The 51022-nt window shown below is 33.5% G+C and carries 43 protein-coding genes, 1 tRNA gene, 1 riboswitch and 1 other annotated feature; of the genes, 31 read left to right on the top strand and 13 right to left on the bottom strand.

The window, feature by feature from the left end; genetic code table 11:
• Positions 1 to 168: 168 nt before the first annotated feature.
• The 7 genes from ACLTBU_RS15870 to dnaA form a co-directional block, all read right to left on the bottom strand.
• Positions 169 to 261: transfer RNA gene (locus tag ACLTBU_RS15870), tRNA-Ser, on the bottom strand.
• A 531-nt stretch (positions 262 to 792) separates the two neighbouring features.
• A complete protein-coding gene (gyrA, locus tag ACLTBU_RS15865) occupies positions 793 to 3300 on the bottom strand; it encodes a DNA gyrase subunit A (protein ID WP_412219891.1) in 2508 nt (835 codons plus the stop codon).
• Positions 3301 to 3322: 22 nt separating this feature from the next.
• The gene (gene gyrB / locus ACLTBU_RS15860; RefSeq protein WP_412219889.1) at positions 3323 to 5227 is read right to left on the bottom strand and encodes a DNA topoisomerase (ATP-hydrolyzing) subunit B; all 1905 of its coding nucleotides are present in this window, start codon (positions 5225 to 5227) and stop codon (positions 3323 to 3325) included.
• An 87-nt stretch (positions 5228 to 5314) separates the two neighbouring features.
• Entirely contained in the window at positions 5315 to 6385 is a 1071-nt protein-coding gene (recF, locus tag ACLTBU_RS15855) for a DNA replication/repair protein RecF (protein WP_412183403.1), read from the bottom strand.
• 29 nt (positions 6386 to 6414) lie between these two features.
• Positions 6415 to 6621, bottom strand: coding sequence for a S4 domain-containing protein YaaA (gene yaaA, locus ACLTBU_RS15850; RefSeq protein WP_249333376.1), 207 nt, complete (start codon positions 6619 to 6621; stop codon positions 6415 to 6417).
• A 96-nt stretch (positions 6622 to 6717) separates the two neighbouring features.
• Positions 6718 to 7824 (bottom strand): DNA polymerase III subunit beta, encoded by a 1107-nt coding sequence (gene dnaN / locus ACLTBU_RS15845; protein WP_412219888.1) that lies wholly within the window; start codon positions 7822 to 7824, stop codon positions 6718 to 6720.
• Positions 7825 to 8071: 247 nt separating this feature from the next.
• Positions 8072 to 9418, bottom strand: coding sequence for a chromosomal replication initiator protein DnaA (gene dnaA, locus ACLTBU_RS15840; protein ID WP_412219886.1), 1347 nt, complete (start codon positions 9416 to 9418; stop codon positions 8072 to 8074).
• Between the two features lie 589 nt (positions 9419 to 10007).
• Here dnaA and rpmH point away from each other — a divergent pair.
• From rpmH to noc, 9 genes are all read left to right on the top strand, one after another.
• Entirely contained in the window at positions 10008 to 10142 is a 135-nt protein-coding gene (gene rpmH, locus ACLTBU_RS15835) for a 50S ribosomal protein L34 (RefSeq protein ID WP_053982802.1), read from the top strand.
• Between the two features lie 57 nt (positions 10143 to 10199).
• The gene (gene rnpA, locus ACLTBU_RS15830) at positions 10200 to 10547 is read left to right on the top strand and encodes a ribonuclease P protein component (protein ID WP_249333379.1); all 348 of its coding nucleotides are present in this window, start codon (positions 10200 to 10202) and stop codon (positions 10545 to 10547) included.
• A gap of 186 nt (positions 10548 to 10733) precedes the next feature.
• Positions 10734 to 10982 carry a membrane protein insertion efficiency factor YidD gene (yidD, locus tag ACLTBU_RS15825; RefSeq protein WP_334299088.1) on the top strand — a complete coding sequence of 83 codons (249 nt, stop codon included), beginning with the start codon at positions 10734 to 10736 and terminating at the stop codon, positions 10980 to 10982.
• Positions 10983 to 11009: 27 nt separating this feature from the next.
• A complete protein-coding gene (locus tag ACLTBU_RS15820) occupies positions 11010 to 12179 on the top strand; it encodes a YidC/Oxa1 family membrane protein insertase (RefSeq protein WP_249333380.1) in 1170 nt (389 codons plus the stop codon).
• Positions 12180 to 12199: 20 nt separating this feature from the next.
• A complete protein-coding gene (gene jag, locus ACLTBU_RS15815) occupies positions 12200 to 12964 on the top strand; it encodes an RNA-binding cell elongation regulator Jag/EloR (RefSeq protein WP_412183401.1) in 765 nt (254 codons plus the stop codon).
• 105 nt (positions 12965 to 13069) lie between these two features.
• Positions 13070 to 14452, top strand: coding sequence for a tRNA uridine-5-carboxymethylaminomethyl(34) synthesis GTPase MnmE (gene mnmE, locus ACLTBU_RS15810; RefSeq protein ID WP_320650911.1), 1383 nt, complete (start codon positions 13070 to 13072; stop codon positions 14450 to 14452).
• Positions 14453 to 14573: 121 nt separating this feature from the next.
• Positions 14574 to 16457, top strand: coding sequence for a tRNA uridine-5-carboxymethylaminomethyl(34) synthesis enzyme MnmG (gene mnmG / locus ACLTBU_RS15805; RefSeq protein ID WP_320650910.1), 1884 nt, complete (start codon positions 14574 to 14576; stop codon positions 16455 to 16457).
• Between the two features lie 17 nt (positions 16458 to 16474).
• Entirely contained in the window at positions 16475 to 17197 is a 723-nt protein-coding gene (gene rsmG / locus ACLTBU_RS15800; protein WP_249333384.1) for a 16S rRNA (guanine(527)-N(7))-methyltransferase RsmG, read from the top strand.
• A 50-nt stretch (positions 17198 to 17247) separates the two neighbouring features.
• Positions 17248 to 18255: a nucleoid occlusion protein gene (noc, locus tag ACLTBU_RS15795; RefSeq protein WP_412219882.1), complete on the top strand. Its 1008-nt coding sequence runs from the start codon at positions 17248 to 17250 to the stop codon at positions 18253 to 18255.
• A 347-nt stretch (positions 18256 to 18602) separates the two neighbouring features.
• Here noc and ACLTBU_RS15790 read toward each other — a convergent pair whose 3' ends face one another.
• Positions 18603 to 18779 (bottom strand): hypothetical protein, encoded by a 177-nt coding sequence (locus ACLTBU_RS15790; protein ID WP_320650909.1) that lies wholly within the window; start codon positions 18777 to 18779, stop codon positions 18603 to 18605.
• Between the two features lie 174 nt (positions 18780 to 18953).
• Between ACLTBU_RS15790 and argS the strand changes: the two genes are divergently transcribed.
• Both argS and ACLTBU_RS15780 read left to right on the top strand, forming a co-directional pair.
• Positions 18954 to 20663 (top strand): arginine--tRNA ligase, encoded by a 1710-nt coding sequence (gene argS, locus ACLTBU_RS15785; protein WP_337529193.1) that lies wholly within the window; start codon positions 18954 to 18956, stop codon positions 20661 to 20663.
• Positions 20664 to 20973: 310 nt separating this feature from the next.
• Complete coding sequence (locus ACLTBU_RS15780; RefSeq protein ID WP_412219879.1) at positions 20974 to 21870, top strand: diacylglycerol/lipid kinase family protein; 897 nt, start codon at positions 20974 to 20976, stop codon at positions 21868 to 21870.
• A gap of 49 nt (positions 21871 to 21919) precedes the next feature.
• On the opposite strand, the gene ACLTBU_RS15775 is transcribed toward ACLTBU_RS15780, so the two are convergent.
• Together ACLTBU_RS15775 and ACLTBU_RS15770 are read right to left on the bottom strand one after the other, a co-directional pair.
• Positions 21920 to 23527 (bottom strand): hypothetical protein, encoded by a 1608-nt coding sequence (locus tag ACLTBU_RS15775; RefSeq protein ID WP_320650906.1) that lies wholly within the window; start codon positions 23525 to 23527, stop codon positions 21920 to 21922.
• A gap of 11 nt (positions 23528 to 23538) precedes the next feature.
• The gene (locus ACLTBU_RS15770) at positions 23539 to 24039 is read right to left on the bottom strand and encodes a hypothetical protein (protein ID WP_320650905.1); all 501 of its coding nucleotides are present in this window, start codon (positions 24037 to 24039) and stop codon (positions 23539 to 23541) included.
• Positions 24040 to 24236: 197 nt separating this feature from the next.
• Between ACLTBU_RS15770 and ACLTBU_RS15765 the strand changes: the two genes are divergently transcribed.
• The 4 genes from ACLTBU_RS15765 to ACLTBU_RS15750 all read left to right on the top strand — a co-directional run bounded on the left by ACLTBU_RS15765 (position 24237) and on the right by ACLTBU_RS15750 (position 27265).
• The gene (locus ACLTBU_RS15765) at positions 24237 to 25007 is read left to right on the top strand and encodes a ParA family protein (RefSeq protein WP_249333391.1); all 771 of its coding nucleotides are present in this window, start codon (positions 24237 to 24239) and stop codon (positions 25005 to 25007) included.
• Positions 25004 to 25894 (top strand): ParB/RepB/Spo0J family partition protein, encoded by an 891-nt coding sequence (locus ACLTBU_RS15760; protein ID WP_412219876.1) that lies wholly within the window; start codon positions 25004 to 25006, stop codon positions 25892 to 25894. Before ACLTBU_RS15765 ends, ACLTBU_RS15760 begins: the two co-directional genes overlap by 4 nt.
• 27 nt (positions 25895 to 25921) lie before the next feature.
• On the top strand, positions 25922 to 26431 hold the full coding sequence (locus tag ACLTBU_RS15755) for a DUF4446 family protein (RefSeq protein ID WP_320650903.1): 510 nt from the start codon (positions 25922 to 25924) through the stop codon (positions 26429 to 26431).
• Between the two features lie 543 nt (positions 26432 to 26974).
• Positions 26975 to 27265, top strand: coding sequence for a YkuS family protein (locus ACLTBU_RS15750; protein WP_320650902.1), 291 nt, complete (start codon positions 26975 to 26977; stop codon positions 27263 to 27265).
• A 22-nt stretch (positions 27266 to 27287) separates the two neighbouring features.
• On the opposite strand, the gene thiT is transcribed toward ACLTBU_RS15750, so the two are convergent.
• A complete protein-coding gene (thiT, locus tag ACLTBU_RS15745; RefSeq protein WP_412219874.1) occupies positions 27288 to 27956 on the bottom strand; it encodes an energy-coupled thiamine transporter ThiT in 669 nt (222 codons plus the stop codon).
• A gap of 84 nt (positions 27957 to 28040) precedes the next feature.
• Positions 28041 to 28142, bottom strand: a riboswitch (TPP riboswitch).
• A gap of 179 nt (positions 28143 to 28321) precedes the next feature.
• Here thiT and ACLTBU_RS15740 point away from each other — a divergent pair.
• From ACLTBU_RS15740 to ACLTBU_RS15710, 7 genes are all read left to right on the top strand, one after another.
• Positions 28322 to 30127 (top strand): polysaccharide deacetylase family protein, encoded by a 1806-nt coding sequence (locus ACLTBU_RS15740; protein ID WP_412219873.1) that lies wholly within the window; start codon positions 28322 to 28324, stop codon positions 30125 to 30127.
• A gap of 366 nt (positions 30128 to 30493) precedes the next feature.
• The gene (locus ACLTBU_RS15735) at positions 30494 to 32206 is read left to right on the top strand and encodes a proline--tRNA ligase (protein ID WP_249333397.1); all 1713 of its coding nucleotides are present in this window, start codon (positions 30494 to 30496) and stop codon (positions 32204 to 32206) included.
• A 121-nt stretch (positions 32207 to 32327) separates the two neighbouring features.
• Positions 32328 to 33863, top strand: coding sequence for a cardiolipin synthase (cls, locus tag ACLTBU_RS15730; RefSeq protein ID WP_320650898.1), 1536 nt, complete (start codon positions 32328 to 32330; stop codon positions 33861 to 33863).
• Between the two features lie 341 nt (positions 33864 to 34204).
• Positions 34205 to 35011: a sugar-phosphatase gene (gene yidA, locus ACLTBU_RS15725; protein WP_412219872.1), complete on the top strand. Its 807-nt coding sequence runs from the start codon at positions 34205 to 34207 to the stop codon at positions 35009 to 35011.
• A 99-nt stretch (positions 35012 to 35110) separates the two neighbouring features.
• Positions 35111 to 35755 (top strand): hypothetical protein, encoded by a 645-nt coding sequence (locus tag ACLTBU_RS15720; protein WP_249333400.1) that lies wholly within the window; start codon positions 35111 to 35113, stop codon positions 35753 to 35755.
• 339 nt (positions 35756 to 36094) lie between these two features.
• Positions 36095 to 37444: an ABC transporter substrate-binding protein gene (locus ACLTBU_RS15715; protein WP_412219871.1), complete on the top strand. Its 1350-nt coding sequence runs from the start codon at positions 36095 to 36097 to the stop codon at positions 37442 to 37444.
• Between the two features lie 202 nt (positions 37445 to 37646).
• Complete coding sequence (locus tag ACLTBU_RS15710) at positions 37647 to 38477, top strand: hypothetical protein (RefSeq protein ID WP_249333402.1); 831 nt, start codon at positions 37647 to 37649, stop codon at positions 38475 to 38477.
• A gap of 27 nt (positions 38478 to 38504) precedes the next feature.
• On the opposite strand, the gene ACLTBU_RS15705 is transcribed toward ACLTBU_RS15710, so the two are convergent.
• Positions 38505 to 39491, bottom strand: coding sequence for an acyltransferase family protein (locus ACLTBU_RS15705; RefSeq protein ID WP_412183389.1), 987 nt, complete (start codon positions 39489 to 39491; stop codon positions 38505 to 38507).
• The gene (locus ACLTBU_RS15700) at positions 39488 to 40117 is read right to left on the bottom strand and encodes an SGNH/GDSL hydrolase family protein (protein WP_249333404.1); all 630 of its coding nucleotides are present in this window, start codon (positions 40115 to 40117) and stop codon (positions 39488 to 39490) included. The genes ACLTBU_RS15705 and ACLTBU_RS15700 overlap by 4 nt, the downstream gene beginning before the upstream one ends.
• Positions 40118 to 40209: 92 nt before the next feature.
• Positions 40210 to 40437: a binding site (T-box leader), on the top strand.
• Positions 40438 to 40509: 72 nt separating this feature from the next.
• Here ACLTBU_RS15700 and gltX point away from each other — a divergent pair.
• The 9 genes from gltX (at position 40510) to ACLTBU_RS15655 (ending at position 50797) form a co-directional block, all read left to right on the top strand.
• The gene (gene gltX, locus ACLTBU_RS15695; protein ID WP_337529163.1) at positions 40510 to 42171 is read left to right on the top strand and encodes a glutamate--tRNA ligase; all 1662 of its coding nucleotides are present in this window, start codon (positions 40510 to 40512) and stop codon (positions 42169 to 42171) included.
• Between the two features lie 632 nt (positions 42172 to 42803).
• Positions 42804 to 44705 carry an endonuclease MutS2 gene (locus tag ACLTBU_RS15690; RefSeq protein ID WP_412219869.1) on the top strand — a complete coding sequence of 634 codons (1902 nt, stop codon included), beginning with the start codon at positions 42804 to 42806 and terminating at the stop codon, positions 44703 to 44705.
• 30 nt (positions 44706 to 44735) lie between these two features.
• A complete protein-coding gene (locus ACLTBU_RS15685; protein WP_412219868.1) occupies positions 44736 to 45176 on the top strand; it encodes a DUF523 domain-containing protein in 441 nt (146 codons plus the stop codon).
• A 63-nt stretch (positions 45177 to 45239) separates the two neighbouring features.
• The gene (locus ACLTBU_RS15680; RefSeq protein WP_412219867.1) at positions 45240 to 46772 is read left to right on the top strand and encodes a catalase; all 1533 of its coding nucleotides are present in this window, start codon (positions 45240 to 45242) and stop codon (positions 46770 to 46772) included.
• A gap of 180 nt (positions 46773 to 46952) precedes the next feature.
• Positions 46953 to 47432 (top strand): Cys-tRNA(Pro) deacylase, encoded by a 480-nt coding sequence (gene ybaK, locus ACLTBU_RS15675; RefSeq protein ID WP_249333408.1) that lies wholly within the window; start codon positions 46953 to 46955, stop codon positions 47430 to 47432.
• A 398-nt stretch (positions 47433 to 47830) separates the two neighbouring features.
• A complete protein-coding gene (locus ACLTBU_RS15670) occupies positions 47831 to 48205 on the top strand; it encodes a GntR family transcriptional regulator (protein WP_320650887.1) in 375 nt (124 codons plus the stop codon).
• Positions 48206 to 48207: 2 nt separating this feature from the next.
• Complete coding sequence (locus ACLTBU_RS15665) at positions 48208 to 49068, top strand: ABC transporter ATP-binding protein (protein ID WP_412219864.1); 861 nt, start codon at positions 48208 to 48210, stop codon at positions 49066 to 49068.
• Positions 49065 to 49721 carry an ABC-2 transporter permease gene (locus tag ACLTBU_RS15660; RefSeq protein WP_412219861.1) on the top strand — a complete coding sequence of 219 codons (657 nt, stop codon included), beginning with the start codon at positions 49065 to 49067 and terminating at the stop codon, positions 49719 to 49721. Before ACLTBU_RS15665 ends, ACLTBU_RS15660 begins: the two co-directional genes overlap by 4 nt.
• Positions 49722 to 49825: 104 nt before the next feature.
• Positions 49826 to 50797 carry a nucleoid-associated protein gene (locus ACLTBU_RS15655; RefSeq protein WP_412219859.1) on the top strand — a complete coding sequence of 324 codons (972 nt, stop codon included), beginning with the start codon at positions 49826 to 49828 and terminating at the stop codon, positions 50795 to 50797.
• Positions 50798 to 51022 lie beyond the last annotated feature (225 nt).

Genomic DNA, 51022 nt, shown 5'->3' with positions numbered 1-51022 from the left:
CACTTCATGTGACTTTATGAATCGACTGGTTTAATGGTTACTATTTTATTTTCAATGTTCAATCTGTTTGTGTTTGTTTCTTAAGCACAAGAGATATTCTATCATATCGCTTTACTTATGTCAATAACTTTTTTCATTTTTTAGCTTGTCCATTTTAAAGATTTAAAATGGCGGAGAAGGAGGGATTCGAACCCTCGCGCCGGTTAACCCGACCTATACCCTTAGCAGGGGCACCTCTTCGGCCAACTTGAGTACTTCTCCGAATTATAAAAAAGTTATTTGTTTACCGTTTTTCGCTTGCGTTCCCTAACGGCAAGATTTATATTATCAATAAATGTGCTATATGTCAACCCTTTTATTTATATTTCTTTGTTATTATCTTTTCTTTTTATGCTAATCCCTTATAAATACTAGGTTTTATCTCATTTTTATCTATCAAGAAATTATGTCTTTTAGCTTTCTATCCCTAGCTCATAGCTGAGTTTTATCTTTTTTATCTTACCTATATACTCCTCATTATATACGCCATATCCTATTTTCTTCTTAATTAAAGATAAAAAAGAGGTAGTACCTGGAAGATAGGTACTACCCCTTTTGTAGTTGAAATATTAGTTCATAGATAAAAGCTTGAAAATATCTACCCGTATTTACCCCCATAAGATGTTGTTATTTGCACTTATTTATATAGATTTAAAATTCTACATGGGTTAATAGAGTATTTCTACTGAGAAAATGTAATATTTTCTATATCATCATATCATCTATTCCTTGTATTTACAATATATTAAATACTTATTCTTCTATTTGTACTGCTACTTCTTCAGTATCTTCTTCAACTGCTCCATCTTTAACTTTTGCAAGACATACAACTTGTACACCTTCATCTAAGTTAATAAGTTTAACCCCTTGTGTATTTCTTCCTACAGAAGAAATTTGAGCAACATTAATACGGATAATAACCCCCTGTGAGTTAATGAGTAATAATTCCTCATCTTCATGCACTGAGGTAATCCCTACAACATTTCCTGTTTTTTCAGTAATCTTATAGACTTTTATACCTTTACCACCACGTTTTTGAGCTCTAAACTCTTCAACAGGCGTACGTTTACCAAGTCCATTTTCAGATGCTACTAAAATTTGTTCACCTTCTTTTGGTACAGTTGCACCAATAACAACATCACCCTCAGATAAGTTAATGGCTCTAACACCACGTGCAGTTCTACCCATAGGTCTTACATCTGTACCATCAAACATAATACCTTTACCAAATTTAGTACATACTAAAATTGAGTCCTCTGGAGTTGTTTCATATACGCCTATTAATTCATCATCTTCTGCTAATGTAAGCGCAATGATACCACCTTTTCTAATGTTCTTGAAGGCTTCTAAATCTGTTTTCTTAATCTGACCATTTTTAGTTACCATGGTTAAGAAGACATTCTCTGTTTGATCTTGTACTGGGAATACAGCACTAATTTTCTCATCTTTATCAAGTTGAAGAAGGTTGATAATTGCCATACCTCTTGCAGTACGTCCTGCTTCTGGTATTCTATAAGCTTTGATTTTATAAGCTTTACCTTTATTAGTAAAGAACATAATTTCACTTAAGTTACTTGTTACAAAGAGTTGGTCAATAAAGTCTGCATCAATTGTATTAACACCTACAATACCTCTACCACCTCTATTTTGCTGTTTGTAAGTATCTAATGGAATACGTTTGATATATCCTAAATGAGTCATAGTTACAATAACCTGTTCTTCATCAATGAGGTCCTCAATATCAAAGTCATCATCTGCACTTACTATTTCTGTTCTTCTAGCATCCGCATATTTATCACGAATTTCAATGATTTCTGCTCGGATTACTTCATATAATTTATATTCATTCTCAAGAATACCTCTAAAGTATGCAATCTTCTCTAAAAGCTCTGCATATTCTTGCTCAAGTTTTTCTCTTTCAAGCCCTGTTAAAGCACGAAGACGCATATCCACGATAGCTTGAGCCTGAATTTCTGTAAGGTCAATTGCCTCCATTAAACGCTCTTTAGCTTCTTGGACAGTTTTAGACTCCCTAATTAAACGTGTGATAAGATCAATCTTATCTAACGCTTTTCTAAGTCCTTCTACAATATGCGCTCTTGCTTCTGCTTTATTTAAGTCATACTGAGTACGTCTAGTTACAACATCTTTTTGATGCTTTAAGTACTCTTCTAACATCTCTTTTAAGTTAAGTACTTTTGGCTTGTCATTTACAAGCGCAAGCATATTCATGCTGAATGTATCTTGTAATTGAGTATATTTATACAGCTGATTTAAGATAACGTTTGGATTAACATCTCTTCTAAGCTCAATAACAATACTCATACCATCTCTATCTGATTCATCACGTAAGTCTGTAATCCCATCAACTTTTTTGATTTTTACAAGCTCTGCAATTTTCTCAATAAGCTTAGACTTATTAACCATATATGGAATCTCTGTAACTACAATACGAGATTTTCCACCTTGCATCTCTTCAATCTCCGCAGTTGCTTTAACTTTAACCTTACCTTTACCTGTACGGTAAGCTTGATCAATACCATAACGTCCTTGAATTGTAGCACCTGTTGGGAAGTCTGGTCCTTTAATGATTTCCATTAACTCGTCAAGCTCTGTCTCACGTAATTCTTGCTCTTCATTATGACCCATGTAGTTATCAATCATCTTAATAACGCCATCAACAACTTCACCTAAGTTATGAGGTGGGATGTTTGTTGCCATACCTACAGCAATACCTGATGATCCATTTACAAGTAAGTTAGGAAAACGTGCAGGAAGTACAACTGGCTCTTTTAAGGACTCATCAAAGTTAGGTCTGAAATCAACCGTTTCCTTCTCGATATCTGCAAGCATAGACATCGAAATCTTGCTCATTCTGGCTTCCGTGTAACGCATGGCCGCAGCACTGTCACCATCAATGTTACCAAAATTACCATGTCCATCTACAAGTGGGTAGCGAATTGAGAAGTCTTGTGCCATTCTAACCATGGCATCATAAATTGAGGAGTCACCATGAGGGTGATATTTACCCATGGTATCCCCAACGATACGTGCTGACTTTCTGTATTGTTTATCTGGTCCTAAATTCAGTTCATCCATCGCATAAAGAATTCTTCTGTGAACTGGTTTTAATCCATCTCTAACATCTGGTAGGGCACGAGATACAATAACGCTCATGGCGTAATCAATATAGCACTTTTTCATCTCGTCCTGAATATCAACAGAGATGATTTTATCAAAATTGTTATCTAAGTTATCCATCTTTCTCCTCCTCTACCCTTTTCTATATATCTAAATTAGTAACTTTAGTTGCATACTCATGAATGAATTCACGTCTTGGTTCAACTTTATCACCCATTAATGCTGTAAAGATTTGATCGGCTGCTGCTGCATCTTCAATATCTACACGTACTAAAGTTCTAGTCTCTGGGTCCATTGTTGTTTCCCATAACTGATCAGGATTCATTTCCCCAAGACCTTTATAACGTTGCATTCTTGAAATACCTGTTCTACCTATTTCTTCTAAAATTTTCTCTAACTCTCTATCATCGTAGGCATAATGTTTCTTTTTATTTTTCTCTACTAAATAGAGTGGTGGTTGCGCAATATATACAAAGCCATTTTCAATAAGCGGTCTATAATATCTATAGAAGAATGTTAGAAGTAGCGTACGAATATGAGCCCCATCAACATCGGCATCAGTCATAATAATGATTTTATGATAACGTAACTTGTTAACATCAAAGTCTTCACTAATACCTGCACCAAATGCAGTAATCATATTACGAATTTCATCACTTTCAAGCATTCTATCAATTCTAGCTTTTTCTACATTAAGAATTTTACCTCTAAGTGGAAGGATAGCCTGTGTCTGGCGTGATCTTGCACTCTTAGCAGAACCCCCCGCAGAATCCCCTTCGACTAAGTAGATTTCACATCTACTTGCATCTTTTTCAGAGCAGTCTGCTAGTTTACCTGGAAGTGCTGTACTTTCAAGTACACTCTTTCTTCGTGTAAGTTCTCTAGCTTTTCTAGCTGCATCACGTGCTCTAGCAGCCATAGTTGCTTTTTGAATAATCATTTTAGCTACATTTGGATTTTGCTCTAAGAAGTAAGTCAGTTGTTCACCAAATATGCTTTCTACAGCTCCACGTGCTTCACTATTTCCAAGTTTCGTTTTAGTCTGGCCTTCGAATTGTGGCTCTCCAATTTTAACACTAATAATAGCAGTAAGACCTTCTCTTATATCTTCACCACTTAAATTATTATCTGCCTGTTTAAGAAGCCCCATTTTTCTACCATAGTCATTTAAAGTCTTGGTAATAGCTGCTCTAAATCCTGATAAATGTGTACCACCTTCAGTTGTATTAATGTTATTTACAAAGCTAAATACATTCTCTACATAACTATCATTATGCTGGAATGACACTTCTACATTAATACCATCTTTCTCACCTTCCCCATAGAAGACTTCTTCATAGATAGGTGTTTTATGTTTATTCAGATGACTAACAAACTCTTTAATACCACCTTCGTAGTGGAATACCTTATGATGTTTTTCATCTTCTCTTAAATCTATTAATTCAATACGTAATCCTTTTGTTAAAAAGGCTGTTTCCTGTAATCTTTGTTTGAGTATATTAAAGTCATATACAGTTGTCTCAAAAATTTCTGCATCAGGCTTAAAGTGTACAAATGTACCTGTCTTGTCTGTATCTCCAACTATAGTTAAAGGACTTACGACATGTCCACGTTCAAATTTTTCTTCATGAATTTTGCCTTCTGTGTGTACTTTTACTACAAGCCATTCAGATAATGCATTAACTACTGAAGCACCTACGCCATGTAAACCTCCGGAAACTTTATAGCCTCCTCCACCAAACTTTCCTCCTGCATGAAGTATAGTAAATACAACCTCAACTGCTGGAATTCCTTTTTGAGCATGTATGCCGACAGGAATACCACGTCCATTATCTAGAACAGAAATTGAGTTATCTGGATGAATAGAAACGACAATCGTATCACATGCACCAGCTAATGCTTCGTCAACGGCATTATCTACTATTTCATAAACTAGGTGGTGAAGACCTTTTGAGGAAGTACTACCAATATACATACCTGGTCTTTTTCGTACTGCCTGCAGCCCCTCTAATATTTGTATTTGATTTTCATTATACGTTGCTGCCATAATAAGATCTCACTCCTTTAAATTTTCGAATATGCATAATAAACCAACTTTCATTATACCTCAAACAGTTGTCAAAGGCAAACCTTGTCAATATATGTTACCTTTTACCACATTATATAGTTTACCAACTTTTTGACTATTCCATACACTTTGTTCTACTCCTGTACAGGTAATTAAGGTCTGAATATTTTCTGTATAAGAAAATAGATATTTTTGTCTGCTATCATCTAGCTCAGAAAGAACATCATCAAGTAACAATATAGGCGCTTCCCCTAAATTTTCCTGCATAAGACGAAGCTCGGCAAGCTTCATAGAAAGTACAACTGTACGTTGTTGTCCTTGAGATCCATATACTTTAACATCCATACCATTAATCAAAAACTTTAAGTCATCTCTATGTGGTCCAACTGAACTACTTTGAGTCATAATATCCTTTTGTCTATATCTTGCTACTTTTTCTTCTATATTTGTTTCAAGCACATTAGGTTCATAAACAACTTCAAGGTCCTCTTTACCACCTGATATATTTGCATGTATCTTTTTTGCTACTTCATTAATTTCTTGAATGAACTCACTTCTTCTTTGAATAACTTCTTTTGCGTATTCTACATATTGCATATCCCAAATATCTAGCATATCTGGATTAGGATTTTGCTGATACTGCTTCAAGGCGTTGTTTCTTTGCTTTAAGACTTTATAATATTGCTTTAAAGCATAGTAATAAAGCTTATTAAATTGACATAATTCAATGTCAATAAATCTTCTACGTTCTTTAGGGCTCTTTTTTATAAGTTGGAGGTCTTCAGGAGAAAACATAACTACCGTCAAGGTCCCAAAAAGCTCACCTAGCTTGGCTACTGGTAATTTATTAATAGCTACAGCCTTACCTTTTTGAGTAATATGAAAGTCAATCTTATCGTTAAACGTACGTTTTTGTACATCAAGTGTAATATGAGCTGCCTCTTCATTCCATTTAATTACTTCTTTTTCTTGAGAAGTACGATGTGACCTTGCTGTTGCACATAAGTAGATTGCTTCTAGTACATTAGTTTTTCCTTGTGCATTATCCCCTTTAAAAATATTAATCCCTTTATCAAGTTGAATATTAACTTCACCATAATTCCTAAAATTGTTTAAAGCGAGTTCCTGAATATACATGAGGTTCTCCTTTATAAAAAAATCTATCTCTAAATGATTTGATAATTTTGTCCATCGAATTCTACTTCATCACCAGGACGTATTTTTTTACCTCTTTGTGTGCAGATTTCGCCATTTACAAGTACAAGTCCTTGTGCAATAAGCATTTTTGCCTCGCCACCGCTGTCTACCATATCTGCAAACTTCATAAGTTGATCTAGTTTAATAAATTCTGTTGTAATTTTAATTTGTTTCACGAGTACTTCTCCTTTTATTTTAAAAATAATTTTATTATAGCAATAAATCGCTCTTGCTTCTACTTGAAACAAAGAGCGATATTTTCTATGTCTTATCTACGCATTTAACCTAATTGGTAAAATAAGATATTTATAATGATCACCCTCTATTGGATGAATAATACAAGGTGTAAGTGAAGAAATAAAAGTAATACTTACTTCATCATCATCGATAGATTTTAATGCTTCAATGAGATATTTTGGATTAAATGCAATACTTAAATTATTTCCTTCAAGTTCGATTGCAACTTCTTCAAGCGCAGTACCAAGCTCTGCTCTTGATGTAATGATCATATTATCTCCGTCTATTTCAATTTTTATTGGATTTTTCTTCCCTTCACGAGAAATTAAAGCAGCACGTTCGATACTCATAAGGAATTCTTTGCGATCTACTTTAATCTTTGTTTCATAGTCTGATGAAAATACTTGTTCATATTTTAAGAATTCACCTTCAAGTAGATTAGAAACAACTTTACTTTCACCTAAATCAAATAAAATGTGTTTATCTTCAAAATAAATACTCATTTCATCTGCTTCATCAGTAGAAAGAATCTTGCTAATTTCATTGAGTGTGCGCCCAGGAACGACAACTTCTCTTTCTCCATTCTCATTTGAGAGGGTAGTTTTTCTATATGAAATACGGTATCCATCTACAGTAACCATGTTAAAACTGCCATCTTTAATTTGAAGCATTTCACCAGTAAGGATAGGCCTGGATTCTTCTTGAGCAACAGAGAAGATTGTTTGTCTAATCATATCTTTAAAAGCTACTTGAGAAATTGTATATTTATTCATTAACTCAACTTGAGGAAGATCTGGGAATTGATCTCCTAGTTGACCTGCAATTGAAAACTTAGATTTTTCACAAGTGATATTAGTCATATGATTAGCACCAGTTGAAATTTCAACAGTTTCATTAGGCATTTTTCTGATAATTTCAGAGAAGATTTTTGCTTCAAGAGCAATAGCTCCTTCTTCTAAAACTTCTGCTTCAATTGTACTTTCAATACCAAGTTCTAAGTTATACCCAACTAAAGTAACTTCTCCATTATAAGCTTTTAATAAGATACATTCGAGAATTGGCATTGTTGTTTTAGTTGAACATGCTTTAAGTACAGTGTTAATGCTGTTTAAGAGTACGTCTTGCTTACAGCGAATATTCATTGTGGATAATCTCCCTTCGAAAATCTTTTATAATAATTAAAGTAATTTAGCAATGATAGTAATAGGACCTGTGGATAATGTGTATAACTGCCAAAAACCTATATATTGTTGATAAAATCCCTTGTATATAGGCCTGTGGATTAGTATAGTGGATTAAAGTAAGTTATCAACAGTATCAACACTCAAAAAAAAATAAAAGAACTATCCACAAACTATCCATATGGTAGTCACATGGAGATGTGAATAATTATTTCCCTGTAATCTTGTTCTCGAGCTCCGTAATAATCTGTGAGAGCTCCATATCTTTAGTAAGGTCTTTAGAAATCTTCTCAAAGCCATGAATAATCGTGGTATGATCACGTCCACCAAACTTCTCACCAATCTTTGGTAGAGAAAGATCTGTTAGTTTACGGCATAAATACATGGCAATTTGTCTTGGATAGGCAATGTTACGTGTACGCTTAGCTGATTTAAGCTCATCTACCTTGAGGTGGAAGTAATCTGCCACAATTTCCTGTATATAGTCAGCTGTAATAACCTTAGGCTTGTCCTTAGAAATCAGGTCTTTAAGTGCTTCATTTGCAAGCTCTACTGTAATAGGCCTATTGGCTAAGGAAGAAAAGGCTAATATACGGTTAAGGGCCCCCTCCAGCTCACGGATATTGGATACAACTGTCTTAGCTATAAATAGAAGAACATCTTCTGGGACAGATAAGCTTTCAAGTTCAGCTTTCTTCCTTAAGATAGCAATACGTGTTTCAAGATCTGGACTCTGAATATCTGCAATAAGCCCCCATTCAAAACGTGAACGTAGTCTGTCTTCTAATGTTTCTATCTCTTTAGGTGGACGATCGCTAGAGATAATAATTTGCTTATTAGCTTCGTGAAGTGTGTTGAAAGTATGGAAGAACTCCTCTTGAGTACGTTCCTTGCCTGCAATAAATTGGATATCATCTATAAGTAAAACATCTATATTTCTATATTTATTTCTAAAAGCTTCGTTTTTATCATCACGAATTGAGTTAATGAGCTCATTCGTAAACTTCTCTGAAGAAGCATAAAGTACCTTAGCACTTGGGTTTTGCTCTAAAATGTAATGAGCAATAGAATGCATAAGGTGAGTTTTTCCAAGGCCTACGCCTCCATATAAAAATAGGGGATTGTATGCTCTAGCAGGGGCTTCCGCAACAGCAAGTGCAGCAGCATGTGCCATACGGTTGCTATTACCTACGACGAAAGAATTAAATACATATCTAGGGTTAAGATTGCTTCTTATATTTAAAGGATCTTCGATAGCAGCTTCTTTCTTTGCAGAAGGTTGTTTAGGGGCATATTTTCCGTCTTCAGACACGACAACAAAGTCAAGGATATACTCCTTATTAAGAACCTGAAGGACACTATTCTTAATAAGTTCAAGATACCTAGTGCTGAGAATTTCTTTATTAAAGTCATTTTTTACGCCAATCACCATGGTATTATCAAAGATATCTATAAGCTTGGTCTCCTTAAACCATGTGTTAAAGCTGACAGATGAAGTTTCAGGTTCGATAATACTTAGGATGGCGTTCCATTGGGCATCATAATGGTGCGTCATTTAAAACTCCTCCTACAAATACACAATTTATACACAAGTTATTTTAGTATTGTCAACATGTGAGTAATCTAATCAATTCTTATAAACAATATGGGATTAATTTAAGTAACTCTAGAAATAAAATGATAGAAACATAGTCATCTAAAGATGTTATCCACATAAAAATAAGTATAAATTTGTTAAAAAACAAAGAAAAAATAAGAAAAATATGAGTTATACACAGAATTATCAACAGAATGTGTATAACTTTAATCTTTCAACAACTTATACACAACTAAAATAATAATATCAAAATAGCTGTTGAAAAGCAACAGATTTAAAAAAATATCCACAGGCCAGTGTATAAAATTTCGGTGGATATTTTGGTGAAGAAGTGACAAAAAAGTACAAAACATGACTTAAAAATTACCATTAATAGAGGGTTGACGAGATTTTATAAATCTTCTATACTATGAATAGTGCTTATTTGTTTATTTAACTCTATATAGAGTTGTGTGTGCGAATTTTTATTTTATATTTATATTTTTAGTGCTTAAAAAAATTGTGCATATTATGTGGCTACTTTATTAATATAAGGAGGTGCGACATAATGAAAATGACATACCAACCAAAAAAACGTCAAAGAAGTAAAGAACACGGTTTCCGTAAAAGAATGAGAACTAAAAACGGTAGAGCGGTAATTGCTAGAAGAAGAGCAAAAGGTAGAAAAAAATTAACAGCATAAAACAAGGCCGCCTCGGTGGCCTTGTTTTGCCTTATAAGGAAATTAGGAGTATCGCGGATGAAATATACAGTATCTCTTAAGAAAACACCTGAGTTTAGAAATGTTTATAGAAGAGGAAAGTCTGTTGCTAATAGATTTCTTGTTCTATATAAATATAAGAATGGTAAAGATATTAATAGGTTAGGTATATCAGTAAGTAAAAAAGTAGGAAATAGCGTAGTAAGAAGTAGAGTTACAAGACTCATTCGTGAGAGCTACAGATTAAAAGAAGAATTCATTGATCAGCCAGGCTGGGATTTCGTTATTATTGCGAGAAGCAATGCAAATAACGCTACTTATAATGATATTACTGATTCACTAGAACAATTACTCAAACAACAAAAAATTTTTAACAAAAATTCATAAATGTCCTATCTTAATATGTTAATATACTATTGAGTTATATGACATAGATGAGTGAAGTATAGAAATACATGTTTGATACTTTCCTATTAGAATAACTACCAGCTAAATATACATTTCTATGGCTGAGGTGTATATTTTTATATAAAAAACTAAGGGTATAAGGGTAGTTGAGGAGTTTTTAGAGGTATGAAAATGAAAAACATATTAAGAGATAGTGCACTAGGTACTATTAGGGTTTATCAGAAGTATATTTCACCATTATTCGGGGCTAAGTGTAGGTTCATACCAACTTGTTCAGCTTATACTTATGAGGCAATAAGTGTACACGGGTTTTTTAAGGGTACATTTCTTGGTATAAAAAGGATATTAAAGTGTAATCCTTTTCATAAACCGATGTATGACCCTGTACCACCTAAACGAAAGAAATGTCAATAAGTCAATAAAATACTTAGGAGGAATCCAATGGGAATTATAAACAGCTTTTTTGGTATGATCCTCAATTTAATCTTTGAGGGGATTGCGCTTCTTACACCTGTAGGGACATTAGGTCTTACGATTATTGTATTTACAGTGGTAACAAGGCTTTTACTTACTCCATTGCAGATTAAACAAATGCGAACTACTCGCGCAATGAGTAAGATTCAACCAGAACTTACAAGAATTCAGAAAAAATATGCTAATAAAAAAGACCAACAGTCTCAAATGGCATATAGTCAAGAGTTACAGGCAATTTATAAGAAGTATAAAATTAGTCCATTTGCAGGATGTTTGCCACTTCTTATTCAATTACCACTTATCTATGCACTTTACAATGTACTTAGACAACCAAGTAGATATATCTCAAAACTTAGTGAGATGTACACACAGTTAGCAGATGTTTTAGCGCAAAATGTAGCTAATGTAGATACAGTTATTAATGAAGTAGTAAACAAAGTTCCACTTAGCTCAACAGCTATGTATGAACTTCAAAAATTAGGAGATACAGCAACTCTTGCAGATAAGCTTTCTCACTTTACAACTGACCAGTGGAATGCGATGCGAGAACTTATTTCTCCACAAGTATATGATTTACTTTCTAACTTACTTGAAGCAAAACATGGGTTTGAATATTTTATTGTTAACTTAGTAGATTCACCATCTCAACTTGTAGCAAACGGTCAATACCTTGCCCTTTTAATCCCAATTGCAGCTGGTGCATCAACATTTATTTTCAGTAAAATCACAATGGCAGCAAGTAAACCAGCTACACCAGCAAATGGTGAAGCAAACCCTGCAGATAGCATGATGAAAGTTATGAACATTATGATGCCAATCATGATGGGATGGTTCTCATATACTGTACCAAATGGTTTAGCTTTATACTGGATTTCTGGTAATATCATCATGATGGTTCAACAAATTTGGGTTAACAAAATTGTTGATAAACAACAAGCTGTTTTAGAAGAGCAGCTTAGAAAAGACCGTGAAGCAGCACTTGCTGCTCAAGGTGTTAAGAAGAAAAAGAAGAAGAAAAAACCAAAACCAGAAGTAGCAACAGGTGAAGTAGAGCAAAAAGCTATTGACGAAAAGCCTAAGAAACCTAAAAAAACAGCGAGCGAAGATGAGACAACAAACAGCACGAAAGAGGATTAATAAATCTGGGGGTAGATAATATGAAGAGTGTAGAAAAGACTGGCAAGACCGTTGATAATGCTATAACAGATGCACTTATTGAACTGGGAGCAACTACAGATGAAGTAGAGATTCAAGTTTTAGAGAGAGGCTCTAAAGGCTTTTTAGGACTTGGTGCTAAAGATGCCCGTGTAAGAGTAAGCCTTAAAGAACTACCAGAAGCCCAAGATATATCACAATCTGCTGACACAGAAGCTATTGAAGAAATCATTCCTGAGGATAAAGAAGAAATAAAAGTAGTAGTAAATGAGAATAAGCATAAAGGTGCTAGTATAGAAGAAGCAACTGAAAATGCTAAAGTATTCTTAAACTCTGTACTTACTGAAATGGGACTTGATGCAACTTTAGAAACTAACGTTGTTGATGATAGAGTTTATATTGAGATTTCAGGTGAAAAGATGGGTATGGTTATTGGTAAAAGAGGCGATACTTTAGATGCTCTCCAATACTTAACTAATATCGTTGTGAATAAAGGTCATCATGATTATGTGAAAATCATGTTAGACACAGAGAACTATCGTAGCAGAAGAGAAGATACACTGAGAAAGGTAGCTTATAAATTTGCTAAGAAAGCAGTTCAAACAAAGAGACCTGTTATCCTTGAACCTATGAATCCATATGACAGAAGAATTGTCCATTCTGCATTACAAGATAGTAGGACAGTAAAAACACATAGTGAGGGTAAAGAACCATTCAGACGAGTTGTTATTACACCACTTTCTTCAAATAAAACTTATAATAAATAATCACATAGACGGCAGAGCACTCTTAAAAAGAAGGCTCTGTCGCTTGTTTATGTAGAGAATTTAGAGTATATTAATTTTTAGAGTCAAACTGAAAGGAGCTTTTTTATGATTTACAATGATACAATAGCAGCAATTTCTACAGCACCTGGAGTAGGTGGCATTGGTATTATCCGTGTAAGTGGATTAGATGCTGTGGAGATAGTTGATAAAGTATTTAAAGCTGCAAGTAAAAAGACACTCAAAGAGGCACCAAGTCATACGATTCATTATGGCCATATCTTAAACAAGGATGGAAGGGTCATTGATGAAGTACTTGTGATGCTAATGAAAGCTCCAAAAACTTTTACAAGAGAAGATGTTGTAGAAATTAACTGCCATGGCGGTCCTGTACCTCTTGAAGCAGTTTTAATGGAAGTTATACGTAATGGAGCAAGACTTGCAGACAGTGGCGAGTTTACAAAGAGAGCCTTCTTAAATGGGCGTATTGACCTTGCTCAAGTTGAAGCAATTATGGATATTATTGAAGCTAAGACTGAAGTATCTTTATCTCAAGCTGTAAATCAGCTTGAAGGTAAACTCTCAAAACAAATTAAAGAATATCAAGATATGCTTATTCAAATAATCGCCAGAATAGAGGTTTCTATTGATTATCCAGAATATGATGAAGATGAGCCATTAGCAGAGGACTTTAAGGATGATATTAGGGCACTTAATGATAAACTTAAACAGCTTCTTGCTACAGCAGATACAGGGAAGATGATTCGTGAAGGAGTTAAGACCGCTATTGTAGGACAACCTAATGTAGGTAAATCCTCACTACTTAATGCCTTATTAGAAGAGAATAAGGCTATTGTAACAGATATCCCTGGTACAACGCGTGATATTGTAGAGGCTTATCTTAATATTGAAGGGATGCCATTCTTATTATTAGATACAGCAGGTATCCGTGAAACAGAAGATATAGTGGAGAAAATCGGTGTAGAAAGATCTAAAGAGTCTATCACGCAGGCTGATGTAGTCCTAATGCTTATTGATAGCTCAAGAGAGCTAGACCAAGAGGAAATTGCTCTTATGAATGAACTTAAAGGTAGACAAGTTATCTTTGTTCTAAATAAGACAGACCTTACCCCTGTTATTACCCAGGAAATACTTAAAGCTTATACAGGTGACCAGCCAATCGTAAGCATTTCTGCAATGAAGCAAGATGGTTTAAATGAGCTTCGTCAGGCTATGAAGAACTTTATCGTTAATAAAGGTATAAGTATTGGACAAGAGGCAACAATCTCTAATCAGAGACAGAAACAAAGCCTTGTAAAAGCCATTGAGAGCTTAGATAAAGTAGGTGATACCATTGATATGGGTATGCCAGAAGATTGTATTGCAATTGATTTACATGATGCTTATGGGCACTTAGGTAACATTGTAGGTGAAGCACTTAAAGATGAGATTATTAATGAGCTCTTTACAAGATTCTGCCTAGGTAAATAATAGGATATAAATTAGGAAAGATGTGTTATAACACTTTTTATTTAAAAAGGTGTATAATAGGATTTGTTTTTCAAATAGAAATTAAAAATTAATTTTATAGATAGAGATCAAGGAGGTTCACATGACTTATATTGCAGAATCAATCGATATAGCTGTAATTGGTGGTGGACACGCTGGATGTGAAGCTGCACTTGCAGCAGCACGCATGGGTAAAAAAACAATCATGTTTACCATGAGTTTAGATAGTATAGGCATGATGCCTTGTAACCCAAACGTAGGGGGAACATCTAAGGGGCATTTAGTTAGAGAGATTGACGCACTTGGTGGAGAGATGGGCAAAAACATCGATAAAACTTTTATTCAATCTCGTATGCTTAATACTGCTAAAGGACCAGCTGTACACTCATTACGCGCACAAGCTGATAAAAAAAGATACACAGATGAAATGAAAAAGGTGTTAGAAAATACACCAAACCTTATGATTAAACAACAAGAGATTGTAGAAATCTTAGTTGAAGAGGGTAAAGTAGTTGGTGTTGTGACTAATAAAGGGGCACAATATACATGTAAAGCCATTGTGCTTGCAAGTGGTACCTACTTAAAATCACGTTGTTTAACAGGAGAGTGTATTGAATACACGGGCCCTAATGGGCTTAAGTCTTCTTCAGACCTTAGCGAAAACCTTAAGGCATTAGGCATTGAGCTTAGAAGATTTAAAACAGGTACACCTGCACGTGTTGATGCACGTACAGTAGACTTCAGTAAAATGGAGCCACAATATGGAGATGAACATATCGTACCATTCTCTTTCGAAAATAAAGAGGCAGATATAAAACGTGACCAATATCCATGTTATTTAACTTATACAAATGAACGTACACACCAAATTATTCGTGACAACTTACATCGCTCACCAATGTATTCAGGTGTTATTGAGGGTACAGGCCCTCGTTATTGCCCATCTATCGAAGATAAGGTAGTAAGATTTGCAGATAAGGACCGCCATCAAGTATTCCTTGAACCAGAAGGTGAAGATACAACAGAAATGTATGTACAAGGTATGAGTTCTTCTCTTCCAGAAGAAGTACAGCTTGAGATGCTTCGTTCTATTGCTGGTCTTGAAAATGTAGAGGTAATGCGTACAGGGTATGCTATTGAGTATGATTGCCTTAACCCACTTGAACTTAAACATTCACTTGAATTTAAACACATTGAAGGTTTCTTCAGCGGTGGTCAGATGAATGGTAGTTCAGGATATGAAGAAGCAGCTTGCCAAGGGTTAATTGCAGGTATTAATGCAGCACTTAAAGTAGATGGCAGAGAGCCACTTATTATTGATAGATCAGAAGCTTATATTGGTGTTCTTATTGATGACCTTGTAACAAAAGGTACAAGAGAACCTTACCGTATGCTAACATCAAGAGCTGAGTATAGACTTCTTTTAAGACAAGATAATGCAGATCTTCGTCTTACTGAAAAAGGACATGAAGTTGGCCTTATTTCAGATGAACGCTACAATCGTTTCTTAGAAAAGAGAAAAGCGATTGATACAGAACTTGAAAGACTTAAAAATACTTACGTAGGAACAAGTCAAAAAGTACAAGAAATCATCGCTGCTAAAGAAAGTACACCACTTCGTTCAGGTATTGCACTTTGTGAGCTTCTTAAACGTCCAGAATTAAGTTATGAGGACTTTAAAGAAGTAGATGATACAAGACCAGAACTTCCAGAAGAAGTTATCGAACAGGTTATGATTGAGCTTAAATATGAAGGTTACATTTCAAGACAGCTGAAACAAGTCGAACAGTTTAAAAAACTTGAGAAAAAACGTATCCCAGATGATATTAACTATGATGATGTTTATAGCTTAAGACTTGAAGCTAAACAAAAACTTGAAGCAGTACGTCCTGTATCTATTGGTCAAGCATCTCGTATTTCAGGAGTATCACCAGCAGATATTTCAGTACTTTTAGTGTATTTAGAACAAAGAAGAAATAGAAATTAATACCGAAGAGGTTACGTATGGATATTAAACAACAATTAATTGAAGGTGCTAAAGTTTTAAATGTAGAGTTGACAGATAAACAAGCTGACCAGCTCATGCGCTATAAAGAGCTCCTCGTTGAGTGGAATGAGAAAATGAACCTAACAGCTATTACAGAAGATATGGAGGTTATTACAAAACACTTCCTTGACTGTCTTACTGTACAAAGCAGCATTGACCTTGCACAAGTAAAAAGCTTAGTAGATGTAGGAACAGGCGCAGGCTTCCCTGGGCTTGTACTTAAGATTGCATTCCCAAATGTACACATTACACTTATTGATTCTCTCAATAAACGCCTTAAGTTCTTACAACATGTTATTGATGAATTAGGGCTTACTGGTATTGAATGTGTACATGGTAGGGCCGAAGACTTAGGCAAAAATAAAGCCTATCGTGAACAATTTGAAGTATGTGCATCACGTGCTGTAGCTAATTTAGCAGTACTTAGTGAGTATACACTTCCATTTGTAAAAAAGGGCGGCTATCTTATTGCCTTAAAAGGTCAAAAGCTTGATGAAGAGCTTGCAGAAGGAGAAAAAGCTATTACGATTTTAGGGGGTACAATTGATAAACTAGTAGATGTAGTTGTACCTTATACAGATTTAAATCATCGTATTGCTAAAATCAAAAAAGTGAAAGAAACACCTAAAAAATATCCTAGAAAAGCTGGAGAACCAACAAAAGCACCACTTGGTAAATAAGTATTAGGTAGAGCAGTTAAAATATAAAGATAAAAGAGGCGTATTTGAGAATGAATTTATTTTCAGATACGCCTCTTTTTGCTTTGAGGAAGATTGAAAATACGAGGTGTATAGGTAATTTACTCAGGGAGAAAGCCTATGATAAGCAACATAGGCTTGAAAAATTCCTCACGGATAATGTAGTTTTTGGTAAAATAATGTGCTATACTATTATGTACGATTGTATAATGATTAGTTCAAGAGGGGAGTATTACCAGATGCAAAAAGAGTTAACCATACAATACATAGCCGTAGATCGTGTAAGACCCAATCCATATCAACCAAGAAAAGTTTTTACACAATCAGCATTAGAGGAACTTGCTCATTCTATTGCAGAACACGGTTTAATGCAACCTATTACAGTACGTATTATAGGTAACTCCTATGAGCTTATAGCAGGAGAGAGAAGATTGAAGGCATCAAAGTTAGCAGGGCTTACTGAAATCCCAGCTGTAATTGTAGAAGTAACAAATAAAAATAGTGCTGTACTCGCGCTTATTGAAAATCTTCAAAGAGAGAATCTTAATTTCTTGGAAGAGAGCGAAGCTTTTCAAACAATTATGCAAGACTATGGCTATACACAGCAAGAGCTTGCTAAAACATTAGGGAAGAATCAATCTACCATTGCCAATAAACTAAGAATCCTTAAACTTTCACCAGCTATTAAGAAAAAACTAGTTGAGTACAATTTAACAGAACGTCATGCGAGAGCACTTTTAAAGCTACCTACAGAAGAGCTTCAAATGGAAGTCCTTGAAAAGGTAGGAAAACAAGAACTTAACGTTAAAAAAACAGAACAGCTTATTGAACAAGTTCTCGTTAATTTGACACAGGAAAAAGTAGAAGAAAAGAAAAATAATCAAAAGTTTAGAGCATTTGTCCGTGATATTAGACTCTTTACAAATACAATTACTCAAGCAGTCGATATGATTCAGCAATCAGGAATCGATGCTAAATATACTATGAAACAAGAGGATGATGGATACGAAATCCGTATTAAAATTCCTATGAATAAATAAAAAGAAAAAAAGATAGTATGCCTATACACATACTATCTTTTTTTCCTTTTATGTTTTATCTTGATAATGATAGAATGGATGAAATAAATAAAAACTGCGAGGCATATAGCATAAAACATTAAATCAAACAACAAAGGAAATGGTCCTAATAAGACTTCTCGATTAACCATGTAAATTCCCCCTTACAATGATAGTTATAATATAATGAAAATTAATGAAGGTGGCAATAGATAATAGGTAAGCTGTCACTTCTAAACTGCCAACCGTCATATTTTATTGTTAAAAGAGCAAACAAAGGTCAATTAGGCAAAATTTCGCAAAAAAATCTCCCCCTTCGGGGGAGTACACTACATATCATCTACATCAATTTCTTCGCCATAACGTGGTGTATTAATAGCGGCATAGCCATCATGTTTATCTTTTGTTTCAATAAAAGTACCATCTGGTATAGGTTTGGTACTTTGCAGAATAGGAATATGAGTGATGGGTTCCGCACTACTTTTAGATTTTTTAGTTTTAGGCATAGTAAAACTCCTTTCAAATTAAAAAAGAAATTAATGTTATTATATGTGATGAAAAAGTTTAAATACGCCTTAACTTGTGAATGCTTTAAGAGACCTTGCTATCTAATGTATAATTATGTACAATAGAGTGTATTGAGATGAGGTTGAAATAAAGAAAATAAAAGGAGAATGGATATGAGCGATTTTAAATTAGAAATAGCTAAGCTATTAAGTGGCCAAATCACTTGTTTAACACAAGATGACATATACAGCATGTTAGAAGTTCCTGCAAATACAGATATGGGAGATTATGCATTCCCATGTTTCAAACTTGCTAAAGAGCTTAGAAAAGCACCTCCTATGATTGCAAAAGACATTGTAGATGCTATCGGTGAAGTAAGTTTCTTATCAAAAGTTGAAAATGTAAATGCCTATATTAACTTCTTCGTAGATAAAACAATGCTTGTTAAAAGCGTACTTGATAATGTACTTACAGCTAAAGAAAACTATGGTTTAGCACAAGCACATGATAAAGGAAATGTAGTTATCGACTACTCTTCACCAAACATCGCGAAGCCTTTCCACGTAGGTCACCTTCGCTCTACAGTAATCGGACACAGTTTATACCGCATTTTTGAAGCATTAGGCTATAACTGTGTAGGTGTAAACCACTTAGGAGACTGGGGAACTCAATTTGGTAAATTAATCGTAGCTTACAAAAACTACTCAAGCAAAGAAGAAGTAGAAGAAAAAGGAATTTCAGAACTTCTTAGAATCTACGTATTATTCCATGATGAAGCAGAGAAAAATCCAGAGCTTGAACAAGAAGCTCGTGATTACTTCACAAGAATGGAACAAGGAGATGAAGAATCTCTTGCACTTTGGAGCTGGTTCAAAGAAATTAGCTTAAAAGAGTTTGAAAGAGTATATGAAATGCTTGGTGTAACTTTCGATAGTTACAATGGAGAAGCATTCTATAATGATAAAATGGCTGCTATCATCGAAGAATTAGAAGCAAAAGGCCTTATTGAAGTAAGTGAAGGTGCTAAATTAGTACGTTTAGATGAAGAAAATATGGCACCATGCCTTATTACTAAAAAAGATGGTAGCTCCCTTTACGCAACACGTGATATTACAGCAGCTGAATACCGTAAGAAAACTTATGATTTCAAAAAATGTATCTACGTTACAGCACTTCAACAAAATCTTCACTTTGCTCAATGGTTCAAAGTTATTGATAAAATGGGTTATGACTGGGCAAAAGACCTTGTACACGTACCATTTGGTATGGTAAGTATGGAATCAGGTTCCCTTTCAACACGTAAAGGTAACGTATTATTCCTTGAAGACATCCTTAAAGAAGCAGTAAACAAAACAAGACAAGTTATTGAAGAGAAAAATCCAGATCTTCCAAACAAAGAAGAAGTTGCAATGCAAGTAGGTATCGGAGCAGTTATCTTCGATGATATGTATAACAATATCATTAAAGATATCCAGTTCTCATGGGAACGTGTATTAAACTTCGATGGAGAAACAGGTCCATACGTTCAATATACACATGCTAGAGCATGTAGCGTTCTTAGAAAAGCTAATGTAGAAGTAAACCATAGTTTCTCAGATATTGATTACACTGTATTAACAGATGATGCATCAGTTAACGTTATTAAAGAGCTTGCAGATTTCAACTCAGTCATTGAAGAAGCAGCAAATAAATATGAGCCATCTTATATCGCAAGATATGCAGTAGATTTAGCCCAAGCGTTTAATAAATTCTACCATGATAATGCAATCTTAGTAGAAGATGAAAAGGTAAAAGAAGCAAGACTTGCTATTGTATTAAGTGTTAAATACGTATTAAGTAATGCATTATATTTACTAGGTATTAAATCACCAGAACAGATGTAAAATAAAAATAAGAAAAGGATTAATAGGGAACAAGTTTTTCTATTAATCCTTTTTCTATGCGATTAAAAATGTGGATAATATTAAAGAACTTCATATTGTGGATAAAAATATAAAATATAATAATATAAGTTATACACAGATGAAAAATAAAGAAAAAAATCGAAGTTATCAACAAAGCTGTGGATAAACTAGAAGTAGATCAAATACTTATAAATAAAGGTTTACATAGCACGTTATAATAGAATTATCCACAAGTAAAAGGATAAAAAATTTATATAAATAAGTAAGAGATTAAAGAAAGGGTAGAAAAATGGAAAAAGCTATTTTATTATATAATCCTAAAGCGGGAAATAGACAAGTTAATAGTCAAATAGATTATATAGCCGAACGAATGCAAAAAATGGGGTATGAATTAAGATTATTTAGAAGTCCTGCTAAAGGGAGTATTATAGAGTATATAAAAAATTATATTTCAGAGAGTAATACAGACTTGATTTTAATTTCTGGTGGAGATGGTACATTAAATGAATGTATTAATGGCTTAGCACAAAAACAGCTAAATATTCCTATAGCTATTTTACCACTAGGAACAGCTAATGATTTTGCTTATAGTGCTCATATTCCAAATGATGTTGCAGGAGCCCTAGACTTAATTGAAAATGGCGAATTACGATATGTGGATATAGGTAAAGTGAATGAACTTTATTTTGTAAATGTATGCAACATGGGATTATTTAGTGGGATTTCACACATTGTGGATTTAGAACTCAAAAAGAAATTTGGTAAATTAGCTTATTATGTAAAAGGAATAGAAGAACTTCAAAATTACCAAGCTATGCAGTTAAAAGTAAAGATTCATGATAAAATCATAGAAAATGAATATGTGCTTGTCCTTATATTTAATGGGCAAGCAGCAGGTGGTTTTACAAGACTTGCAAAAGAAGCTAATATTGAAGATGGTGTATTTGATTTCATAGGGATTAAGAAAGTTGAAATGCATGAAATTCCTATGTTGTTTTTAAAAATTTTACAAGGGGAACATCTCAATGATCCTAATATTGATTACTTTATTAGTGATGAGCTTTATATTGAATGTAAAAATGAAGATAAACAATTTATTACAGATATAGATGGAGAGGAAGGACCTGATTTTCCACTTCATATAAAAGTTAAGAAAAACCTAATACGCATTTACTTGCCTAAATAAAAAAAGAGGTGATAGATTGAATATTGTCTATCACCTCTTTTAATGCGTATTATTCAACAGGATAGATATTGAGTGTATTATCGATATAAAACATACCTTCTAAAAGTTTATTGTTATGAGTTTGTTGGACACAAAAGATAACTTTATTCTCAGAAGCATTAACAAGTGTAACTTCACCTTGTATAGGAATATACTTAATAAATTGGTCATGGTCCAAACTATAGACACATAATAGGTTTTGATTTGAAATTTTTTGTGTAAAAATAATATAATTTGTCGAAAGAAAGAGAGAATCGGCAATAGCGCCTGTAGCTATTACTTTAGGGGAGTGATAATAATCACTAACTAAATACAGAGAATTATTTTGACCATGTTCAGTAATATAGGCAAATTTTGTGTTTTCAGGGCATATAGAAAGTGATTTTGGAGAGATATTTTCATTTTTGGTAATATAGCGATGTTTATTAGGTACATTTTGATTAATTAAAAGCAGAGAATAGCTATTATGATTTGTTTCATCTAAGACTAATATATAAGGATACTTAAGTACAAAAAACTTGGTATCTGCAGAGTTAACGGTATGAAGCATTACCTTTTCATCTTTTTGATAATCATAAAGGTAGAGCCCGTAGTAGAGGTCGTTAATATCTCTTTCAATAGTAAAGTTAAGTGTGCTTGCTTGATAGTTAGAAGTATGAGCACTATTAAAATGTTGAAACTGTTTTACTGGCGTAAGTTGAGATAAAATGAGCTGTTCTGTAAGCATACGTTGCAAGAATGGTGAAATTTCGATAATATCATGATTCGTCAGCCTAGCATAGTGAAAATCAGAAGAAAAAGTAAGCCTACATCCTAACGTTGTTTCAAAAAATAGATAGGCAGGAATATTAAAGTTCTCAGCTGAGATATTAAGGTCTTCTAATGGGGTGCTCCAAATGACATTACGCCATAGGCTTGAAAGTAAAGATTTATTTGTAAGGTTAATTGGTGTATTTTGTGAGGTATTAAGACTTAAGATAGAAGGGTGTCTAGAGTAAAGCGTATCAATATAAGCAATAATTTTATCATTATAATAGGTAAAATAATTATTTTCTAAATAGATGTTAGCATGGTCCCGCTCATAAATGCTAATATATAAATTTTTACTATGGCCAGAAGAATTATAAAGTTTAAGTAAATAGCCCATATCATTAGGAATAATCTTATGGGACCAATTAGATTCTGGAGTACTGGCTTGAAGAAGACCTGTTAATGCATTGATTTCATCTTCATCGCCAATAGAAAAGAGAAATTTGGTATCAGAAGTATATTGGCTATAGACTTCTATCTTTTGAATATTATGAGTAGAGGTACGTAAATAAGCTGATTGTACAGGGGCTACTAAACTATCATAGCTAATAAAAGAGATTAATAAAATAAATATACCAGTTCCTATCATTTTTAACTTAAAGGATCGATTTTTATTATCAAATAGAGAGTAGAGATACATAATAATAGCTCCTATAGGCACAGGAAAACCGAAAAAAGTAGAGTGTATGCTGCTACAAAATAAATAAATAGTACATTTAATAAAAAATAGAGATTCTCGTTCTTTAGATTTACTTGAAGTATAGACTAACAGATAAATAATAAGGGCAATAACTAATAATGATTTCATTTTTTATCTCCCTAAATACCAATATTAATAAAAAAAATTTGATGCTTAATATAATAAAACTTAGGAAATGGAAAAATACTATAAGGTACAATTAAATAAGCATGAAAAACATGATCCTTATTAGCGAGATGGCTAATAGGGTATTTTGATTTTATGTTAAAAGTATGCATATTTTTAGTTGATGATCCCTCTAAAAGAGCATATTTTATTTTATGTGGAGGAAGCAGTTCATCTAAAATATAATGTGTATCTTTACCCGTAGCATTGTTAGAAAAATAAAGCCAGTTATTGGAGTCATCATCTTCGTAAATAAGGACATAATAATTTTTCAATTTTTTATTAGGAGAAATTGTAATAGTAGCTGTTTCAGGAAAGTTTTCATCTTGAGTAATATTAATATCAAGTTCTCCAATATCAGAGGTATAGATATGATAATTCATAAAAAGAATGAGATAAAGTATAGTAAGAATAACGATAAAATTTGCGATAAAAGTAAATCTGTTTTTGGGCATATAAACTCCTATAATTTCTTGGAAATTAGGATGTTTCACGTGAAACATATTAATTTCTATAAATAGACTTGTTTTATTATATTAAAACTATGGAGGAATTTATGATTAAACCATATTAATAATGTAACAACTAAATAATTTATGATATACTTATTATAAATTATGCCATATAAATAAAGAAAAAGAGGTACATCTATATGAGTAAGATAATTGCAGTAGTTAATCAAAAGGGAGGCGTAGGTAAAACTACGACAGTTATTAATCTAGCAGCAGCCTTAGCAGAGAAAAAGAAAAAGGTTTTAGTAGTAGATATAGATCCTCAGGGGAATACAACAAGTGGTTGTGGGCTTGTAAAAAATCGTATACCCAATACAATTTATAATGTATTTACTGAGGATATTAATATTCAAGAAGTTATTTTTGAGTCACCTAATGAAAAGATAAAAGTTATTCCATCAAATATGAATTTAGCGGGAACTGAGATAGAAATTGTAGATAAAGAAGAAAGAGAATTTATTCTAAAGAAAGCATTAAATCAAGTAGATGCTGAATTTGACTACATATTTATTGATTGCCCACCAGCAGTAAACATTTTGACTATTAATGCCTTAACGGCAGCACATACTGTACTTATTCCAATGCAATGTGAGTACTATGCACTAGAGGGATTATCACAACTTATGCAAACTATTAAATTAGTGAAAGAATCGACTAATAGAGCACTTGCTTTAGAAGGAATTGTATTTACTATGTTTGATACACGTACAAATTTATCCGCACAAGTAGTTAATGAAGTTAATCAACATTTTTCTAAGTTTGTATATAACACAAAGATTAATAGAAGTGTCAGATTAAGTGAGGCACCAAGCTATGGCATGTCTTGCATTAGTTATGATCCAAAGTCAAAGGGATCTGAGCAGTATCGTGAATTAGCAAAAGAGTTCTTAGGAAGGAATAAGAAGAAATGAGACAAAAAGGCTTAGGAAAAGGCTTAAATGCACTTTTATCAGAGGAAGCAGTTATAAATCAACAAAATGAAGGCATCAGATTTGTTGATATTAATGAAATAGAACCTAACTATGATCAGCCAAGAAAAAAGTTTGATCAAGAAGAGTTAAATGAATTAATGCTTTCTATTCAAGAACATGGCATTTTACAACCTCTTATTGTTAGGGAGAAAGGAAATAAATTCGAAATTGTTGCAGGGGAGAGACGTTATAGAGCAGCACGTTTAGCAAAGGTAAGAGAAATACCTATCCTTGTAAAAGATTTTGATGATAAACAGGTATTAGAAGTAGCACTTATAGAGAATATCCAACGTTCCGATTTAAACAGCATGGAATTAGCGTGTGCATATAGTTTATTAATGGAGAGGTTTGACTATACTCAAGAAGAGGTAGCAACTCGTGTAGGAAAGAGTAGATCAGAAGTTACTAATATTATGCGTTTATTAAAGCTTACACCAGATCTTCAGCAAAAATTAAGAGATGAAGAGTTAAGTTATGGACAAGCTAGAGCATTATTATCCATTAAAGATATTCAATTACAAAAAGAAGCAGCAGAGTATATCATTGCACATGAATTGACTGTAAGAGAAACAGAAAAATATGTTCAAAGTGTAATTGCAAAAGCTGAAAAAAGTGAAGAGCAAGCGGCTAAAGAAGCACGTAAAAGAATGCAAGCAGTATTAGAAGAGGCTCTTGGCAATCAAGTCTTCATAAAAGAAGTACAAGAAGGGTTGCAAAAGTCTTTAGGAACTAAAGTTTCTATTACACAAGGTAAGCGTAAAGGGAAAATAGAAATAGAATTTTACAGCAATGATGAATTAGAAAGAATTATTAGCAAGATAAAATAGAAAAGTTTTAAGGGAGAATGCTTTTAAATGGAATCAGTGGTAGAACTATTAAACCCATATATGATTTATATTGTGCTTGGATTAGCAGTATTTTGCTTAATTTTATTAATTATATTACTCATGAGTTTATCAAGATTAAAAAAAATACAGAAGAAGTATCAAGCCTTTATGATAAAAGAAGACGTAGATTTAGAAGATTTATTAATTCATTATGCTAAAAAAGTAAATAGTGTTAAAGAAAAACAAGATGAGATAAAAGAAAAAATAGATACACTTAGTAATGAAATGAAGTATTGCACACAAAAAGTTGGTGTTGTAAGATATAATGCTATTGAAAAAGTAGGTGCAGATTTATCTTTTGCAATTGCTATGTTAGATGCAGAAGATAATGGTATAGTATTAAATGGGATTTATAGTAGAGATGGATCCTATGTTTACTCAAAACCTGTACAGAATGGACAATCTACATATCAATTATCAGATGAAGAGAAAGAAGCTATTCGATTAGCTAAAGAAAATAATAAAGCAATCGCTTAAATAAAAATAAAAACCCAACCTAAATACAGCTCCCCCTTTAAATAGCTGCATTTAGGTTGGGTTTTCTTTGTGTGGTAGAAGTATAAAACTTATCATTAGGCATTTAGTCTAGTAGATAAAAGTCTTAACCTGAGGTATGCAGTTGCTTTCTATAAGAGAAGTTATCATCTGCTTGATGAAAGGGATGTCATCACATTTATCATAAGCCAGATATAAGTTCAATTAGAGAAAAGAACGTTATACTTTGGGTATTAACATTAACCACTTAGCATAAGCTTTATAAAGTTTTAGAGAAAATCTAATAAATATCTACCACATTTATTTATTAGATTTGAGAAAAGTAAAGAATAGTGGAAAGGGGGAACCAGTAAGCTTTACTTTTCATTCGTAGAATGTAAAAAGCCCTAGGATTCCTTTCACGTTCTACATATACTATATAGTCCTATGTATAGAAAATTCTTCAGCTTTTTTGAAACTTTTTTTGTATTAAGCAAGATGAAATGACGCATAATACTAGAAAAACTTTGAAAGAGGAAAGCAAGCATGATTGTATCTATAGAAAAGAGTCTATATTATGTAAGACAATACCTAGAAAATACGGGTAAATATGAGATTTATGATAAAGGCAATTATACAGGTCCTATACATGCCTATATTTATGAAGAAGATGAGTCAATAAGTGAGTTTGATGCAATGCAAAATAATTTAATTAATTTAGCACAACAGAAACATGTAGATATTAGACATGGTGTATTGATGATTAATGCTAAAAATAAAACGCCCAAAGAGATTGATTTAATACTCTCTGAGCGCTTGTATAGAAATATCTACTAATGTTTCACGTGAAACATAAAAGTTAATTTGCAAATGTAATTTTTAAATATTTATAAATTGGTGTTCTAAGAATAATAATGCCAATAATTAGGGTTATAACAAATTCTACAGATAGGAACCCTGCATTATATATTGCTGAGTAGATCCAAGGGTTCATACCTTCTGGTGCATATTCGCCAAAGAAAATCGCACCTGATAGAAGATGCATACAGAAGCGCCCAAGAATGGCGATTAGGATGCCGAGGCTAAAGCGGAGTTCTAGAGATTTAATAGCCTTAGGAAGAATACCAGCAAAGCCTAGCCAAGCAAATGCAAGAGGGTAATCAAGTAAGATAGAAATCCAGTTTGCAGCATAAGCACCTTGGAAAAATTGTAGGAAACCATATGCAAGACCAGCAATGATACCAGCTGTAGGACCACATACAAATGCAAACAAGATAACAGGTAACATGCTTACTAGAGTTATAGAACCGCCTTGGGGCATTTCAAAAAGCTTAATGTAAGATAGGATAAAGGATAAAGCAACACACATACCACCAAAAGCTAAAGTTTTAGAAGTGAGTTTTGGGGTAGTGGCTTTTACCTTTTGAGATTTGATGATTACAGCAGTAATGAGTAGGATAACAAATATGCCTAAACTTACCCAAACCATCATAGGTGTTTCAGATAGACTTGCTAAAAATTCATTCATTCTTTTTCTCCTCCTTTTTTTATAAATATACTTAATCGAGGAGAATACATAAAAAAAGACACAATAAATGTGCCTAGGTATTCTTAGATCCTGTACACACTTCCCTGCAGCGGCATTATCCGTACACAGGTCATAAGGGTCTGCAAAATGCACTCTCAGCCTAAAAAAGCTCCCCTAGCATATTTATAAATATTAGTTTAGTTTATAAAAATATATATAAGAACAATTATATAATATTATATTTTTTTTGATAAGTCAATGTACATATAGTTCAACTTGCAATTTACATATAATAACAAGTAAAATATTTAGACTTATTAGCGATATATGGTACAATAAAAGAAATAAAATATGAAGGAGATACAATGAAAAAAACAAGAAAAAGATATAGTATACTGTTGATTATACTGATAGCCATCGGTATGACAGTATTCTTTATGATATTTCAAGGTAGAAAAAATACACCTATTGTAGATGTTTATTTAGATAATAGCAATCAACAACACATTGTAACATACGGTGTCAATGCAGCATACATAGATGGAAATAATGAAAAGTGGAAAATAGCAACAGCGACAATAGATGAAAGCGACGATTTAAATCTAGAAGGCATACAACTTATGTATACTGTTTCTGATACATTAGAACAGGACTTAGAAGAAATATCTAAGAAGTATGCAGGAAAAAAAGTATGGATTAATATTGGTTTAAATGAAGATATGAGCGTAGGAGAGCTAAGAAAATTTCATGAAAGAATAGAGTCGCTCATTGAAGAGTATGAAAATATTTATAGTGTTTATGATTTAGATATAGCACTTAAGCTCTATAAGACGCATGGATTCAAGTGGATAAGTCATAAGGTAGAGAGTAATGAAGATATAGAAGCGATTTATAATTTGCCTGAAGAATTGAAAGAACAAGTTAAAGTACTTATTAATGACTATATCTTAGAAAATAATAAGTTATCGCTTTCCGAGCAATTAGATGCCATATCTAGATTGTACTATAGTATTCCTATGAATATAGGGCAAGTAAAATTAATTTTTAATCAAGGGGACTTGAATAAGGCACATTATAAAATTATAGATCTGTATAATGAAATTGTTAGTGAGAATTGGATAAGTACTCATAAGATTGAAGAGGATACTACGCCATATATTAAGCTTGAGGAGGGAATTAATGTAGGAAATCCAGGTGAATTTTTAGTTTCATATTATGAAGGTATTGAGTTTGTAGAGTATAAATTTAATGACCAATCCGTGCAAAAAAGCTATAGATTTCCATTTAAGTTAAAAGAAGAAGTATATGATGGGAAAAATGGTATTAATAAAATAAAGATTATTGTTAAATTAAAAGGACAAGAAGTTCCCCATGTACAGGAGTATTATTTAGACTTTAAGGATATGACTAAAGTAGGTGAAAGAAGTGAAAGATTAACACCGGATTATCCTGTTGCTATGCAAATGACTTATGAAAAGCCATATATTCCAGTACTTATGTATCATGAATTTAAAGATGTTGTAGGCGAAAGTGATAGTGAACAGAGTATTTCTGTAAGTACGAAATTGTTCGAAGAACATATTAAGACTTTATTAGATAATGGTTATACACCTATACATTTTAAGAATCTAGAGGACTACTTTGAGCAAAAGGGTGGATTGCCTGAGAAACCTATTATACTCACTACAGATGATGGGTATTTAAGTAATTATACCATAGCGTATCCTATTTTAGAGAAGTATAATGCACCAGCTACTTATTTTATTACATCTGCTTATGTAGGAATAGATACGACTATGCCTCACTTTACTTGGGAACAGGCAAAGGAGATGGAAGAAAGCGGGCTTGTTGATATACAAAGCCATACCCATGGTCATGCTTTATTAGATGAATTAAGCGAAAATGAAGTGCGCTATCAGGTGAGCATGTCTTTTGCTAGGATAGAAGAAGAATTAGGGAAACGAGATGTTAAAGTACTTGCTTATCCGCAATTCCAACATAACAAAAAGACAGTTAAATGGGTAGAAGAAGTTGGGATTAATCTTCAAGTTACAAATTTAGCTAAAATAAGGGGAGTAACGAAGCCGCTTAATGTGAAACGTATACATGTTGCGAATACAACTTCTCCAGAGCAGCTACTTGAAATGATTCAGAAATTAACCATGAAATAAGAGGAATTAAAAACAATCCTTGCAATTTTTCCTAACTATCATTACAATATATGATTAGAACACACTAATTTTATAAGATAAAGCGATGATGAGAAATCAATTAATTTATTTCTTTGACAGAAAGAGAGTTCATCGGCTGAGAGACTCTTAAAGAACGGATTAGTTGTCCTAGCTCTGAGCATTACGTGATGAAGCGTAACGGGTACTCCCGATATAGAGTATGAAAGTGATTACTTAAATGCTTTGGCATTTTAGATAATAACAAGGGTGGTACCACCGAATGTGAATTTGGTCCCTATGCAGTAAATGCATAGGGACTTTTTGATTTTAAAAATAAAATTTTGAGTATAGAAAGGAAAGTGTATTATGTTACTTAGCAAATTATTAGGTGAACGTATTAAAGAAAAACCAGGCGATGCTACAAGTATCAGCCACATTTACTTATTAAGAGGAGGCTACATTAGACAAGTATCTAATGGTATTTACTCACTTTTAATGCCAGCAAAACGTATTGCTACAAAAATTGAAGACATTATCCGCGAGGAAATGGATGCTATTGATGGACAAGAAGTTATGTTCCCAGTTGTACTTCCAGCTGACCTTTGGCAAGAATCTGGCCGTTTTGAAAGTGTAGGAAGTGAATTGGTGCGTTTCAAAGATCGTGCAGGTAAAGATATGTTACTTGGTATGACACATGAGGAAGCAGCTGTTCACTTAGCTCGTACAGAAGCACGTTCATATGCTCAATATCCATTTATGATTTACCAAATCCAAACTAAATTTAGAGATGAGCCAAGAGCACGTGGTGGTCTTATTCGTGTTCGTGAATTTACAATGAAAGATGCTTACTCCTTCCATACTTCACAAGAAGATTTAGAGCAATATTACGATAGATGCTTACAAGCATACCACAATGTATTTAGAAAAGCTGGTGTGCCAGAAGTAGTGTGTGTTAAATCAGATACAGGTATGATGGGTGGTAAAGTAGCTCACGAATTCATGCTTCTTACAGATATTGGTGAAGATACAATCATTATTTGTGACTCTTGTGATTATCAATCAAACATGGAAGTTGCAACTTCTAAACTTGATAAGTATGAAATTGCAGAAGAAGAAATTAAGGAAAATCATACACCAGAAATCAAAGACATCGATTCTTTAGCAAAATTCTTTGATGTACCAGCTCATAGATTATTAAAAGCTGCTGTATTTGAAGTAGAAGGTAGAAAAGAACCTCTTATTGTATTCATCAGAGGCGATCTTCAAGTAAATGAATCAAAACTTAGCAAAATTGTTCAAGCAAATGTTACACCATTTACAAATTACGAAGACTCTAATTTATGCTTTGGTTTCATGGGACCTGTTGGCCTTGAAGCTGGTGATGCGCAAATCGTATTTGATAGCTCATTAGAAGGTGAGACAAATCTTATTTGTGGTGCTAATAAAGTGGATTATCATTTATCAGGTGTAAGCGTACCAAGAGATCTTAAAGTAGAAGCATTCCATGATGTAGCAGAGGTTAATGAAGGTCATACTTGTCCATGCTGTGATGGAAAACTTCAATTCAAACGTGGTGTTGAGGTAGGTAACATCTTCCAACTTGGTACAAAATATACAGAAAGTATGAACATGACATACACAGATAAAGATGGTAAAGCAAAAACGCCTATTATGGGATGTTATGGAATCGGCGTAGGTCGTCTTCTTGCTTGTATCATTGAATCACACCATGATGAATATGGTCCAATCTGGCCAATCTCAGTTGCACCATGGCAAGTACACATTTGTGTATTAGGTAGCAAAAAGGTAGATATGAATGCAGTAGGATCAGATATTTACAACCGTTTAAATAACAAATGGGAAGTTATTATGGATGACCGTAATATGGGACCAGGAGCTAAATTTGCAGATGCTGACCTTTTAGGTATTCCAGTACGTATTGTTGTAGGTGAAAGAAACCTTGAAAATGGTCAAGTAGAGCTTATGACTCGTGATAAATCCGTGAAAAAACTTGTAAATATTACAGATATTGAACAAGAAGTAGCAGATCTTATTAATGAATTAAAAAATAACATGTAATGAAAATAAAAGCTTAGTAGTTTGGGAAAAATCTACTAAGCTTTTTTAATCTTAATTGTAAACAATAAAGTATATATGATATGATCATGTATAATACGCATAAACAAAAAGGGGGGACTTAATGAAACAAATTATAAAAGTGGTGTTTAGTCGACTATTCATCGTAAGTATACTCATTTTAATACAGGCCATTATACTTGGAATTGGCATCTGGAAACTAAGTGAATACTTCGTTTATCTATATGTATTATTTGCGGTTGTCAGTATCATTGTAGTGATTTATATACTGAATAAGAAGGGAAATCCATCTTATAAGCTAGCATGGGTTATTCCAATTTTACTATTTCCTGTATTTGGAGGACTGTTTTATCTCGTATTTGGAGGAGATAAGACTGGGAAGAAGTTCAAAGACTCTATAAGGAAGATTTATGAAAATACAAAAGGGCTTTTGAGTCAGAATGAAGAAATTGTAGAAGAATTGAAGGGTGAGGATAAAAATATTGCAAATCAGTTTATCTATACAAAAGATTATTCAATGTTCCCGGTGTATAAAAATACAGAAACTAAATATTTAAGCCCTGGAGAAAATTTCTTTGATAGGTTGCAAGAAGAGTTAAAAAAAGCTAAGCATTTTATCTTTATGGAATACTTTATTGTAGAAGAAGGCATTATGTGGGACACAATCCTAGATATTCTTATTGAAAAGGTAAAAGAAGGAGTAGAAGTTCGTGTGATGTATGATGATGCAGGGACTATTCAGACCTTGCCTTATAAATATTATGAGAAGTTAGAATGCCTAGGGATTAAAACAGTTGTATTTAATGAAATTAGACCTAGACTTTCTCTTAAGATGAATAATAGAGATCATAGAAAGATTACAGTTATAGATGGTTGGGTAGGATTCACTGGTGGTATAAATCTAGCAGACGAATATATTAATGAAAAAGAGCGTTTTGGTCACTGGAAAGATGCTTCTATTATGATTAAAGGCGAAGCTGTAAAAAATCTTACGCTGATGTTTTTACAAGTATGGAATTTTGATAAAAATGAACAGGAAGATTATAAAAAATATTTGGAGTGTAGCTACGAAGGTGAAAATATTAAGACAGATGGATATGTGCAGCCTTATGCAGATAGTCCTTTAGATGAAGAAACTGTAGGAGAGAATGTGTATCTTAATATTATTCAAAAAGCAAAGGAGTATGTCTATATTAATACCCCTTATTTAATTATAGATAATGAATTGGTTACAGCACTCACCCTAGCAGCTAAAAGTGGTTTAGATATTCGTATTGTAACACCGCATGTACCTGATAAATGGTATGTTCACTTATTAACACGGGCTTATTATCAGCAATTGATTGAAGCTGGAGTGAAAATCTATGAATATAAGCCAGGCTTTATTCATTCAAAAACTTTTGTTGCAGATGATGAAATGGGAGTAGTAGGAAGTATTAATTTGGATTATCGTAGTCTGTATTTACATTTTGAGTGTGGTATCCTTATGTATAAATCTAAGGCAGTACTCGAAATCAAAGAAGATTTCCTGAAAACATTAGAAGTATGCTTACCTGTAACACTTGAAGAATGTCATAATGTAAGGTGGTATGTAAGGCTTATGCGCTCTATATTAAGATGTTTTGCACCACTTATGTGATAAAAAATTATAATTCAGTCTATATTATGTAGACAGTATGGATAATTATGGTATAATAAAGGCGTATGTAATGCTATTCAACCTATATAATTTCATAAACCAACCTTAGAAGTGCTTCCATTTAGGAAGCACTTTTTTATATTTAAATACAAATGCTAAAAAAGTATAGGATTAGCCGATAGATATGATTATAGTATTATGCAGCTCATTAAGCAGCACACAAAAGGAAGTAAATGTAATGATTAAAAGTAAGAGAGAAGGTTATAAAACTTAGATAGGATTTTTGAAAGGATGCTGTGATATAATAGAAAAAAAGAGTTATAGAACTAGGAGAATAGACAATGTATAAACTAATAGCACTAGATATGGATGGTACTTTATTAAGAGAAGATAAAACAATTTCAAGTATTACACAAGAAGCTATACAAAAAGCAAAAGAAAAGGGTGTAAAAATTGTTTTAGCATCAGGAAGACCTGTAGAAGGTATTCAGCGTTACTTAGAACAATTAAATCTTATTTCTGGTGAAGATTTTGTGGTAAGTTATAACGGCGCTATAGTTCAAAATACAAAAACTAAAGAAATAGTAAGTCGTACAGTTCTTAAGGGGACTGACCTTCATGAACTTTATGCACTTTCGCGAGAATTGGGTGTTAATATACATGCTTTTTCACAAGAAGGATGTATTACACCAAAGCTTACAAAGTACTCTATCCTTGAAGGTGAAATTAATGGCATACCAGTAGTTGTAAAAAATTATGGTGAAATAAAGGATTCAGAGGAAATTATAAAAATTATGATGGTAGAAGAACCTGAGATTTTACAGGAGGCAATTAACAATCTGCCAGAATATCTTTATGAAAAATATACTATTGTAAGAAGTGCACCGTTCTTCTTAGAATTTTTAAATAAAGAAGTAAATAAAGGTGTGGGCGTAGAGGCATTAGCAAATAGCTTAGGTATAAAAAGAGAAGAAGTTATTTGCATGGGAGATGCAGGCAATGATGAGCATATGATTCGTTATGCAGGACTTGGTGTGGCTATGGGAAATGCTTTTGAAGAAATTAAGGCAGTAGCAGACTTCGTGACAAAATCAAATAATGAAGATGGCGTAGCCTACGTTATTGACCAATTTGTTTTAAATAAATAGTGTAATAGAAATGCCCCAGTATTTTAACCATATTGTAATATGATTATGATATGCTTAAAGAGTCTAGAAAGAGAAAGAACAAAAGAGGGAGGAACAAGCATGTATAAAAAATTAGGCATAGTTTTATTAGCTTGTAGTATGTTATTAATACCTGGTTGTACACCAGATGAAGTAAATTTACAACCTAGTGAAGAGGTTATAGCACTTAAGCAAGAAAATGAAACACTTAAGCAAACCATTACAACTTTAGAAGAGCAAATCGAGGAACTTAAAGAAGAAAATGAAGCACTTAAAGGGTCTAAAGAAGAAGATTCTACAGAAGAAGTAGCTAAAGAAAGTTATACACTCTATACAAGGGATGTGAATAGTTGGGAAATTACTAAATTAGGTGAAGTGCAAGTAGATGAAGCATTATCACTTCAAGATAAATTACAGACTGTAGCAGATAAACTTTCAAAGGAATGTTTTGAAGGATTAGAAATAGATGTAGAGGAAATTAAGCAAATAGGAAATAGTGATGTGGCTATTATTAATTTAAAAGATAAAGGACAAAATGAAAGTCCTAATTGGATGGTTAATTTCTTCCAAGGTTCTACAGGCGCGGGCATTACGGCGACTAGCCTCGAAGAAAGCTTACTACAAAGAGAGAGTGCATACCCTTGGGTAGATGGCATTGAAATTCAATATAATAGTGAGCCGCTCGTGACAGATCACATAGAATTTAGCAATATTATATATAGATAAGAGGGAGCCTTAGGGCTCTCTTTTTAGTTTTATTTTGGAGAAGTGAATAGAATTTGACCTATCTATTTATGAACTTATAGGCAGAATAAGCCTGATAAAAAGGAAACTAGATAAAATACCCATATAATGAACGAAATAATTTTTAATTTATATAAGAAATAAACAAGTGTGCCAAAAAAATGATATAAAAAACAAAATCCTCTTATTACCAGAAAATTATAAAATGTTATAATCAAATTAGCAAAACAAATATTAGAGTGAACTCAGCAATTACGACAGAAGAAGGGGACTTACATAATTATTAAATAAAATTTAGTAAGTAAAAGGAGATGGATTTCAATGAAGAAATTTTCAAAAGTATTAGCATTAGGATTAGCAGCTACAATGCTTGGAGGCGTATTCGTAGGCTGTTCTCAAGAACCAGCTGCTCAAGCTGAGGAAAAACCAGCTGCAGAAAAGCCAGCTGAAGAAAAAACAGGTGAGGAAAAGCCAGCTGAAGAAGCAGAAAAACCTGTAACATTAAGAGTTGTATCTCAATTCGGTGGTACAGATCCAAATGCTGTAACATTTGAAAACCACATCAAGAAATTCCAAGAGGATAATCCAAATGTAACAATTGAGAATGAATCAGCTACAGCGGATGAAACATGGAAATCAAACGTTCTTACAGACTTTGCAGCTGGTAATGAACCAGATGTACTTCAATTCTTCACAGATGTTAATTCAAAAACTTTAGTTGAACAAAACAAAGTTGTTTCAATTGAAGAAATCCGCAGTGAATACCCAGACTATGCATCAAATATTAACCCAGCAGCTATGGATTCAGCTAAATGCTATGATGGCAAACAATATGCTGTTCCAACACATGGTTATTATGAGGGAATCTTCTGTAATAAAGATTTATTCGAAGCTAACGGTATTGAACTTCCAACGGATTGGGCTAAACTTGAAGCTGCAATCACAGGATTTGCAGAAAAAGGTATTACACCTATCGCAGCTGCTTTAGGTCATATTCCTCATTATTGGATTGAGCATCTTATCTTAGCTGAAGGTGGCGTACAAGATCATAGCAACAGAGATGTTGCAGCAGTTAAAGAAACATGGGTAAATGGTTTATCATACTTTAAGAAATTTAATGATATGGGTGCATTCCCAGCAGATGCAGCAACAACACAACATGAACTTGTTCAAGCTCAATTTATTGATAAACAAGCAGCTATGTTCGTAGATGGTAGCTGGGCTGTAGGGGCAATGACAGACCCAGATAACACAGTTATTCTCCCAATTCCAAGTACAGGGAATGGTAAAAATGATGGAACACAAATTATTTCTGGTTTCTCAAGTGGTTTCTATATCACAAGAAAAGCTTGGGATGATCCAGCAAAACGTGATGCAGCTGTTAAATTCGTTCAAGCTATGACTACAACAGAAGTAATTGGTGAATTAGTAACAGTAGCTGGTGGCGGTGCTCCAGCAGCTGATGTTGGTGAACTTTCAGGACTTTCTCCACTTGGAGCATGTGGTGCGGCTATGGCTGGTAAAGCATCAGCTGTAGATGGGGCTATTGATGGTTGGTTAGCAAAACCAGCTTGGGAATACTTATTAGGTAAAGTAGCTGGTATTGCAGCAGGTAGTGAAGATCCAGCAGCTGTTGTTGATGAAGTTATTGCTCTTAATACAGCTCAATAATTGAGAATGACAAAAGGTGTATACTTGGGTATACACCTTTTTTATATATTTGTTATTTAATGGTGGATTGAATAAAATTACATAATGTTTATAAAACAGCTTACACTAATAGCGTCACTATTTATCAGCTTTATTTATCAACCTTTATTAAACTTATTTGCTTGACCAGTATTTAAAATGAATAATACAGGGGGAACATCTTATGACGACACATATCCTAGCCAATACGACTAAAGATATAAGCCTAATAGATGAAATGGATATAGGTTTAGTAAAAAAGACGATAGATAAAATAGCAGCTTTCCAAGCTGTTGTACAACAAACTTTAAGAAGAGAACATGATTATGGGATTATTCCTGGAACAATTAAGCCAACTCTGCTTAAACCGGGTGGAGAAAAAATTTGTATGATGCTAGGAATTAATCCTGAATATGAAATGATGGATCACGTACAAGATTATGAAAAAGGTTTCTTTGCCTACATTATTAGGTGTACCCTAAAAAAAGGAATGCGTAATGTTGCACAAGGATTAGGAAATTGTAACTCTTTTGAAAAGAAATATAGGTGGATAAATAGTGATATTATTCCTACAGGAACAGATCCGGAAGATGTAAGGCAATTTATTGATAAATATGGGCGGCTAAGATACAAAATTCCTAATCCTGATCCTTGTGATCTCACGAATACAATTCTTAAAATTGCTAAAAAAAGAGCATTTATTGATGCTGTACTGCAAGTAGCTTCATTAAGTGAAATCTTTACACAAGATTTAGAAGAAATGCAGGATTTTATTAATCAATCAGAAATCGTTGGTACGGAAACAATGCAGCCGAAAGAGGCTGCAGCCATAAAAATTAATTTTGGAAAATATAAGAATAGGACGTTAAAAGAAATCTATAAAGAGGATCCAAATTATTTTGAGTGGATTGCTCTTAATAGTAAAGATGAACTTATTAAAAAAGCATGTGAAGTGATGAAAGAAGCAGCGCATCAAAAAGAAGAATTGGCACCAAAAAAAGAAGTGCAAGGATAAAGCACCTTGCACTTCTTTTTTGGTGGACTAGCGGGATTCATTTTTAAGAAAAAGAGCTAGGGCAGAAGCTAAAAACTTTCTAAAGTACCTTTCAGTTGTATTACGGGATAGGACATAAGTAATACCTGTAGCAGAAACTAAACAAATAAAAAGTCTAACCCACATAGAAGGAATAAAATAGTTTATAGCTATAGGAATACAGAGTAAATACGTATGCAAAATATAAATAGGTAGTGTGTTACGTCCTATCTTACTAAAGAAAGTATTTTTAGCTGTCATCGTATTAGCAAGTACAAATACAAAGGAAAAACCTATGATATAGAGTAAAGCACGGCTAATAAGTCCAAGCCAAATAGGGACAGTATAGGTTTGGAAGGAGTCACTACCGTATAAGAATTCCACAGGGAAAACTTTAAAATAACAAATAAATATTGCAAAGGATAGAGCGAGTAAAATAATGCCGCAAGAGAAGAATCTTGACGGTTTTTTTAATTTGAAAAATCTATCTTCACTTGTAAAATACCCAATTAAAAAGAATGGGAAAAACACTAAAGTACGAGATAAAGATAAGATGCCATTAAACTCACCAAATATGCCTGCTCCAAGGCCTACAATAAAACTAATAGGTACAATATATTTAATACGTACTAGGTCTTTAAGTGAAATTTTCCATAGGAACATACTCATTAGGTACCACAAGGCCCAGCCAGGGGTAATAAAGGAGAATTTATCTAAATCCCATGTAACTATTGCAGCTATACCATTCCAAAGGATATTAAAGAGTAGAAATGGCAAGAAGAAGGTAGTAAAAGCCGTTTGACGTGCCTTATCTACATTTTTGGAAAGGTAACCGGATACAAATACAAAGGCCGGCATATGAAAAAGATAAATAAATACATAGAGTACCTGAGTAATAAAATATTCATCTTTAAAAAGCTCTAAAGAATGACCAAAGACAACCAAGAAAATAAGAAGTCCTTTTAAATTATCTAATAAATCAACGCGCTCTTTCATTCGAGACTCCTTTTAATCCATTCTTTTGCAATAAGCATATGACCTTCAGGCGTAGGATGTACACCATCTATGGTAAAGTAATGTGCATCATGCTCTGGTGTAAGCGAAGCATTAAAAATTTCTTGAAGAGGAATATAAAGGGTGTTATATTCTGCTGCAAGTGACTTTACAATATCAATTTTAGGATTAAGATCTTCAAACCATAGAACTTGTTCTTCTTTATGAGGTAAAAGAAATGGAGACATGAGAATAATTCTAAGGTCAGGCATGCGTTCTAAACTGCTTTCAATAAGATAGCGATAATGATCTCTAAATCTTTCTTCAGAGGTCATAAGATTAAAGTCATAGCGTCTCCAGGTATCATTAATACCTGCAAGGAGAGAAAGAACTGTAGGTTCAAGTCTTAAACAGTCAAATCGCCAGCGAAGTTTAAGGTCAATAGTACGATTTCCATAAATACCTTTATTCATACAACTTACTTGAAGATCAGGATATTCTTTCGTCAAGAAATGATGTATAAGATTTACATAACCCTCTCCGAGATCATTGCGATTTAGTTTATTTCGGCTGCAGTCCGTAATACTATCCCCTTGGAATAGAATGAAATCATTTTTTTGTAAAAACATATGTTGTCTACCCTCCCTAAATTATGATATTTTCATTATATAATAGACCTTTACAATAAGAAAGATGGTCGTTATAATGAGATTATAAATAAGAAAAAGCGATAAAAGAGAAGAGTATATAAGAAGGACATTCAAGAGACTTAGGGATGGTGGAAGCCTAAGATGTACCCTTATAGAAAGAAGTTCTTTTGCTACGGACTGAAAATCTCTAAATTTAGAGGAGTAAGTTTGTGGGGTTATTCCCTTAAAGATAGTAGGAGTGGACTATAGACATATAGTCAACTTAGGTGGTAACGCGGAAGATGTCTTTCGTCCTAAGAGGTTAGGATGAGGGGCTTTTTTTATGTGATTTTTTAAATTTACTATAAAGAAAACGAGAGAGGAAGAGAAAGATGAGTTTAGACAGATTAGCAGATTTAATTTTCCCAGACATTACAAAAACGCCAGAAGATTATATTAATGCCTATCCAAAAAGAGAATTACAAGAAGGTGCTCGCGTAACAAGATACGCACCAAGTCCAACAGGATTCCAACACATCGGTGGTGTATTCGCTGCACTTGTAGCTGAAAGAACAGCAGTTCAAAGTGGTGGTGTATTCTACCTTAGAATCGAAGATACAGACCAAAAAAGAGAAGTAGAAGGTGCGATTGAAGATACAATCCGTACAATGAACAAATACGGTATGAACTTCACAGAAGGTATGACAGGTGAAGATACTTCTATCGGTAACTATGGTCCATACAAACAAAGTGAAAGAGCTGAAATCTACAAAACATTCGCTAAAGACCTTATTAAAAAAGGTTTAGCTTATCCATGTTTTGCAACACCAGAAGAACTTGAAGCACTTCGTGAACGCCAAACAGAAGCAAAAGTAACACCAGGTTACTATGGTGAATACGCAACATATAGAAACTTATCTTCAGAAGAAGCTATTGCAAAAATCGAAGCAGGTGAAAGATACATTATCCGTCTTAAATCACCAGGCAACCCAGAAAATAGAGTAGAATTCCATGACCTTATCAAAGGTGAAACTTCATTCCCAGAAAACAACCAAGATATCGTTATCATTAAAGGGGATGGACTTCCAACATACCACTTTGCACATGCTATTGATGATGCACTTATGGGTACAACACACGTAACACGTGGTGAAGAATGGTTATCATCACTTCCGATTCACGTACAATTATTTGATGTACTTGGATTTAAACGTCCAGAGTACGGTCACATCCCAACAATTATGAAAATGGATGGTGATTCAAGACGTAAACTTTCTAAGAGAAAAGATGCTGAAAGTGCTGTAAGTTACTACGATGAAGAAGGTTACCCAACAGTATGTGTAATCGAATACCTTCTTAACATCATCAACTCTACTTATGAAGAGTGGAGAGCTGAAAACCCTACAGCTGATTATCATGAATTCCCTGTATCACTTGATAAGATGAGTAAAAGTGGTGCATTATTCGATATCATTAAATTAAATGACGTAAGTAAAGACGTTATTGCAAGAATGCCAGGTGAAAAAGTATACGAACTTTACACAGCATGGGCTAAAGAGCATGACAAAGAAATGTATGATCTTGTAACTGCAAATGAAGCTATGGCTAAAGCTATCTTCAGCATTGATAAAGAAGGTCCAAAACCAAGAAAAGACTTCGCTAAATGGATGGACGTAAAAGAAAAAATCACATATTTCTTCGATAACTTCTTCTACGCTGAAACAGTAGATCAGGTAGAACTTCCAAAAGGGATGACAATTGATACTGCAAAAGAAATTATTGCGGCATATAAAGAAGCCTATAAACACAATGAAGAAAGCCAAGAAACATGGTTTGAAACACTTAAAAACTTCGCTATTGAACTTGGATACTGTGCAAACCGTAAAGAGTACAAAGCAAATCCAGATGCATATAAAGGTATGATTTCTGATGTAGCAGGTGCTGTAAGAGCAGCCGTAACACACAGAAGCAATACACCAGACCTTTATACTATTATGCAAATCTTAGGTGAAGAAAAAGTACAAGAACGTTTCGAAAAGTTTTTAGCACTTTAAGATAAATTAAAAATCACAAAATAGGAAGCTAATCCTATCTCTTATAGAAGTATGAGAGATAGGATGGCTTTCTTTTTTTATCCAAAAGAGTTTTGAAAAATAAAAGAGTAAAAAAACTCCCTATTTATCATGGAAGTATAGAGATACTAGGAAGATAAGTAGTCTAAGAATAAAAGAAATGTTTTAGAGATGAAAAAAGCAGGTATATGGCAGAAAATAAGGGCTTTTTTTAGAGGAATACTTGTGGTATGCTAAAAGCAACAGGTAGATATCTTAGATATCAAAAAGAACAAACGAGGTGTTTGATGAGCGCGGTAGTATCTAAATAGATTAATTGAATAGGTAACAATAGTGCATGAAGGAGGGGATTTTATATCCTTTATTTGTAATGCGTATGTTACCACATCTATAGAGATACCATACGACCATTAAACAAATTAGCAGCCTAGAGCAGGTTGCCTCATTAATAGTATCCTTTAAAGGTTATATTAGTGTATATACTATGAGTTTAAGCAGCGTACTTGAGGTAGGCTGCTTTTTTGATATCAAAAATAAGATTTTCTACCGACTGAGGTCGGCATCTTTATAGATATGTTTTTTATAATATAAAGAGACGAGGAGCGTTAAAACATATGAATGAGCATGTATATGAAAAATTACAATATAATACGTTAAAGGAAATTGTGAAGGAGTACTGTGTTAGTAAATTGGGTAAAAGCTTAATAGAAAACCTTAATCCTAGTGGCAATAAAGGTATTGTATGTAACAGATTACTGGAAACTACAGAAGCAAGAGCATTGCTGGACTATTCAGGTAGTGTACCTATTCAAGGGATTGTAGGTATTGATAATTTAGTAGATAAAGTAGAGAAAGATATTATCTTAGATGGCGAGCAACTAACGCATTTTGCCTTATTCCTTAGGGGCTGTAGGAAGATGAAGCAGTATATGCGAGATAAGGAAGGTTATGCACCTACACTTCAAGGTTACAGCATGAGTCTTATAGAGTATCGTAATATTGAAGAAGAAATAGACCAGTGTATTCGTAATAATAGAGTATGTGATGAAGCCAGTAAAGAGCTTAAGAAAATTAGAAGACATATTTCTATTACAGAGGGAAAAATAGAAGAACGTCTAGATAAGTTCTTGAAAAATAGTCAGAACAAGCTTTATATCCAAGATTTCTTTGTGACTAAAAGACAGGGAAGGTTAACAGTGCCTATTAAGGCAGCTTATAAGAATGTAGTTCCTGGTGTCATTGTAGAAAGTACAGCTAAAACTGTCTTTATGGAGCCAAGTACAGTAGGAAAATATACAGAAGAGCTTTTAACACTTCAAGCAGATGAGGCAGTGGAAGAATATAAGATTTTAACTTACCTCACTGGACTTATCTATGAGCATATGGAAGGGCTTAAACTAAATGTTGAAGTCATGGGACAATTTGATATGGTCTTTGCAAAAGGAAAATATAGCAAAGCCATCGAAGGAAGAAGCCCTAAAGTAAATGATTATGGTTACATTAATATTGTAGAGGGAAGACATCCCTTACTACCAGGAAAAGTCGTACCTTTAAATTTTAAGATGGGAAAAGATTTTCGTTCGCTTATTATTACAGGGCCTAATGCAGGTGGTAAGACTATTGTACTAAAAACAGTGGGACTACTTACATTAGCCATGCAGTCAGGTTTCCATATTCCAGTAGGAGAAGGAACTTCCTTATCTGTATTTGATAAAGTGTTTGCCGATATTGGAGATGACCAGAGCCTAGAAAACTCTTTAAGTACTTTCTCATCCCATGTTAAGAACCTAGCAGGCATTATTAGAGAGACTAATAAGTCTACATTATTATTATTTGATGAAATAGGTAGTGGTACAGAGCCAGGAGAAGGTGCTGCATTAGCTATTGCTATATTAGAAGAAGTATATCAAAGAGGCGCTATAACAGTAGCAACCACCCATTATAATGAAATTAAAAACTTTAGTGAGCAACACCCTGATTTTAAAAATGCAGCGATGCAGTTTAATAGTGAGACACTTGAACCACTTTATAAACTGGTTATAGATAAAGTAGGGGAAAGTAATGCCTTATGGATTTCAAGGAAGATGGGTATTGAAGAAGGAATACTGAAAAAGGCTGCTAAGTATATGGAAGATAAGCATTATAACTTAGACTATGTATCAAGTAATAAAGTAAGAATGGGTAAACAAGAAGTAGCTAAAGTTAAAGCCAAAGAAGTTTTATGGAGTAAAGGGGATAAAGTCTATCTTACAAATAAGGAAGACTATGCCATTGTCTACAGTGAGAAAGATAAGTACAATAATTTAACTATTTTTTATAAGAATGAGCTTATAGAGGTTAATGAGAAGCAGGTTACCCTATCTATTAGAGCAGAAGAACTTTATCCAGCTGGTTATGATTTAGACTCTCTGTTTACTTCTTATAAAGATAGAAAACTCGAGCATGACATTGAGCGTGGCTCTAAGAAAACGCTTAAGAAGATTAGAAAGTATGGTATAGAAGAGCTGCGTAAGTAGTTTGCCCAGGAAATATAAGGAGGATAAAGAATGTATATTGTAAGTGCATGTTTAGCTGGTGTGAAATGTAGATATGATGGCAAGGACAATACTTGTGAAAAGGTTAAAGTATTAGTTGAAGAGGGGAAGGCAATTATTGTATGCCCTGAAGTATTTGGAGAATTACCTATACCGAGAAAGCCATGTGAAATTGTCAAAGACGAAGAAGGAAATGAAAGGGTTCTTACTAAAGAAGGTAAAGATTGTACAGAGGCTTTTAAGATGGGGGCTATAAAAACATTAGAAATTGCAAAAGTATTAGGAGCAAAAGAAGCTATTTTAAAAGCCAAAAGTCCTTCTTGTGGATGTGGCAAAATTTATAATGGGGAGTTTAACCGTACTTTAATAGAAGGGGATGGCTTAACAGCAAGACTGCTTAAGGAAAATGGCATTAAAGTCTATACAGAAGAAGAATTAGATTCACTTAGTTAGCATACTGTACGAGTAGGTCTTCATATTATTTAAGTGATATAAAATAAGGTGGAGGCTATAGCGGTGAATAATGAGAACAAGATGATGGATACCCATCAGCTTACAACAGAAGTCGCAACACCAGTAGCAAATGACTTAGCGTCACTAACAACAGGTAAAAAAGTTGGTTATACACTCTTTGCAGATTCTTATTTAAATGAAAAACTTGCACATTTTAATAGAGAAAGGATACCTGAAAGAGTAGTTCATGCAAAAGGAATGGGCGCACATGGTTATTTTGAAGTCACTAATGATTTATCAAAATACACTATGGCAAAGTTTCTTAATAAAGTAGGTAAACGTACGCCAATGTTTGCAAGGTTCTCGACAGTAGGTGGGGAAAAAGGTTCTGCTGATACAGCCAGAGACCCTAGGGGTTTTGCTCTGAAATTCTACACAGAAGATGGAAATTATGACTTGGTAGGGAATAATACTCCTGTTTTTTTCGTAAGGGATGCACTTAAATTTCCAGATTTTATTCATACACAAAAACGAAATCCTCAAACTAACTTAAAAGATGCGAATATGTTCTGGGACTTTCTTTCATTAACGCCAGAATCTTTACATCAAGTAATGAGGCTTTTCTCTAACTTAGGAACACCAAAAAGCCCGCGTTTTATGGATGGATTCGGAAGTCATACGTTTATGTGGTATAACGAAGATGGCGAATATGTATGGGTTAAATATCACTTCCTAACAGACCAAGGTATACAGAACTTCACAGGAGCAGAAGCAGAGCAGATGGCAGGAATCAACCCTGATTACTCTACAGAGGACTTATTTGATGCTATTGAAAGAGGAGATTATCCTTCTTGGAGCGTATATGTACAGATTATGACGCCAGAGGAGGCTAAACATTATAGAGTTAATCCTTTTGATGTAACAAGAACTTGGTATGAAGAAGATCATCCACTCATTCCACTTGGTAAGATGGTACTTAATCGTAATCCAGAAAATTTCTTTGCAGAGGTGGAGCAGGCCGCATTTACGCCACAGGCGTTTGTCCCAGGTATATGGACTTCTCCAGATAAGTTATTACAAGGAAGATTACTTGCTTATCAAGATGCACAACGTTATAGAGTGGGCGTAAATAGTAGACAAATTCCTATTAATGCACCTAAATATGCTAAGATTTATACCACTCAAAGAGATGGGTTTATGAGTGTGGATGGCAATATGGGGGATGCACCTAACTACTATCCAACAACTTTTGCAGATGTAAAGGTCGATCCAGAAGTGGCACCACCTCCAATACCTATTGAAGGTACGATTGAAAGGCATACTATTGAGACTGAAGATGGTGATTTCGTACAACCAGGGGAGTTTTTTAGAGATCATTTAGACCCTGAAGAAAGAGGCCATCTGATTTATAACGTATGTAATAGCCTAAAAAAAGCCAATAAGAGCTTACAATATAGACAGACCGCTTTATTCTACAAATGTGATAAGACATTAGGAAAAATGATAGCTGAACGGCTAGGATTAGATTTTAATAGAGTCAAAGAATTAGCTGACATGACACAGGAACAACGTGTTAAAGCTACCATGCCTGAATAAGGAATTGAATAATAAATTTGGGAGAGTATCTGTAAAAATTTAATTTTATAGATACTCTCTTTTTAGAGAGTAGGAAAGTTCTACTTTTGTATCCCGTAGCATTACTTTCCTATAGATAACTATATAAAAATTATAGAAAGATTTATAATAAGAAAAAAGAGTAAGAAAGGAATTTGTAAAATGGCAGCAGTAAAAACAAATGTAATTAGAATCTTAGATAAAGAAAAGATACAGTATACTTGTGCTTCGTATGAAGTAAAAGATGGAAAGATAGATGGTGTAGCAGTAGCACATAAAATTGGTAAACCTACAGAAGAGGTATTTAAGACACTTCTAGTTCAAGGTAAATCTAAAACGTGTTATGTATGTGTCATCCCTGTAGAAAAAGAATTAGATATGAAAAAGATAAGTGAGTTAACAGGGGAGAAAAATATAGAAATGCTTCCTGTAAATGACCTAATGAAAACAACGGGTTATATCAGGGGAGGTTGTTCACCAATTGGCATGAAAAAAGCCTTTAGAACTTTTATAGATGAAAGTGCAGCTAATCTTGAGAAGATGACATTTAGTGCCGGTAAAGTGGGGGTTCAAGTAGAACTTAAACCAGAAGATTTAATGAATCTAGTAAAAGCTGAATATGCGGCCCTTACAAAAGCATAAACAAAATTAATTTTTTAGTATAAAACCAAAATAATCGGATAAACTAACTACGTAAAACCAATTCAAGAATGTAGGAGGTAAGTAAAATGAAAAGTTCTACGCACCGAAGCATTCAAGATTCTGAGGCCTTAGCAGACAATTCTGCTGGAGATGAGCCAAAAGGAACTTAAGCCTTCTACTTAAATTACCTAAAGTGAATTTGGGTAGGAGGCAGGTTTTATAACACATAAAAGTCTACTTAGAACTGTACTACGGTGTAGGTTTAAGTAGACTTTTTGTTTTGTCAAAAAAAATTTTTAAAAGTATTGACTACTACATAGTGGAAGTGTAATATGTGTGTATAATATATATATACAGTTATAAACAGTTTGAGATAGAGAAAAGAGAAAGGGTGTACTATGGATATTATTATTAGTAATCAAAGTGCTACACCGTTATATTTACAAATTAGTGAGCAGATGAAGCACTTGATTGTAACAGGCGAACTCACCGCAGGAGATATGCTGCCGTCTATAAGAGGATTGGCTAAAGATCTTAAAGTGAGTATTATTACGACTAAAAAGGCTTACGAAGAATTAGAAGCAGGTGGGTTTATAGAAACTTTGCCAGGGAAGGGAAGTTATGTATCAACAGTTAACTTAGACATCCTAAAAGAAGCACAGATTAGTAAGATTGAAGAAAGTTTGCATGACATTATAGAAAGTGCAAAAAAAATAGGGCTTTCAAAAGAAGAATTAAAAGAGAGAATAGAGCTTTTATATGAGGAGGAATAGCTATGAATGTAATAGAAATGGACAATGTAAAAAAGACATTAGGTAACTTTACTTTAGATATACCACATCTTGCGATTAAGGAAGGTTATATTACTGGATTTATAGGACAAAATGGATCAGGTAAGACAACTACGCTTAAACTGATTATGAATCTCTTAAAACTAGATGGGGGACAGATTAAGGTATTTGGAAAAGATGTTGCTACCGAGAGTAAACAAATTCATGAACAGATAGGCTTTGTAGGAGAACCAACAGGGTATATGACAGAGGCAACAATAGAACAGAATAAACAGATGATAGCACCTTTTTATAAAAACTGGGATGATGCCTTATTTAATAAGTATGTAAAAGCTTTTCAGCTTGATACATCAAAAAAAATTAAAGAGCTTTCACAAGGACAAAATAAACAGGCTGCGCTTATTATGGCACTTAGTCATAGACCAAAGTTGATTTTATTAGATGAAGCAACGGCTAACCTAGATCCTGTAATAAGGGCACAGATACTGGATATTCTTATGGAACATATGCAAAGTGAAGAAGTATCTGTATTTTATTCAACACATATTACGAGTGATTTAGATAAGGCTAGTGATTATGTGGTAATGATGAATAATGGGGAAGTAGTACTTTATGAAGATAAAGAGACCTTGGATAGTAAATATCTTATTATTAAGGGGTCAAAGAAAGCACTTAGTAGCGCATTAGAAAAAGAACTGATAGGTATTCAAAAAAATGCATTTGGATTTGAAGGTTTAGCAAGGCTATCTGAAAATATGGCGAAAACTTTGGGAAATGAACTTATATGTGAGAAAGCTAATATTGAGGATATTATGATTTTCACACAAAGGGGAGGAAGAAAATGAGTACAACAGCATTATTAATAAGAAAAGAATTGATGTATCTCTTTAGAAATTTAAAGTTTACATGGATTACCACACTTATACTTGTTTTAGTATTTGCAGTTGCATATCCAGGAGCCAATTTGGTTGCTTGTATTATTGGACCTTACATGTTGGTATATGGTGTAATGGCACACGAAGAGCAAAGTCATAGTGATGTTCTTAATTATACTTTACCTGTTTCAAGGATAGAATTATGTAGAAGTAAATATTTACTTGGTATGATTTATACATTAGTTGTAGCAATAGGGGTATTAGGAATATTAGCCATAGGTATGCAGTTAGCTCCAACGTACTATGAGGTTTTCCGTGTATTAGGGATATTTAATGTTCTTTATATCTTAATAGGGGCAGCGTTAACTTATACGGCACTTATTATACCTATTATTTATAAGTTTGGGTGTATTAAGATGAGAATGATCATGGTACTTACTTATGGAGTAGTCTTTGGTATTTCTTTTAGTGTTACAAATATATTGAAAGAAGTTATACCGCAAGTAAGTGGGGAGATTAATTTTTCCTTAATGGGAGGATGTATACTTACAATAGGAATACTAGCTTATGTAATATCTTACTTAATAAGTTTAAATATCCTTAGGAATAAAGATTATAAGTAGTAGTTTTATATAAAAGTGCCCTAAACTTTTTTAAGGAGGGGGTTCTCCTATCCATTCTAGATATAATGGCATAGAATAAGAAAATGGATAAAGGGGTTGAGGACATGAGTATTACATTTCACAATACAATTGTACATGTATTAGATACTTCAATAGGGCACTATATACTATCTTCAAAAAATCTAGCCTTAGAAGATGAAATAGAAGCTTTTATAACAAAACATATTGGGCATCTATTTGAAAGTAATGAAGTTGCACGTGCAGTTTTTAATGAAGAAGGAGAATTATTTAAAATGATAAAGTCTTATAAAGAAGAGGACTTTTATCAACTCTCTTGTAAGGTGGCAGATAGATTCTTTCAATATATGTTAAATGACAGTTACATCAAAAGTGGTGATGTAGTAGTAAGTAGTTTCACAAGAAACCAAGAAAACTTTTTAGGCATTATCAAGCTAAACTATAGAGAAGCTTTCACCCATCAGATGGATGAGGATGGAGATGGCGTTGCTACAAGTCTTATTAAACAGCGAAGTATCTTTTCCCCTAATAAAATAGATGAAGCGCTTCTTATTAATAAAGATAGTTATGAAGTATGGCTACTAGATAAATCTAAAGAAAAGTATCTTGCACAGTTGTTAGAGATAGAGAATCATCTTTCTATTAAAGAGAAGCTGGTAGTAGTGGAGCATATCACCAATGAAGTAATAGAAGAACATTTTACAAATCCTGTAGAAGTTATTACAACACTTAAAAGTAATATAGCAGAACATATTTTTGAAAATAGTAGCGTACCAGTAGCAGAAGTTATTAAAGAGACTTTTAAAGATTATAAAGAAGTAGAAGAAGAGTGCATGCAAAAAATGGAGCAGTGTGGGTTCAAAGATGAACAAATCGTGCTGACTAATCCTAAAGAAGCTAAGAAGTATATTTCACATAAACTTAAAACGAATACAGGAGTAGAGATTAAATTACCTACACAAATGATTCATGATATAGACTTTATTGAGTTTATTAATGAACCTAATGGAACTATTTCTATTGTACTTAAGAATATAGGAGAAATTATTAATAAATAAATGCAGGGGGAGAACCTAGTATTTGCAAGGGAAAAAGGAGTATAATAAAAAAGTCCTAAAAAACTTTAGAAAAAGTGTTGACTTATAGCAAGGGATACCGTATACTAATACAAGTCAGCAGGGCACAGCGCCACTGAGACACAAGGCATAAAGCCTTGATAAATAAAGAAAAATGAACTTTGAAAATAAAATAGTAACCATTAAACCAGTCGATTCATAAGTCAC

It is taken from the genome of Zhenhengia sp., from assembly GCF_046966505.1.
Classification (GTDB): domain Bacteria; phylum Bacillota; class Clostridia; order Lachnospirales; family Cellulosilyticaceae; genus Zhenhengia; species Zhenhengia yiwuensis.
Note: the sequence above shows the minus strand (reverse complement) of the source record. Positions and strands in the feature narration are given on the sequence as shown.

Coding starts and splice junctions, on each gene's coding strand:
- ACLTBU_RS15820 (WP_249333380.1), top strand. CDS start 11,010: ATGGGAATTATAAACAGCTTTTTTGGTATGATCCTCAATTTAATCTTT.
- ACLTBU_RS15710 (WP_249333402.1), top strand. CDS start 37,647: ATGACGACACATATCCTAGCCAATACGACTAAAGATATAAGCCTAATA.
- dnaA (WP_412219886.1), bottom strand. CDS start 9,418: ATGACGCACCATTATGATGCCCAATGGAACGCCATCCTAAGTATTATC.
- gyrB (WP_412219889.1), bottom strand. CDS start 5,227: ATGGCAGCAACGTATAATGAAAATCAAATACAAATATTAGAGGGGCTG.
- ACLTBU_RS15665 (WP_412219864.1), top strand. CDS start 48,208: ATGAATGTAATAGAAATGGACAATGTAAAAAAGACATTAGGTAACTTT.
- recF (WP_412183403.1), bottom strand. CDS start 6,385: ATGTATATTCAGGAACTCGCTTTAAACAATTTTAGGAATTATGGTGAA.
- ACLTBU_RS15790 (WP_320650909.1), bottom strand. CDS start 18,779: ATGCCTAAAACTAAAAAATCTAAAAGTAGTGCGGAACCCATCACTCAT.
- gltX (WP_337529163.1), top strand. CDS start 40,510: ATGAGTTTAGACAGATTAGCAGATTTAATTTTCCCAGACATTACAAAA.
- ACLTBU_RS15705 (WP_412183389.1), bottom strand. CDS start 39,491: ATGAAAGAGCGCGTTGATTTATTAGATAATTTAAAAGGACTTCTTATT.
- gyrA (WP_412219891.1), bottom strand. CDS start 3,300: ATGGATAACTTAGATAACAATTTTGATAAAATCATCTCTGTTGATATT.
- ACLTBU_RS15765 (WP_249333391.1), top strand. CDS start 24,237: ATGAGTAAGATAATTGCAGTAGTTAATCAAAAGGGAGGCGTAGGTAAA.
- ybaK (WP_249333408.1), top strand. CDS start 46,953: ATGGCAGCAGTAAAAACAAATGTAATTAGAATCTTAGATAAAGAAAAG.
- ACLTBU_RS15670 (WP_320650887.1), top strand. CDS start 47,831: ATGGATATTATTATTAGTAATCAAAGTGCTACACCGTTATATTTACAA.
- ACLTBU_RS15755 (WP_320650903.1), top strand. CDS start 25,922: ATGGAATCAGTGGTAGAACTATTAAACCCATATATGATTTATATTGTG.
- ACLTBU_RS15655 (WP_412219859.1), top strand. CDS start 49,826: ATGAGTATTACATTTCACAATACAATTGTACATGTATTAGATACTTCA.
- yidD (WP_334299088.1), top strand. CDS start 10,734: ATGAAAATGAAAAACATATTAAGAGATAGTGCACTAGGTACTATTAGG.
- yidA (WP_412219872.1), top strand. CDS start 34,205: ATGTATAAACTAATAGCACTAGATATGGATGGTACTTTATTAAGAGAA.
- argS (WP_337529193.1), top strand. CDS start 18,954: ATGAGCGATTTTAAATTAGAAATAGCTAAGCTATTAAGTGGCCAAATC.
- mnmE (WP_320650911.1), top strand. CDS start 13,070: ATGATTTACAATGATACAATAGCAGCAATTTCTACAGCACCTGGAGTA.
- ACLTBU_RS15685 (WP_412219868.1), top strand. CDS start 44,736: ATGTATATTGTAAGTGCATGTTTAGCTGGTGTGAAATGTAGATATGAT.
- ACLTBU_RS15720 (WP_249333400.1), top strand. CDS start 35,111: ATGTATAAAAAATTAGGCATAGTTTTATTAGCTTGTAGTATGTTATTA.
- mnmG (WP_320650910.1), top strand. CDS start 14,574: ATGACTTATATTGCAGAATCAATCGATATAGCTGTAATTGGTGGTGGA.
- ACLTBU_RS15715 (WP_412219871.1), top strand. CDS start 36,095: ATGAAGAAATTTTCAAAAGTATTAGCATTAGGATTAGCAGCTACAATG.
- thiT (WP_412219874.1), bottom strand. CDS start 27,956: ATGAATGAATTTTTAGCAAGTCTATCTGAAACACCTATGATGGTTTGG.
- jag (WP_412183401.1), top strand. CDS start 12,200: ATGAAGAGTGTAGAAAAGACTGGCAAGACCGTTGATAATGCTATAACA.
- ACLTBU_RS15740 (WP_412219873.1), top strand. CDS start 28,322: ATGAAAAAAACAAGAAAAAGATATAGTATACTGTTGATTATACTGATA.
- ACLTBU_RS15750 (WP_320650902.1), top strand. CDS start 26,975: ATGATTGTATCTATAGAAAAGAGTCTATATTATGTAAGACAATACCTA.
- ACLTBU_RS15775 (WP_320650906.1), bottom strand. CDS start 23,527: ATGAAATCATTATTAGTTATTGCCCTTATTATTTATCTGTTAGTCTAT.
- rsmG (WP_249333384.1), top strand. CDS start 16,475: ATGGATATTAAACAACAATTAATTGAAGGTGCTAAAGTTTTAAATGTA.
- ACLTBU_RS15690 (WP_412219869.1), top strand. CDS start 42,804: ATGAATGAGCATGTATATGAAAAATTACAATATAATACGTTAAAGGAA.
- ACLTBU_RS15700 (WP_249333404.1), bottom strand. CDS start 40,117: ATGTTTTTACAAAAAAATGATTTCATTCTATTCCAAGGGGATAGTATT.
- noc (WP_412219882.1), top strand. CDS start 17,248: ATGAATTTATTTTCAGATACGCCTCTTTTTGCTTTGAGGAAGATTGAA.
- ACLTBU_RS15770 (WP_320650905.1), bottom strand. CDS start 24,039: ATGCCCAAAAACAGATTTACTTTTATCGCAAATTTTATCGTTATTCTT.
- ACLTBU_RS15660 (WP_412219861.1), top strand. CDS start 49,065: ATGAGTACAACAGCATTATTAATAAGAAAAGAATTGATGTATCTCTTT.
- dnaN (WP_412219888.1), bottom strand. CDS start 7,824: ATGAATATTCGCTGTAAGCAAGACGTACTCTTAAACAGCATTAACACT.
- ACLTBU_RS15780 (WP_412219879.1), top strand. CDS start 20,974: ATGGAAAAAGCTATTTTATTATATAATCCTAAAGCGGGAAATAGACAA.
- rpmH (WP_053982802.1), top strand. CDS start 10,008: ATGAAAATGACATACCAACCAAAAAAACGTCAAAGAAGTAAAGAACAC.
- ACLTBU_RS15735 (WP_249333397.1), top strand. CDS start 30,494: ATGTTACTTAGCAAATTATTAGGTGAACGTATTAAAGAAAAACCAGGC.
- rnpA (WP_249333379.1), top strand. CDS start 10,200: ATGAAATATACAGTATCTCTTAAGAAAACACCTGAGTTTAGAAATGTT.
- ACLTBU_RS15760 (WP_412219876.1), top strand. CDS start 25,004: ATGAGACAAAAAGGCTTAGGAAAAGGCTTAAATGCACTTTTATCAGAG.
- cls (WP_320650898.1), top strand. CDS start 32,328: ATGAAACAAATTATAAAAGTGGTGTTTAGTCGACTATTCATCGTAAGT.